The 57671-nt window shown below is 75.9% G+C and carries 17 protein-coding genes and 2 pseudogenes (2 of these 19 only partly in view); 6 read left to right on the forward strand and 13 right to left on the reverse strand.

All coding sequences use genetic code 11. The features are described from left to right. The 4 genes in view from CD790_RS16475 to CD790_RS16490 are tightly spaced (at most 49 nt apart) and all read left to right on the forward strand, a layout consistent with a single transcriptional unit that may run on beyond the window. A protein-coding gene (locus CD790_RS16475) for a hypothetical protein (RefSeq protein ID WP_144383980.1) crosses the window boundary here: on the forward strand, positions 1–230 show its 3' portion. The gene continues 271 nt to the left of window position 1, outside the view; the window shows 230 of its 501 coding nt (coding positions 272–501); its start codon lies beyond the left edge, outside the window; its stop codon occupies positions 228–230. Next, the gene (locus tag CD790_RS16480) at positions 227–994 is read left to right on the forward strand and encodes a transcriptional regulator (RefSeq protein ID WP_144383981.1); all 768 of its coding nucleotides are present in this window, start codon (positions 227–229) and stop codon (positions 992–994) included. The genes CD790_RS16475 and CD790_RS16480 overlap by 4 nt, the downstream gene beginning before the upstream one ends. A gap of 37 nt (positions 995–1031) precedes the next feature. Then, the gene (locus CD790_RS16485) at positions 1032–1466 is read left to right on the forward strand and encodes a roadblock/LC7 domain-containing protein (RefSeq protein ID WP_144383982.1); all 435 of its coding nucleotides are present in this window, start codon (positions 1032–1034) and stop codon (positions 1464–1466) included. Between the two features lie 49 nt (positions 1467–1515). Further along, positions 1516–1887, forward strand: coding sequence for a hypothetical protein (locus CD790_RS16490; protein WP_144383983.1), 372 nt, complete (start codon positions 1516–1518; stop codon positions 1885–1887). Between the two features lie 109 nt (positions 1888–1996). On the opposite strand, the gene CD790_RS16495 is transcribed toward CD790_RS16490, so the two are convergent. The 13 genes and pseudogenes from CD790_RS16495 to CD790_RS36845 form a co-directional block, all read right to left on the reverse strand. Then, a complete protein-coding gene (locus CD790_RS16495; protein ID WP_144383984.1) occupies positions 1997–3379 on the reverse strand; it encodes an FAD-binding oxidoreductase in 1383 nt (460 codons plus the stop codon). Positions 3380–3567: 188 nt separating this feature from the next. Further along, positions 3568–5391: an FAD-dependent monooxygenase gene (locus CD790_RS16500; RefSeq protein WP_144383985.1), complete on the reverse strand. Its 1824-nt coding sequence runs from the start codon at positions 5389–5391 to the stop codon at positions 3568–3570. Next, positions 5378–6172, reverse strand: a complete 795-nt coding sequence (ubiG, locus tag CD790_RS16505) for a bifunctional 2-polyprenyl-6-hydroxyphenol methylase/3-demethylubiquinol 3-O-methyltransferase UbiG (protein WP_144383986.1) — start codon at positions 6170–6172, stop codon at positions 5378–5380. Before ubiG ends, CD790_RS16500 begins: the two co-directional genes overlap by 14 nt. 44 nt (positions 6173–6216) lie before the next feature. Next, positions 6217–8061, reverse strand: coding sequence for an asparagine synthase (glutamine-hydrolyzing) (asnB, locus tag CD790_RS16510; RefSeq protein ID WP_144383987.1), 1845 nt, complete (start codon positions 8059–8061; stop codon positions 6217–6219). A gap of 1 nt (position 8062) precedes the next feature. After that, positions 8063–8596: an SRPBCC family protein gene (locus tag CD790_RS16515; RefSeq protein ID WP_186319055.1), complete on the reverse strand. Its 534-nt coding sequence runs from the start codon at positions 8594–8596 to the stop codon at positions 8063–8065. Positions 8597–8702: 106 nt separating this feature from the next. Further along, positions 8703–9392 (reverse strand): class I SAM-dependent methyltransferase, encoded by a 690-nt coding sequence (locus CD790_RS16520; RefSeq protein WP_144383989.1) that lies wholly within the window; start codon positions 9390–9392, stop codon positions 8703–8705. Positions 9393–9525: 133 nt separating this feature from the next. Continuing rightward, positions 9526–17010, reverse strand: a pseudogene (locus tag CD790_RS35800) (type I polyketide synthase); the annotation flags it as partial. 192 nt (positions 17011–17202) lie between these two features. After that, positions 17203–23130, reverse strand: coding sequence for a type I polyketide synthase (locus tag CD790_RS16530; protein ID WP_144383991.1), 5928 nt, complete (start codon positions 23128–23130; stop codon positions 17203–17205). A 25-nt stretch (positions 23131–23155) separates the two neighbouring features. Then, positions 23156–29782 carry an SDR family NAD(P)-dependent oxidoreductase gene (locus tag CD790_RS16535; protein WP_399217689.1) on the reverse strand — a complete coding sequence of 2209 codons (6627 nt, stop codon included), beginning with the start codon at positions 29780–29782 and terminating at the stop codon, positions 23156–23158. 3 nt (positions 29783–29785) lie between these two features. Next, complete coding sequence (locus tag CD790_RS35240; RefSeq protein ID WP_222108255.1) at positions 29786–35803, reverse strand: type I polyketide synthase; 6018 nt, start codon at positions 35801–35803, stop codon at positions 29786–29788. Positions 35804–35849: 46 nt separating this feature from the next. After that, on the reverse strand, positions 35850–46361 hold the full coding sequence (locus CD790_RS16555) for a type I polyketide synthase (protein WP_144383993.1): 10512 nt from the start codon (positions 46359–46361) through the stop codon (positions 35850–35852). Between the two features lie 72 nt (positions 46362–46433). Next, positions 46434–54119: a type I polyketide synthase gene (locus CD790_RS16560; RefSeq protein WP_260867624.1), complete on the reverse strand. Its 7686-nt coding sequence runs from the start codon at positions 54117–54119 to the stop codon at positions 46434–46436. A gap of 225 nt (positions 54120–54344) precedes the next feature. Then, positions 54345–54614: pseudogene (locus CD790_RS36845) on the reverse strand (beta-ketoacyl synthase N-terminal-like domain-containing protein); the annotation flags it as partial. 739 nt (positions 54615–55353) lie between these two features. Here CD790_RS36845 and CD790_RS16565 point away from each other — a divergent pair. Continuing rightward, complete coding sequence (locus tag CD790_RS16565) at positions 55354–56094, forward strand: AfsR/SARP family transcriptional regulator (protein ID WP_186319056.1); 741 nt, start codon at positions 55354–55356, stop codon at positions 56092–56094. A 175-nt stretch (positions 56095–56269) separates the two neighbouring features. Continuing rightward, positions 56270–57671, forward strand: the 5' portion of a protein-coding gene (locus tag CD790_RS16570; RefSeq protein WP_144383995.1) for a phosphocholine-specific phospholipase C. Its footprint extends 656 nt past the window's final position; 1402 of the gene's 2058 nt are visible here — the first part of the coding sequence; its start codon is at positions 56270–56272; its stop codon lies beyond the right edge, outside the window.

The following is a 57671-nucleotide window of genomic DNA, read 5'->3' on the forward strand; positions in this document are numbered from 1 at the left end:
GCGCCGCGAGCGGTGCCGGGGCCGGCGCCGGGGCCGGCGGCGCGGCCCGGGGGCTTCCCGTCGAGGACATCATCGTCACCACCCGCGACGGCTACCACTTATCGTGCTTCGTGCGGACCACGTTCGACAGCAGTGTCTTCCTGTCCCTGTGGCTGGACCGCGCCGAGGGCAACCTCGCCCTCGCCCGCATCCGGCTGCGTCAGCTGGCCGAACGGCTGGTGCTGTCATGACCGCCTCGGCCCTGACCACGCTCACGGATCTGGCGGCCGAACGGGCCACCGGCGCCCTGCTCGCCGACTCGGGCGTCGTCTACCTCGTCGACGGCGAGGTGGTGCACGCCGAGAGCCCCGCCGCCCCCGGCATCGACGTGCTGCTCACCCACGGCGGCCGACTCCCCGCCGAGAGCTGGCAGGAGGCCGTCGACCGCGCGGGGCCGCAGCGGCGGGTCGGCAGCTTCCTGGTGTCCAGCGGCCGGGTGGCCGGCGGCGAGTTGGAGATCTGCCACCTCAGCGCGCTGTTCGACGCCGCCTACTTCGCCCTCTCCCCCGACGGCGGTCCGGTCCGCTTCCGTTCCGGGGCCGTCCACTGGCTCGGCCCGGTGCGCCCCGTGGGCGTGGCCGCCGTGGAGCGGGAGATACGGCGTCGCAGAGCACTGCTGGACCGGCTGTGGCCGCGCCCGGAGGCCGACACCGCGCCCGTGGTGCCCTGCGACACCGACGTCCGGGCGGCCGCCGTCACCCGCCGCCAGCGCGCCGTGCTCTCGCTCGCCGACGGCGTCCGCACCGCCACGGCCATCGCCTGGCTGCTCGGCCGGCCGGCCTTCCACACCCTGGTCGACGTACGCCGGTTGGCCGCCGCCGGCCTGGTCCGCACGCCCCCCGTGGCGCCCGTCCGCGCCGCGTCCCCCGCACCCCCTTGGGCGGCGTTCCCCTCCGCCGACCCGGACATCGCCCTGCTTCGCCGGCTCCGTGACGCTTTGGAGGCACAGCTGTGAGTTCCCGGTCCGCCCACGAGGCCCGTCGCGCGCCGTCATGAAGCGGGCACTGAGACAACGCGCCGAAAGGAGGCAGCTGTTGACCGCCGAGCCGGACATCCTGGAGGAGCTGCGCGGCCTACGGGCCCGCGTGCCCCACCTCACCGGGGCCCTAGCGGCCAGCGTCGACGGACTCGTCCTGGCCCAGGACACCGCCGGCGTGGAGCCCGAGGGGGTGGCCGCGCTCACGGCCGCCGCCCTCGGGGTCGCGCTGCGGCTCACCGAGGCCACCGCTCGCGGCGACTTCCGCGAGCTGCTGATCCGCGGCGACAGCGGCTACGTCGCCAGCTACGCCGCCGGATCCTCCGCCGTCCTCACCACCCTCGCGGGCCCGCGCACCAACGTCGGGCGACTGCACCTGGAGGCACGTCGCTCCAGCGCCCGCATCGGAGCCCTCGTGGAGGGCGCCCTGACCCGCGTGGAAAACGCCTGACCCGTCGTCACACCCGTCATGACCCTCATCGAAAGGACACACGAACATCATGGCCAACACCGAAGCCGCCCTCAAAGAAGCGATGGCCTCCATCGAGGGGTCCCTGGGCGTCGCCCTCGTCGACTACGCCAGCGGCATGGCGCTCGGCACCCTGGGCGGCAGCAAGGACCTCGACCTGACGGTGGCCGCCGCCGGCAACACGGACGTCGTCCGCGCCAAGGTGCGCACCATGGAGCTCCTCGGGATGAAGGACGAGATCGAGGACATCCTCATCACCCTGGGGCACCAGTACCACCTCATCCGGCTGCTCAAGGGCCCCAGCGGCGGGCTGTTCCTCTACCTCGCGCTGGACAGGGCGCGGGCCAACCTGGCCATGGCGCGGCACCAGTTGAAGCGCATCGAGGCGGATCTGGAGGTCTGACCCGCCGGGTGCTTCCCCGAACTCCGCGCGGGCGGGCCTGGCAGAGCCCCGCCCGCGCGGACCCGCGCCACGCGCCGGCACCACACCGGCACCACGGCGTACGGCCGCCCTACGGCGACAGGTAGGGGTGGAACACGCCGTGCGGGTCGTACGCCGTCCGCACCGCGCCCAGCCGGTCCCAGTCCTCCGGGGTGAAGGACCGCCGGGCGCGGGAGGGGTCGGCGGTGAGGTCGGCCTCGGCGATGTAGTGGCCGGTGCCCAGGGGTTCCACGGCGGCCATGGTGTCGCGCAGCCAGTCGACGTTGGCCTCGTCCCGCGCGGGGTCGTCCCAGATCGCGTAGGGCACCGCATAGCTGGTGCCCAGCACTGAGAAGGCCATGTTGCGCAGCAGCTCCGGGTCGGTGGAGGCGGGCTTGAGGGGGGCCAGGACGAGCGATCTGCCGGAGGGCGCCCGACCGAGGGCCGCGGCGAGCCGGGAGAGGAGCGTGACGTAGTCGGCGTCGGACCACAGCGTGTCGGCGACGCAGCGATGGTTCTCGGGCCACAGCCGCGCCGAGGCGGCGTAGAGGGCGTCGAGCGTGGTGGGTTCGGCGATCCGCCGGGACACGGGCGTCACGGTGTCGGGGTGGTCGCTCAGCGGGGCGAGGGCCCGGCCGGCGCCGTCCCGGGACTCCGCGAAGGCGGTGGCCACGACGCCGAGGACCACCTCGCCGCCGGCCGTCGGCGGGCGGGTGGGATCCATGGCGGCGAGGGTGAAGGACAGCTCCACGTGCGCCGGCAGCTCGCGGGCGGCCTCGGTGGCCCAGCGCACCGCCGTCTCGAGGTCCTCCGACGGACAGACGTACGAGGTCGTCGCGAGGGCCGCCGGCCGCGGACGCAGGGCGAGGTGGAAGGCGGTGACGACGGCGAAGAAGCCGGGGCCGGCGCCACGAGCCGCCCAGAACAGCTCGGAGTGCTCGTTCTCGTCGCAGTGCACCACCGCGCCGTCCGCGGTCACCGCGTCGATGCCCCGCACCCCGGCGCAGGCCGGGCCCCACTGGCCGGAGTTCCAGCCGAGACCGCCGCTGAGGAGGTATCCGCCGACGGCGACGTTGCCGCAGTGGCCGGCGGGGAAGGCCAGGCCCCGGGTGGCGAGTTCACCCGCGAGTTCCGCGCCGACGACCCCGGGCTGGACCACCGCCGTGGCGGCGGCGGTGTCGATGTGGTGGCGGCGCAGCGCGGACAGGTCGAGCAGCAGCCCGGAGTCCCGCAGCGGCGAGCCGCACCAGCTGTGCCCGCCCGCGCGGACGGCCACCCGCCACCCCTGGGAGCGGGCCAGCTCCAGGGCGGGCGGCACGTCCCGCTCGGAGGCCGCGCGGACGATGGCGTCGGGGTGGCGGTCCGGGGTGAACCGGTTCCACAACTCGCCCGCCCGGACGTCGCGGTAGTCGGCTTCTCCCCTGCGGACGACCGTGCCCTCGATGTCCGAGGCGTGGGGTGTCGGCCCGCCCATGAGGTCCTCCTCGCCGTGGTGGCAGCGTCGGAGCGCGGGACCGTTTCAGCGTAGCGCGACCGGCTCGCTTCCCCCACCGGAGCGAGCCGGGGCCCGGTCTGTCGAGCGCCGGGGTGGCCGCGGGTGGCCCGGGGGCGGGCCACCCGCGGGTGGGGTGCGGGGGAGCCGTACGGCGGTGTACCGGGCCGCTAGCGGGGGTGGGCCGCCGTACCGGGTGTCGTGCCGCCGGCCGGCACGTCCGCCGCGGGGTGGCACAGGACGCGGGCCATGACGGCGGGCAGTGCGGCGGCGCCCTCGCCGGTCGCGGCGCGCCAGGCGACGTGGCCGTCGGGGCGGACCAGCACCGCACCGTCGGCGGCCACCTCCCGGACCCGCTCCCAGGTGCCGTACGGGTCGCGGAGCCCGGGGCCGGGGCCGATGCGGGTCACCGTGATCTCCACCCCGGTGCGCCGGGCGGCCTCCCGGGCCGCCTCGTGCCAGGGCCCGTCCTCGGTGCCGGTCAGCAGCACGAACCGGCCGCGGCCGGTGACGTCCAGGGTGGAGCAGCGGCGGCGGCCGTTCTCCAGCCAGGCGTGCGGGAGTCGGGCCCCCGGTCGGGTGGTGGGGTGGTAGAAGAGCTCGGGGTCGGTGTCCCGGTCCGGTTCGGGGGTCTCGTCGGGCACCATCGCGCCGCTGCCGTAACGGTAACCGAGCTCCACACCATGGGCGTTGACCTGGTATTCGATCCGCTCGGTGGCGGCGGCGAGGGCCGCGCGCCGGGCCTCGCCCTCCTTCGACTCCTCCGTCAACTCGCCCAGCAGCCGCCACTGTTCGGCCGCGCTCTGCCCCTCGGCGAAGCCCAGCGCCTCCGGGATGCCGTGCAGGTCGAGCATGGACCGGAAGGCCCGGTCGACGGCCTGTCGGCCGATCGGCTGACGCTCGCCGTGGTAGGTCTCCAGCAGTTCGGGACCGGCCTGGCCGGCCAGGACCAGGCGGAGCTTCCAGCAGAGGTTGAAGGAGTCGGCGACCGCGGTGTTCAGCCCCAGGCCGTTGGTCGGCGGGTTCTGGTGCACGGCGTCGCCCACGCAGAAGACCCGGCCGCTGGAGTAGCGCGGGGCGACGGCGCTGCTGAGCTCCCAGGGTGAGATGTTCTTGATGGTGATCGGCACGCTGGAGTCGCCGAGGCTCTCGTGGATGCGGTCCCGCATCGCCTCGGGGTCGTTCGGGTCGAAGCCGGCCGCCGGGTCGTCGGTGGAGAGGAAGACCCACTCGTTCCAGGGCCGGATGGAGATGAAGACCCGGAGGTCCCCGACGCGGTCCCCGGGCAGGGTGCCCATGTAGAGGATGCCGGGGCGGTGCGCGGCGTAGCGGGACAGGTCGGCCTCGAACCAGGTGGAGACGGCCTTGGCGAACCCGGTGGGGCCCTCGACGTCGATCCCCAGCTGGCGCAGCACCCGGCTGCGCGCCCCGTCGGCGCCGATGACGTAGTCGCTGCGCACGGTGTACTCGCGGCCGGAGGCCCGGTCCACGATCACCGAGGTGACGCCCTGCTCGTCCTGCTCCAGGGAGCGGAACTCCTGGCCGAACCGCAGCTCGCCCACGCCGGCCTCCTCGACCGCCTGGGCGAGCAGTGGCTCCAGCAGGTGCTGCGGGAGGTTGCACATGGTCTCGGGGCTGGCCGCGCGGTAGTCGCCGACGCGGGCCGGGCCGTTGCCGTAGGCGTCGAGCCTGGCGATCTCGAAGCCGGCGAAGGTGGTCATGAAGACGTGGTTGGCCAGGAGCTCGCTGGGGGCGGCGTGCTCCCGCAGCCGGTCCGCCACCCCCAGGTCGCGGAGGATCTCCCCGGTGCGCTGGTTGATGAGATGGGCGCGCGGGGTGTGCGCGGTCCCCGGGTACTTGTGCACCAGGAGGTGGCGGACGCCGTAGCGGGACAGGGCGAGGGAGGCGGTCAGGCCGGCCGGCCCGGCGCCCACGATCAGCACCGGCACCCGGATCTCCGGTGCCACCTCGGCGGTGCGGTCAGCGTCCGGCATGCGTGTTCCCCTCGGCCTTGCGGGCGTACCCGGCGTAGATGATGGAGGTGTCGGTGTTGTGGGCGAGCGCGAACTGGCGGCCCAGCTCGCCGTAGCTGATCTCGCCGCGGGCCCGGCGGCGCAGCAGCCGCAGCACCTCGCGCTGGCTGCGGCTGGAGCCGAAGCCGACCAGGTCCTGGTTGCCGAGGCCGTGCTTGGCGAACAGGGCGTGCAGTTCGGCGGGTTTGATGAACTGCTTCCAGTCGTGCAGGTTGCGCGGCGCGAAGCTGACGGACCGCCAGTCCTGGGCCATCTTGATCATGACCAGCCAGGAGCGGAAGGTCCGGTTGATGGTGTCGTAGAGGTAGTAGCCGCCCGGCCGGAGCACCCGGACCGCCTCGCCCACCGCCTGGTCCGGGTCGGTGACGTGCTCCAGGGTGTCGCAGCAGTAGACGAGGTCGAACGACCCGTCGGGGAAGGGCAGCCGTTCGGCCACTCCGTGCCGGTACTCGATCTCCAGCCCCGACTCGGCGGCGTGCGCGGTGGCGGCGGCCAGCGACTCCTTGGAGGGGTCGAGGCCGGTGACGCGGCAGCCCGCGGCGGCGAACCGCTCGGCGAGGAGGCCGCCGCCGCAGCCCACGTCGAGGACCCGGAGACCGTCGAGGTCCAGGTGGAGGCGCCGGGTGAGGACGGCGTGGAAGTAGTCGAACCGGGCGGGGGTGAACTCCTTGAGGGTGGCGAACGGCTGGTCGTCGCGCCACCAGGCGTCCGGGGCGTTGTACAGGTCGTTGTCGACCGCCATGAGCGGTGCTCCTTAGGGGAGTCGGAGATGTCGACGGACGGTCGTCAGGAGATCTTGAGCGCCGGTCGTCGGAGGTCCAGCCAGGTGGCCAGGTCCAGCACCCGCTCGAACGCCTCGCGCTCGTCGCGCCGTACGGCCTCCGGCGGGGCGGCGGCGGCCGTGCGGAGGGCGTTCCCGTCGAAGAAGTCCACCGCCTGGTGGCCGGCGGACAGCCGCTCGGACACCTGGCGCTGCAGCTCGCCGACGTAGGCCAGCTCCTGGGTGTGCGGGTAGAGCGCCTTGGTGCGGTCGGCCACCGAGGCCGGCAGCAGGTCGCGTACGGCCGCGCGCAGCAGGCTCTTCTCCCTGCCGTCGAAGGTCTTCATCGCCCAGGGGGTGTTGAAGACGTAACTGACCAGCCGGTGGTCGCAGAACGGGACCCGGACCTCCAGGCCGACGGCCATGCTCATCCGGTCCTTGCGGTCCAGCAGCATGCCCAGCAGGCTCGTCAGGTGGACGTAGCAGTGGTGCCGCATGCGGCGCTCGTGCGGGTCCTCGCCCTCGAACCCCGGCACCTCGGCCACCGTCTCGGCGTACCGCTGCGCCCAGTATCCGGGCACGTCCAGGGTGTTCAGCAGCAGCTCCGGGTCGATGAGCTTGGTCGGGTGGCCGGACGGGTCCAGCCCGGACGCGGTGACCCAGGGGAACATGTCGACCTGCTGCACCGCCGGGATGTGGAACCAGGGATAGCCGCCGAAGATCTCGTCGGCCGACTCTCCGGAGAGCGCCACGGTGGAGTGCTCACGGATCGCCTTGAACAGCAGGTACAGCGAGTTGTCGGCCTCGCCGAAGCCGAAGGGCAGGTCGCGGGCGGCGACGGTGGCCTGCCGCACCTCGGGGTTGGCCAGCTCCTGGTGGTCGATGCGGATGTCCTGGTGGAGCGCGCCGACGTGGTCCACGACCTGGCGCGCGAAGGGGGCGTCCTGGGTGGCCCGCAGTTCGTCGTCGGTGCGGAAGGCGCCGCTCTGGACGAAGTCGACGGTGAAGGAGCGCACCTGGCGGCCCTGTTCGCGCAGCTTCCGGGCGGACAGCGCGGTCAGCGCGCTGGAGTCCAGGCCGCCGGAGAGCAGCACGCACAGCGGCACGTCGGCCACCAGCTGCCGGGCGACGATGTCGTCGAGCAGCTCGCCGACGCGCCGGACGGTGGTCTCGGTGTCGTCGCGGTGTTCGGCCACCTCCAGCTTCCAGTAGACCCGCTCGCGCAGCCCGGAGCGGTCGACGGTGACCAGCGCGCCCGGTTTGACCTCGCGCATGCCCGCCCAGACGGCCCGGCCGGGCGCCTTGACGAAGCCGAAGAGCTCGCGGAGGCCGTCGGTGTCGACCACCGACTCGGCCAGCGGGTGGGCCAGGATGGCCTTGGCCTCCGAGCCGAACAGCACCCCGTCCTTGGTCGGGTAGTAGTAGAGCGGCTTGATGCCGAGCCGGTCCCGCAGCAGCACCAGCCGCTCGGTGCGGCCGTCCCAGATGCCCAGCGCGTACATGCCGTTGAGCCGGTCGGCGACCGCCTCGCCCCACTCCAGATAGCCGCGCAGCACCACCTCGGTGTCGCTGGCGGTGCGGAAGGCGTGGCCGCGGCGGCGGAGTTCGTCGCGCAGCTCGGTGAAGTTGTACGCCTCGCCGCTGTACGTCAGGGCGACCGGCCCGTCGGGGGTCTCCGCCACCATGGGCTGGACGCCGCCCTCGATGTCGATGACGGCCAGCCTGCGGTGGCCGAGCGCGGCGTGCCGGGACACCCAGCCGCCCTCGGCGTCCGGCCCGCGGCAGACCATCGTCTCGTTCATCGCCTGGAGCGAGGGCCGTTCGCGCTCCAGGTCCCGCTGGAAGGAGATCCATCCGGAGATGCCACACATGTCAGTGCCCCTTCACCGTGTAGGCGACGCCGCTCCCGGCGGCCCTGCTGAGCATGTGGTCGCGCAGCCCGTCGATGTGCGACCGTCCCGTGGGCGCGAAGAAGAACCGGTCCAGCGGCCCCGCGAAGAAGCTCCACGGGCGGCGCAGCTCGGCCGCGAAGCGCCAGCTGAAGCGCGATCCTTCGGGCGTCGGCTCGACGACGTAGTCCTCGATCAGGTGCCGGAAGATCGAGCGGGTCGCCGCCACCCCGGTGAAGGTCTTCCGCCGCCCCTCCTCCCAGCGGTAGAAGCGCTCCCGGAGCACGAAGTTGCCGTTCATGTTGATCTCTCGGGTGGTGCCGACCCCGAACGGCCGCGGGGAGGTCCAGCGGAGTTCGTGCATGCCCTTCGTCCAGCTCGACACCTCGTCCCCGGTGAGCGCGGCCCAGGTCTGCTCGGCCGGGAAGGGGATGTCCACGGATCGGGCGTGGCGCAGCGGCGCCGTGTCGAAGAACGCGTCGTCGACCTCGTCGATCGCGTACCAGCGTGTGCCCACGGGCGAAGTCCTCTCTTGCGGGGCGGTCATGCGGTGGTGCCGGGCTCTCACCGGCGGTGCTCGGCGGCGCGGCACGGCGCCGGGCACCGGTGCGCGGCGGTGGCGCTCAGCGGGCGGTGCGGGCCCGGAACAGACCGACGCAGCCGCGGACCACCAGGTCGTGGCTGACGAAGTGCTGGGTGAGCTGGTCACGCAGGTCGTCGAGGCTGTCCTGCTGGTTGTGGAAGACACCCTTGGCGTTGAGCTTGGCCATCAGGGACCGGCCGGCGCGGGTCACCGGCACACCGGAGGACAGGATGGTGCTGCCGAAGACCACCCCGCCCGGTCGCACCACCTCGGCGGCGTGGGCGAGCGCGACGCCCTTCTCCTTGATGCTGCCGGGTACGCAGTGCAGCAGGAAGCTCAGGGCGACCGAGTCGTGGGACGCCTTGGGCAGCGGCAGCGGCTCCAGCGCGTTGGCCCTGACCTGGTTGGTGCGGAACTTCGCCAGCCGCTTGGCGGTGAACTCCAGGGTGGCGGGGTTGAGGTCGACCAGGGTGATGCGCGGGTCGGAGACCGGGAACCGGCAGTGGTCGAGCAGATAACCGGTGCCGACGCCTATCTCCACATGCTCGGCGCCGACGCAGGTGTCGTACATCCGCAGGAAGTTCCGCGGCGAGCAGCGCCAGAACAGCGGTGAGCTGCCGCGGTAGACCAGCAGGTCGTAGAAGGTCAGCGCGCGCTTGTTGTAGGCGGACTGGCCGTCGAGGACGTCCTGGTCGACCGTTCCCAGGTGGTGGCCGTGGTCGATGCTCATGTGTCGCCTTTCTGCGTCGGGGCGAGGACGGGCGGATTCGGGACTTCGGGGGTGGGCGGGACTTCGGGGGTGGGCGGGGGCCGAAGGTTCGGGGTTCGGACGGTCACGGCAGGGTGGTGAGCCATTCGGCCACGGCCCGCAGGGTGTCGGGCGCGTGTTCCCCGATGACGGTGAAGTGGTCCCCCGGCACGTCCACGGCGGTGTGGGCGGGCTGCCAGGAGGCGCGCCAGTCCTCGGCGGGGTAGCCGGGGAGCGGCTCGACGGCCCGGAGCAACAGGGTCGGCGCGGCGAGGGCCTTCGGCCGCCAGTTCGCGAAGAGCCGGTCGTAACCGCCCATCGCGGTGAGGCAGTCGTCGTCCCACTGCTCCCCCACCGAGGGGGACGCCGCCCCCTGCCCGCCCATGAGCCGGCCGGCGACGGCGGTGTGCACCTGGGGCAGGTGCGCGCCGTCGGGCCGGTAGCTGTCCAGCAGGACCACCGCCGTGGGCGGGGTGCCCTGCTCCTCCAGCCGTGCGGCCACCTCGTGGGCGACCCAGCCGCCGGAGGAGTGCCCGAGGATCACGAACGGCTCGCCCCCGGCGCACCGCCGGGCCTCCTCGGCGTGGAGCAGCGTGAGCGCGTCGAGGTCGGCCGGGATCGGCTCGCCGGCGGTGAACCCCGGCGCGGGCAGGGCCCACAGGTCCTGGTGGCCGCGCAGCACGGTGCCGAGCCGGGCGTACTGCCGGGCCGCGGAGCGACCCGCGAAGGACGGGAAGCAGAGGATGCGGGGGCCGTGCGGACCGTGGGACAGCCGTACGGGGGCGGGGGCCGCCGGGGGCGGCGCGGAGGCGTCGAAGGCGGGGCGGAACCGGGAGGCCGTCATGAGGAGTTCGCGGATCTCCCCGAAGCGGCCGAGTCGTGCGGCCCGGAGCGCGAGCGAGGTGAGGGTGGACTCCCCGCCGGGTGCCCCGCCGCGCGCTCCCGTGGTCGACGGCCAGCCGGTCGACGGCCGGACGGCCGGCGCCGCCCCGCTCGGCGCGGCGGTGTCCTCCCCCGCCGTCGGGACCCAGGCGGCCTCCAGCCCCTCCACCAGATGGGCGGTGAGCGCCTTGAGGGTGGGGTGGTCGAAGACGACGGACGCGGCGAGCGGCAGCCCGGTGGCCGCCCACAGGCCGTTGCGCAGCTCGGTCGCCGCCAGCGAGTCGAAGCCGAGCTCCGGCAGGCCGACGCTGTGCTCCACCTCCTCGGTCGTGGGGTGCCCGAGCACGGCGGCCACCTGGGCGGCCACGAGTTCCCGTACGGTGGCGTCGCGTTCGGCGGCCGAGAGCCCGGCCAGCCGCGCCCGCAGCGCGGCCGGACCCTCGACCTCGTCCAGCCCGGCGCCCGCGCCCCGCGCCGCGGTCGCGGACGGCGTGGCGGCGGGGGACGGCGCACCGGACGTCGGCGCGCCCGTCGCCGTCCCGGTGCCGAGCGCGGGGGCCCAGTCGGGCCAGTACCGCCGTCGTTGGAAGGCGTAGGTGGGCAGCGCGACACGGCGCGCTCCGAAGCCGCCGAGCACGGACCGCCAGTCCACCCGGACGCCCCGGGCGTGGGCCTGGGCCAGGCCCGTGAGCAGGCTCTCCGACTCGGGGCGGTCGCGCCGCAGCAGCGGCACCGCGGCGACCGACGCCTCCGGATCGGTGGCGCGGTCCTGGACCAGCGCCGAGAGCACCCCGCCGGGGCCCAGCTCCAGACAGCGGGTCACGCCGTCCGCCGCCATCCGCCGCACACCGTCGCCGAACCGCACCGCCTCCCGAAGATGGCGCACCCAGTGCTCCGGGGAGCGGACCTCCTGCCCCACCCGGTCGCCGGTCAGGTTGGACACCAGGGGGATCCGCGGGGCGGCGTACGACAGCCCCGCGACCGCCCGGCCGAACTCGGCCAGCACGCCGTCCATCAGCGGCGAGTGCGCGGCGCGCGCGATCCGTACCCGCCGGGTTCTCCGTCCGCGGGCGGCGAAGGCGGCCGCGAGCTCGGCCACCGCCGCCTCGACTCCGGAGACCACGGTGGCCCGGGGCGCGTTGACGGCGGAGACGGCGACCTGGTCCTCCCGCCCGGCCAGCAGCGGCACCACCTCGTCCTCGCTCGCCTCCAACGCCACCATGGCGCCGCCGTCCGGGGCGCTCTGCATCAACCGGGCCCGGACCGCGACCAGTTCGCAGGCGTCCGGCAGCGACAGCACACCGGCGACATGGGCCGCGGTCAGCTCGCCCAGGGAGTGTCCGCTGACGTAGTCGGGCACCACGCCCCAGGACTCCAGCAGCCGGGCCAGCGCCACACCGAGCGCGAACAGCGCGGGCTGGGTGTACACCGTCTCGTCCAGCAGCGCGGCGTCGGCGGAGCCCTCGGGCGCGAACATCACCTCGCACAGCGGTCGGTCCGGCTGGGCGTCGAGGCGCCGGTCCAGCTCGGCGCAGACCTCGTCCAGCGCGGCCGCGAACTCCGGGTGGGCGGCGTGGAGTTCGCGGCCCATGCCGGGCCGCTGGCTGCCCTGGCCGGGGAAGAGGAACGCGGTCCGGCCGCCCGCCGCGACGCCGTGCACCAGACCGGGCGCGGCCCGTCCGGCGGCGAGCGCGTCCAGTCCGGCCAGCAGGGCGTCCCGGTCGCCGGCCACCACGGCGGCGCGGTGCTCCAGGGCGGACCGGGTGGTCGCCAGGGACCAGCCGACGTCCACCGGCCGCGAGCCGGGCCGTTCGGCGAGGTGCTCCCGCAGCCGCGCGGCCTGGGCGCGCAGCGCCGCCCGACTCCTCGCCGACAGCAGCCAGGGCACCACCGGCGCGGGCCGCGCCGTCCCGGCGGCGTCGGCCCCGTCGCCCGGGGCCTCGGGAGCGGCGCGCTCGGAAACGGCGGACTCAGCGGGATCGGCGGGCTCGGCGGGCTCGGCGGGCTCGGCGGGCTCGGCGGGCTCGGCGGGCTCGGCGGGCTCGGCGGGCGGGGCCTGTTCGATGATGGCGTGGGCGTTGGTGCCGCTGACGCCGAAGGAGGAGACGCCCGCCCGGCGCGGGCGCCCGGTCTCGGGCCAGGGGACGGCGCGGTCGAGCAGCGAGACCGCGCCGGTGGACCAGTCGACGTGCGGCGTGGGCTCCTCGGCGTGCAGGGTGCGCGGCAGCACGCCGTGGTCCATCGCCAGCACCATTTTGATCACCCCGGCGAGTCCGGCGGCGGCCGCGGTGTGGCCGATGTTGGACTTCACCGTGCCCAGCCAGAGCGGTCGGTCGGCGGGCCGGTCCTCACCGTAGGTGGCGAGGAGCGCCTGGGCCTCGATGGGGTCGCCGAGCGCGGTGCCGGTGCCGTGCGCCTCCACCGCGTCCACCTCGGCGGCCGTCAGTCGCGCGTTGGCCAACGCCTGGCGGATCACCCGCTGTTGGGAGGGACCGTTGGGGGCGGCCAGGCCGTTGCTCGCGCCGTCCTGGTTGGTCGCGGTGGAGCGCACGACGGCCAGCACCGGATGGCCGTTGCGGCGGGCGTCGGAGAGCCGCTCGACCAGCACCACGCCGGCGCCCTCGCCCCACGCGGTGCCGTCGGCGGCGGCGGAGAACGCCTTGCACCGGCCGTCGGGGGCCAGCCCGCGCTGCCGGCTGAAGCCGATGAAGGCCAGGGGGGTGCTCAGCACCGTCACGCCGGCCGCCAGTGCCAGCGAGCTCTCCCCGCTCCGCACCGACTGACAGGCCAGGTGCAGCGCCACCAGCGAGGAGGAACAGGCCGTGTCCACGGTGACGGCGGGTCCCTCCAGGCCGAAGGTGTACGCCAGTCGGCCGGATATCACACTGGCCGCGTTGCCGGTCAGCGCGTAGCCCTCGACGCCGGCGGCCGCCGCGCCGATCATGAGCTGGGTGTAGTCCTGGCCGCTGGAGCCGGCGAAGACGCCGGTACGGCTGCCGCGCAGCGACTCGGGCGCGATGCCGGCCCGTTCGAACGCCTCCCAGGCCGTCTCCAGCAGCAGCCGCTGCTGCGGATCCATGGCCAGCGCCTCACGTGGGCTGATCCCGAACAGCGTGGCGTCGAACTCGTCGGCGTCGGCGATGAACCCGCCCTCGCGGGTGTAGGTACGGCCCGCCCGGTCCGGGTCGGGGTCGTAGAGCGTCTCGATGTCCCAGCCGCGGTTGGCGGGGAAGGCGGAGATCGCGTCTCCGCCGGCGTCCACCAGCCGCCACAGGTCCTCGGGCGAGGCGACGCCGCCCGGGAAGCGGCAGGCCATGCCGACGATCGCGACGGGGTCGTCGTCGGCGGCGACCGTGACGGCCGCCGGAGCGGGCGCCGCGGTCTCGGGGCGCGTGCCGAGCAGGTCGGTGAGCAGCCGCCCGCCCAACTCCTCGGGCGTCGGGTGGTCGAACACGACCGTGGCCGGAAGCCGCAGCCCGGTGGCGGCGTTGAGGCGGTTCCGCAGTTCCACGGCGGTCAGCGAGACGAAGCCGAGCTCGGTGAACGGGCGCCCGCGCTCGATCGGCTCGCCGGTGCCGAGCACCGCGGCGATGTGCGTCTCCAGCAGCTCGGCGACGGCGCGGTCCCGCTCCGCCGGCGACAGCGGGGCCAGCCGGCGGCGCAGCGCGTCCGCCGCGGAGTCGTGGTCCTCGACGGAGTCCCGCGCCGGCGCGCGGCCGGCCGTGGCGGGCAGGGTGTCGACCCAGTAGCGACGGCGCTGGAAGGCGTAGGTGGGCAGCTCCACCCGTCGCCGCGGCCGGCCCGCGAAGGCCGGGGCCCAGTCCACGGTCACGCCCCGGGTGTGCGCCTCGGCCAGCGAGGTCAGGAAGCGCCGCCAGCCGCCCTCGTCGCGGCGGAGCGAACCCACCACCACCGCGCGGGCGTCGGCGGCGTCCACGGTCTCCTCCAGGGCGGCCGTGAGCACGGGGTGCGGGCTGATCTCGACGAACGCGGTGTGGCCCAGTCCGGCGAGGGCCCGCACGGCGGGCTCCAGGCGCACCGTCTCGCGCAGGTTGGTGTACCAGTAGCCGGCGTCGAGCGCGGCGGTGTCCAGCCAGTCGCCCGTCACCGTGGAACGGAAGGGGATCTCGCCCGTGCGGGGCGCGACCGGCGCCAACGCCTCGGCGAGCTCCGCCTCGATGGCTTCGACGTGGGGCGAGTGGGAGGCGTAGTCCACCTCCACGCGGCGGGCCCGTATCTCGCGGCGCTCGCAGGCGGCGGTCAGCTCGTCCAGGGCGTCCGCGTCGCCGGAGACGACGACGGAGGCGGGGCCGTTGAGCGCGGCGACGGTGATCCGGCCGTCCCAGGCGGTCAGCAGCTCCTCGGCGGCCTCGCGCGGCAGGGCGAGGGAGACCATGCCGCCCCGGCCCGCCAGCGCGGAGAGGGCGCGGCTGCGCAGCGCGACGACGCGGGCGCCGTCCTCGAGGGAGAGGCCCCCGGCCACCACGGCGGCGGCGATCTCGCCCTGGGAGTGGCCCACGACCGCGGCGGGCTCGACGCCGAAGGACCGCCAGAGCGCGGCCAGCGACACCATCACGGCCCAGAGCACGGGCTGCACCACGTCGACCCGGTCGAGGCCCGGCGCTCCCTCGACGCCGCGCAGCACCGCCGTCAGGGACCAGTCCACGAACCCGGACAGCGCGGCCTCGCACTCGGCGACGCGGGCGGCGAACACCGGTGAGGTGTCGAGCAGTTCCAGCGCCATGCCGGCCCACTGGGCACCCTGGCCGGGGAAGACGAACACCGGGCGGCCGCCGTCGGCCGCCCGGCCGGTCACCGCGCCGGGCGGGGCGGCGTCGCCCTCGGCCAGGCCGCGCAGGCCCGCGGCGAGGTCGTCCCGGTCCGCCGCGACCAGCACCGCCCGGTGCTCCAGCGCGCCGCGCGTCGTGGCGAGCGACCAGCCCACGTCGGCGGGGTCCAGCTCGGGGTGGGCGGTGACGAACTCGGCCAGCCGCCCCGCCTGGGCGCGCAGCGCCCGCTCGTCCCTGGCCGAGACCAGCCAGGGCAGCCAGGGCGCCGGGGCGCCGGCGACCGCGCCCCCCACGGCCGGGGTGTCCCCCTCGCCCGGAGCCCGGTGCGCGCGTCCCGCCTCCGCGCGTCCCGCCTTCGCGCCTCCCGCCTTCGCGCGTCCTGCCTTCGCGCCTCCCGGCGAAGTCCCGGCTTCCGCTTCCGTCGGGTCCTCGCCTGCGGACCTCGGGGCCTCGCCCGCGGACTTCGGGGCCTCGGTCGCCGGCTCCGAACCCGGCTCCGAACCCGACTCCGGACCCGACTCGGGCTTCGGCTCCGGGTCCGGCTCCGGCGCCTGCTCCAGGATCACGTGCGCGTTGGTGCCGCTGACGCCGAAGGAGGACACCCCGGCCCGCCGCGGGCGCTCCGCCGCGGGCCAGCCGGTGTGCTCGGTCAACAGCTCCACCGCGCCTGCGGACCAGTCCACATGGGGCGACGGCGCGTCGACGTGGAGGGTGCGCGGGAGCTCGGCGTGGCGCAGCGCCATCACCATCTTGATCACGCCCGCCACGCCGGCGGCGGCCTGGGTGTGGCCGATGTTGGACTTCACCGAGCCCAGCCACAGCGGTCGGTCGGCGGGCCGGTCCTGGCCGTAGGTGGCGAGCAGGGCCTGGGCCTCGATGGGGTCGCCGAGCGCGGTGCCGGTGCCGTGCGCCTCCACCGCGTCGATGTCCCCGGCCGACAGCCGGGCGTCGGCCAGCGCCTGCCAGATCACCCGCTGCTGGGAGGGGCCGTTGGGCGCGGTCAGCCCGTTCGAGGCGCCGTCCTGGTTGACCGCGGAGCCGCGGACGACGGCGAGCACCGGATGCCCGTTCCTGCGGGCGTCCGAGAGCCGCTCCACCAGGAGCAGGCCCACCCCCTCGCCCCAGCCGGTGCCGTCGGCGGCGGCCGCGAACGCCTTGCACCGGCCGTCCGGCGCCAAACCCCGTTGCCGGGCGAACTCCACGAACATCCCCGGCGAGGCCATCACGGCCGCCCCGCCCGTCAGCGCGAGCTCGCACTCCCCGCGCCGCAGCGCCTGGCACGCCAGATGCAGCGCCACCAGCGACGAGGAACAGGCCGTGTCGACGGTGACCGCCGGCCCCTCCAGCCCGAAGACGTAACTCAGCCGGCCGGAGATGACGCTGGCCGCGCCACCGGAGAGCAGATAGCCCTCGAAGTTCTCGGTGGCCCGCTGCACCAGGGCCGCGTACTCCTGGTGGCCGGTGCCGACGAACACCCCGGTCCTGCTGCCCCGTACCGCGGCCGGGTCGATCCCGGCGCGCTCCCACGCCTCCCAGGCCGTCTCCAACAGCAGCCGCTGCTGGGGGTCCATCGCCAGCGCCTCGCGCGGTCCGATGCCGAAGAAGGCGGCGTCGAAGCGGTCGGCGTCGTGGAGGAATCCGCCCTCTCGCGCGTAGGTCTTGCCGAGCGCGTCGGGGTCGGGGTCGTACAGGTCCTCGATGTCCCAGCCGCGGTCGGCGGGGAAGGCCGAGACCGCGTCGCGCCCCTCGGACACCAGCCGCCACAGCCCCTCGGGGCTGTCGACGCCGCCGGGGAACCGGCAGGACATGCCGACGACGGCGATGGGCTCGCCGTCGACGGCCTCGCGCTCCTGGAGCCGTCGGCGGGTCTCGGTGAGATCGGCGGTGACCCGCCGGAGGAAGTAACGGAGCTTGTCGTCATTCTCCACGCTGACGCCGTCCCTCGCTGGATGCGGCACGTGCGGTGAGTGCCCTGATTCCGCTGAGTGCCTGGGGTGCGCTGGGTGCCTGAGGTGCGCTGAGTGCCTGAGGTGCGCTGAGTGCCTGAGGTGCGCTGGGTACCTGGGGTGGACTGACTGCCTGGGGTGCTGTGCCGGACGCGCTGCCGGTCCCGCTCGCGGTCACGAGATGCCGAGCTCCTTCTCGATGAAGTCGAAGACCTCGTCGTCCGCCGCCGCGTCCAGATCACCGCCGGTGAGCGACGGGGCGTCGTCGCCCGCGGTGCCCTGCCGCTCCGCCCACTGCGCGGCGACGGCCCGCAGCCGGGTGCTGATCCGGGCGTGGTCGGGGTGGTCGGCGGCGACGCCGGAGAGCACGGTCTCCAGGAGGTCCAGCTGTTCCAGGACGGGGCTCGCGGCCGGCTGCCCGTCCCGTGGCAGGCTCGCCCCCAACCGGGCGGCGAGAGCGGTGGAGTTCGGGTAGTCGAAGATCAGCGTGGCGGGGAGCCGCAGACCGGTGGCCGCGGTCAGCCGGTTGCGCAGCTCGACGGCGGTCAGGGAGTCGAAGCCGAGCTCCTCGAAGGCCCGGTCGGCGGGGATCTCCGCCGCCGTGCCGTGGCCCAGCACCTGGGCGACGTGGGTGCGCACGAGCTCCAGCAGCGCCTGGTCGCGCTCGGCCGGGGACAGCCCGGCCAGCCGCGCCGCCAGCGCGGCCGCGGAGTCCGCCGGGGCGGCCCCGCGCGGGGCGACGGACGCTCCGACGAGCCCCCGCAGCACCGGCGGCACGTCGTCGGGCGCGGTGCGCAGCGCCGCCAGACTGAGCCGGACGGGCAGCAGCAGCGGGCGGTCCTGGGCGAGCGCGGTGTCGAACAGGGCCAGGGCGTCCTCGCTGGACAGCGGCAACACACCGGAGCGGCGCATCCGCCGCAGCGCGGCCTCGTCCAGGGCGCCGGCGAGGCCGCCGTCCGCCTCCCACAGGCCCCAGGCCAGGGACAGCGCGGGCAGCCCGAGCGCCGCGCGGTGCTGCGCCAGGGCGTCCAGGAAGACGTTGGCCGCCGCGTAGTTGCCCTGTCCGGCGCCGCCCAGGGTCGCGGCCGCCGAGGAGAACAGCACGAAGACGGCGGTGTCGCCGGCGAGTTCGTGCAGGTGCCAGGCCGCGTCCGCCTTCGCCCGCAGCACGGCCTCGACGCGCTCCGGGGTGAGGCCCTCGATCACCGCGTCGTCCACCACCGCGGCGGCGTGCACGACCGCGGTCAGCGGGTGCTTCGCCGGCACCGACGCCAGCAGCCGGGCCAGCGCCGTCCGATCGCCCACATCGCAGGCGGCCACCGTGACATGGGCGCCCAGCGCGGTCAGTCCGGCCGCCAGCGCCTCGGCTCCGGCGGTGTCCGGTCCGCGCCGGCCGACCAGCAGCAGCCGTCGCACGCCGTGCTCCACGACCAGGTGGCGGGCGAGGGCGGAGCCGAGCGCGCCGGTGCCGCCGGTGATCAGGACGGTGCCCTCGGGGTCGAGCGCGGTGGGCGTGGACCGCGTGGCCGGGCGGGTCTGCTTGAGCCGGGGCACCAGCAGCCGGTGGCCGCGCAGGGCGAGTTGCGGCTCGTCCCCGGCCGCCGCCGCCAGCAGGGCGGGGAGTACGGGGTCGCCGGCGCCGCGGTCCGCGGCGAGGCCGCGGGCGAGGTCCGTGTCGAGGTCCAGCAGCGCGAACCGGCCCGGGTGCTCCGCCTGTGCGGCCCGCAGCAGCCCCCACAGCGGCGCCTGGGCGAGCTCCGGCAGTCCCTCGTCCGGACCGGTGGCCACCGCGCCCCGGGTCACCACCACCAGCCGGGAGGCGGCGAAGCGCGCGTCGGCCAGCCACGACCGCAGGACGGTCAGCGTGTCGTCCACCGCGCGGCGCACGGACTCCGGCATCGACCGCGCCGCGTCGGCGACATCGGCGCCGTCTGCGCCGTGGGTGCCGTGGGTGCCGTCGGCGCCTTCAGCGGGGCCGTGCGGAGTGCCCGGCCGGGTCAGGAAGACCACCTCGGGTACGGGGGCGCCGGCGGAGACCGCCTCGACGAGTGCCGTCAGGTCCGGGTAGCCGACCGGCCGGGGGCCGCCGGCATCGGCGACCGCCGCGCCGGGCGCCGGCATCGTGGCCGACCCGCCGAGGACGGCCCAGGCGGCGCCCGCGGCGGCCGAGGCCGGCGGGGCCGGCGTCGGCGCGGGCGTCCATTCCGGGTGGAAGAGCGCGTCCTGCCGGGCGCGGCCGGCGGCGCGCAGCTGCTCCAGGGAGACGGGCCGGGCCCGCAGCCGCTCCACGGCCGCGACCGGTGTCCCGGTGGCGTCGGCGACCAGCAGCGACGTGCCCTCGGGCCCGGCCGGTGAGACGCGCACCCGCAGGGCGGCGGCCCCGCCCCCGTGGAGCGAGACGCCGCTCCAGGAGAACGGCAGCCGGACCGTGTCGCCGGTGTTGCCGACGAGGCCGGCGTGCAGCGCAGCGTCCAGGAGCGCGGGGTGCACCCCGTACGCCCCGGCCTGCCGCCGCTCCGGTTCGGGCAGGGCGACCTCGGCGTAGACGTCGTCGCCGGAGCGCCACAGGGCCCGCAGGCCGCGGAAGGAGGGACCGTAGTCGAAGCCGTGGTCGGCGACGGTGGCGTAGAAGTCGTCGATGTCCACCGGCTGCGCCTCCGGTGGCGGCCAGGGGCCGCCCAGGTCGGCCGAGGCCGGCTGGCCACCGGGGGCCAGCACCCCGCTGGCGTGCCGGGTCCAGGCCCGCTCGGCGGCCGCGGTGTCGGCCGAGTCGGCGCGGGAGTGGAGGCTGACGGGCCGTCGACCGGAGGGGTCGGGCGCGCCGACGGTCAACTGCACCTGGACGCCGCCGCGCTCCGGGAGGATGAGCGGCGCCTCCTGGGTGAGCTCCTCCACGGTGCCGCAGCCCAGCCGCTGGCCGGCGCGCAGGGCGAGCTCCAGGTAGGCGGTGCCGGGGACCACCACGGCGCCCAGCACCACATGGTCGGCGAGCCAGGGGTGGGCGGCCGCCGACAGCCGGCCGGTGAGGACCAGGCCGTCCCCGTCCGCCAGGGAGACGGCGGCACCCAGCAGCGGATGGTCGGCGGTGTCCAGGCCCAGCCCGGCGGCGTCGGCCGGGCCGCCGCCCGTCGAGGCCAGCCAGTGTCGCCGGCGCTGGAAGGCGTACGTGGGCAGGTCCAGCCGCTCCCCGGCCGCGCCCCAGTCGGTCAGCAGCGCCCGCCAGTCCACCGCGACGCCCCGGACGTGGGCCCGGGCCACCGCCGCGAGCATGGACTCCGACTCGGGTCGGTCGCGGTGGAGCAGCGGCACGGCCACGGCGGGCGCGGGGCCGTTCGCGGCGAACGCGGCCTCGGTGGAGGGGTCGGGCGCGGTCGCCAGGCGGTCCAGCCCGTCCTGCGCCATGGTCGACAGCACGCCGTCGGGGCCCAGTTCCAGGAAGGTGGTCACGCCCTGGCGGGCCAGGTGCGCGACGCCGTCGTGGAAGCGCACCGTCTCCCGCACGTGCCGGACCCAGTACTCCGGCGAGCACACCTGGTCGACGGTGACCGGCAGGCCGGTGAGGTCCGAGATGAGCGGAAGGGTGGGCTCGTGGAGCGACACACCGTCCAGGACGGCGCGGAACTCCTCCAGCATGTCGTCCATGCGCGGGGAGTGGAAGGCGTGGCTGACCTGGAGCCGCTTGGTGCGCCGGCCCTCGGCGTGCAGGCGCGCGGTGATGCCGAGCACGGCGTCCTCGGCCCCGGAGACCACCACGGACTCCGGGCCGTTGACGGCGGCGATGCTGGCGAGGTGCTCCTGGCCCCTGAGCAGCGAGAGGATCTCCTCCTCGTCGGCCTGCACGGACACCATCAGCCCGCCGGGCGGCAGCGCCTGCATCAGCCGGCCCCGCGCCGCGACCACCGTCACGGCGTCCTCCAGGGAGAACACCCCGGCGATGTGCGCGGCGGCCAACTCGCCGACCGAGTGGCCCAGGACGAAGTCCGGGCGCAGCCCCCACGAGGCGACGAGCCGGAACAGCGCCACTTCCAGGGCGAACAGCCCGGCCTGGGTGAAGGCGGTGTCGTGGAGCAGCCGGGCCGGCGGCTCGCCCGCGTCCGCGAACAGGATCTCCCGCACCGAGCGGCCCAGCCGCGCGGAGAGCCGCTCCGACACCTCGTCCAACGCCCGCGCGAAGACCGGGAAGCGGGTGTGGAGCTCCCGGCCGGCACCGGCGCGCTGCGCTCCCTGGCCGGTGAAGAGGAACGCCGTGCCGCCGCGCGCGGGCGCGTCGTCGACCAGGACGTGGGGCGCGGCCGCGCCGCTCCGTAACGCCTCCAACCCGGCGAGGAGTTCGTCGCGCCCGGCGCCGAGGACGACGGCGCGGTGCTCCAGCGCCGCCCGCGAGGTGGCCAGGGACCAGCCGACGTCCGCCGGGCGCCACTCGGGGTGCGCACCGACGGCGTCGCCCAGCCGTGCGGCCTGGGCGCGCAGCGCCTCGGCGCCGCGCGCGGAGACCAGCCACGGGAGGACCGCCGGGGGCCGCGACGGCCTGACGCCACCGGGGGTGTCGGCGTCCCCGGCGGTGTCGACACCGGGAGTGTCGGGGTCACCGGAGGTGTCGGGGTCGTGCGGCGGGCCGGTGTCGGGGCGCGCGCCGGCCTCCCGGCCCGCGCCGGATCCGGTGCCCGCGGCCGGCACCGGCCGCGGCTCCGGCTCGGACTCCGACTCCGCTTCCTCGACGGCCTGTTCCAGGATCACATGGGCGTTGGTGCCGCTGATGCCGAAGGAGGAGACCGCGGCGCGGCGCACGCGTCCCGTCTCCGGCCACGGCCTGCGCGCGGTGAGCAGCGCCACCCCGCCGCCGGCCCAGTCGGCGTGCGGCGTGGGCTCCTCGACGTGCAGGGTGGCGGGCAGCTCCCCGTGGCGCAGCGCCAGCACCATCTTGATCACACCGGCGGCGCCGGCGGCGAGCTGGGTGTGGCCGATGTTGGACTTCACCGAGCCCAGCCACAGCGGCCGGTCCGCGGGCCGGTCCCGGCCGTAGGTGGCCAACAGGGCCCGCGCCTCGATGGGGTCGCCGAGGGTGGTGCCGGTGCCGTGCGCCTCCACGGCGTCGACCTGGTCCGCCGCCAGCCGCGCGTCGGCCAGCGCCTCGCGGATCACCCGCCGCTGGGCGGAGCCGCTGGGCGCGGTCAGCCCGTTCGAGGCGCCGTCCTGGTTGACCGCGGAGCCGCGGACGACGGCGAGCACCGGATGGCCGTTCCGCCGGGCGTCCGAGAGCCGCTCCACCAGCAGCATGCCGGCCCCCTCACCCCAGCCGGTGCCGTCGGCGCCGGCGGAGAACGCCTTGACGCGGCCGTCGGCGGCCAGCCCGCGCTGTCGGCTGAACTCCACGAACATGGTGGGGGCGCCCATCACCGCGGCCCCGCCGGCCAGCGCCAGCGAGCACTCGCCGCGGCGCAGCGACTGACAGGCGAGGTGCAGCGCCACCAGGGACGAGGAGCACGCCGTGTCGATGGTGATGGCGGGGCCCTCGAGCCCGAAGGTGTAGGCCAGCCGGCCGGAGGCGACGCTGACGGTGGTCCCGGTCAGCAGATAGCCCTCGGCGCCCTCGGCCGCCTGGTGGTGGCCGCTCCCGTAGCCGAGCGGCGAGGCGGCGACGAAGACGCCGGTCCGGCTGCCGCGCAGCGTCTCCGGGTCGATCCCGGCGCGCTCGAACGTCTCCCAACCGGTCTCCAGCAGCAGCCGCTGCTGCGGGTCCATGGCGAGGGCCTCGCGCGGACTGATGCCGAAGAACCCGGCGTCGAACCGGTCGGCGTCGTGGACGAAGTAGCCGTGTCGGGCGTAGCTCTTGCCCGGCCGGTCCGGGTCGGGGTCGAAGAGGCCGTCCAGGTCCCAGCCGCGGTCCTCGGGGAACTCCGAGACCGTGTCGGTGCCGGCCGACAGCAGCCGCCAGAACTCCTCCGGCGAGCGCGCTTCTCCGGGGAAGCGGCAGGCCATGGCCACGATCGCGATCGGTTCCCGCTGCGCCTCGGTGAGCTTGCGGTTCTGCTGCTTCAGCCGCTGGTTCTCCTTCAGTGACGTCCGCAGCGCTTCAAGGACCTTCTCCTGTGATGCCGTCATCGTCGTCTCCGCACTCCGAACGCGATCAGAGGTCTGTGCCGTCGAGCGCCATGCTGACCAGGTCGTCGGCGTCCATGGCGTCGATGGAGTCCGCCGGGTCCGCCGCCGCGGCGCCGTCGTCCGCCGGCCCCGACGCGCCGTCGTATCCGGCGAGTTCGAGCAGCGCGTCGGCGAGTCCCGCCTCGCGCAGCCGGGACAGCGGGATGGTGGCGAGCGCGGCGCGGATCTCCGCCTCCACGGACGCCTCCCGCGCGGCCAGCGCGGCCTCCTGCCCGGTGTCGGGGATCAGTTGGGCCCGTAGCTCCTCGGCCAGGGCGGCGGGGGTGGGATGGTCGAAGACCAGGGTGGCCGGGAGCCGCAGCCCGGTGGCGGCGCCCAGCCGGTTGCGCAGCTCCACCGAGGTCAGCGAGTCGAAGCCGAGCTGCTTGAACGGCTGGCCCGGCTGGACCGCCTCCGGGGAGGCGTGCCCCAGCACCGTCGCGGTGTGCTCCCGGACGAGGGCCAGCAGCGCCCGGCCGCGCTCGACGGCCGGCAGCGCGGCCAGTCGACGGGCGAGGGCCTCGGCGCCCCGGGGGTCGGCCGAGTGCTCCACGGTGCGTCGCGCGGGCGCGCCGGCGAGTCCGCGGAGCAGCGGGGGGATGCCGGTGTGCGCGGCGGAGGCGCGGAGCGCCGCGACGTCCAGGCCCATCGCCACCAGCAGCGGCTGGTCCGCGGTGCGCAGGGCGGCGCCGAACAGCTCCAGTCCGTCCGCGTCGGACAGCGGGGTCACCCCGGACCTGCGCATCCGGTCCCTGGCGGTCTCGTCCAGGTGCCCGGTCATGCCGCTGGCCCGCGCCCACAGCCCCCAGGCCAGGGACAGCCCGGGCAGCCCCGCGGCCCGCCGGGCGTGCGCGAGCGCGTCCAGGAAGGCGTTGGCGGCCGCGTAGTTGCCCTGTCCGGCGCCGCCGAGGGTGGCGGCGGAGGAGGAGAAGAGGACGAAGGCGGCCAGGTCGGCGTCGCGGGTCAGCTCATGGAGGTTCCAGGCCGCCTGGATCTTGGGGCGCGCCACCGCGTCCACCTGTTCGGCGGTGAGCGAGCCGATCACGCTGTCGCGCAGCACGCCCGCGGCGTGCACGACGCCGGTGAGCGGGTGCTCCGGCTCGATGGCGGCGAGCACCCCGGCCAGGGCGTCCCGGTCGGCGGCGTCACAGGCGGCCACGGTCACCCGGGCGCCGAGCGCGGTCAGTTCGGCGTCGAGTTCGGCGGCGCCCTCGGCCGCCGGGCCCTGCCGGGAGAGCAGCAGCAGCCGTCGTACGCCGTGCTCCGCGACCAGGTGGCGGGCGACCAGGCCGCCCAGCACCCCGGTGCCGCCGGTGATCAGCACGGTGCCCTCGGGGTCCAGGGCGCGCGGCATGGTGAGCACCACCTTGCCGATGTGCCGGGCCTGGCTCATGAACCGGAAGGCGTCCAGACCCCGGCGTACGTCCCAGGTGGTCGCCGGCAGCGGCCGCAGCACCCCGCGCTCGAAGAGCGCCATCAGCTCGGCCAGCATCTCGCCGATCCGCTCGGGTCCGGCCTCGATCAGGTCGAACCACCGGTAGCCGACCCCCGGATGGGCGGCGGCGACCGCGTCGGCGTCCCGGATGTCGGTCTTGCCCATCTCCACGAACCGGCCGCCGTCGCGCAGCAGCCGCAGGGACGCGTCGACGTACTCGTGGGCCAGGGAGTTCAGGACGACGTCCAGGCCCCGGCCGGCGGTGGCGGCGCGGAAGGCGTCCTCGAACTCCAGGGAGCGGGAGGAGGCGATGCGGGCGTCCTCGATCCCCTGGGCGCGCAGCGCGTCCCACTTGGCGGGGCTCGCCGTGGTGAACACCTCCGCCCCCAGGTGCCGGGCGAGCTGGACCGCGGCGATGCCGACGCCGCCGGTGGCCGCGTGGATCAGCACCGACTCTCCGGGGCGGACGTCCGCGAGGTCCACCAGGCCGTAGTAGGCGGTGAGGAAGGCGATCGGGACGGTGGCGGCCTCGGTGTAGGTCCAGCCCTCGGGCATCCTGGCGACGAGTCGCCGGTCGACGGCCGCGACCGGTCCGAAGCAGCCGGGCACCATGCCCATGACCCGGTCGCCGGGCGCCAGGTCGGTGACGTCCGGGGCGGTCTCCAGCACCACACCGGCCGCCTCGCCGCCCATGACGTCCTGGTCGACCATGCCGAGGCCGAGGAGCACATCGCGGAAGTTCATCCCGGCGGCGTGCACGGCGACCCGCACATGCCCCGGCTTCAGCGGCGCCGTCGCCTCGGGGCTCGGCAGCAGGGCCAGGTTCTCCAGGGTGCCCTTGGCGGTGACGTCCAGCCGCCAGCCGGGCTCGCGCGGCGGTCGCAGGGCGTGGCCGGCGTCGGCCCGCGCGAGCCGCGGCACCAGCACCTGCCCCGCGCGCAGCGCGAGTTGCGGCTCGCCGCTCGCCAGGGCGTACGACAGCGGCTCGGGCGCGGCGGCCGCGCCGTCGACGTCCAGCAGCACCAGCCGCCCGGGGTGCTCGGTCTGCGCGGAGCGGACCAGCCCCCACACCGGGGCGTGCGCCAGGTCCCGTACGGACTCGCCGGGGGCGGCGGCCACGGCGCCGCGGGTGAGGACCACCAGTCGGGTGGCCGCGAGCCGTTCGTCGGCCAGCCACTCCCGCAGCAGCGCCAGCGCGCGGTGGGTGACCGCGCGGGCGGCCTCGGCGGGGTCGGTCGACGGAAGGTCGATCCCGGGTTCGTCGGTCCCCGGATCCGGGGTCCGGGGTTCGCCGGCGAAGGTCACGAACACCGCGTCCGGCGCGGCCTCACCGGCGGTGAGCGCCGCGGTCAGCGCGGCCGGGTCGGCGTAGTGGTCCAGGATGGTCCCCGCGGTGGCCCGCGGGGCGGCCGTCCGGTCAGGGCCGAGCACGGCCCAACGGGCGGGGGCGGGCTCCGTGGCCGGGAGCGGCAGCGGGGTCCAGTCCACCCGGAGCAGCGGATCGCGGGGGCCGCCGTCGGCGTCCCGCAGTCGCTCCGCCGAGATCGGGCGGCTCACCAGCGACTCCACCGTGGCCACCGGTGCCCCGGTCGCGTCCGCCACCGCCAGGGACACCCCGTCGGGACCGGCGGGCGCCAACCGGACCCGGAGCGCGGTGGCGCCGGTGGCGTGCACCGCCACCCCGGCCCAGGAGAACGGCAGCCGCACCGTCCCGCTGGAGTCCGGGGACGGCTCGGGGGCCGGCGCCGTGCCGGGGCCCGAGCCCGTCGTCCGGGTCGCGGCGGCGAGGTGCAGGGCCGCGTCCAGCAGCGCCGGGTGAAGGGCGAACTCCGCGGCGGCCGCGTGCTGTGCGGGCGCCAGCCGCACCTCCGCGAAGAGCTCGTCCCCGCGCCGCCAGGCCGCCCGCAGCCCCTGGAAGGCCGGGCCGTACTCGAGCCCCTCGGCGGCGAGTCGCTCGTAGACGCCGTCGAGCGCCACCGGCTCCGCCCCGGGGGGCGGCCAGGCCGTCGACTCCCCGCCGGCCGCGAGGTCGCCGGTGGTCAGGAAACCGGTCGCGTGGCAGGTCCACGGGGTCGCGTCGGCGGCGTCCGCGGCCCGGGAGTGCAGGCTCAGCGCCCGCCGTCCGCCCTCGTCCGGGGCGCCGACCGCCAGTTGGAGGTGGACACCGCCCCGCTCCGGCAGGACCAGCGGCGCCTGGAGCGTCAGCTCGTCCAGCACCGTGCAGCCGACCTCGTCACCGGCCCGCACGGCGAGCTCCACCAGCGCGGCCCCGGGCACCACCACCGTGCCCCACACCGCGTGGTCGGCCAGCCACGGCTGCGACTCCACCGACAGCCGGCCGGTGAGCAGCAGCCCGTCGTCGCCGGCGAGCGGCACCGCGGCGCCGAGCAGCGGATGGCCGGTGGCGCGCTGCCCGACCGCGCCCACGTCGCCGGTGGTCGCCGGCGCGTCCAGCCAGAAGCGACGGCGCTGGAAGGCGTACGTGGGCAGTTCCACCCGTCGCGCTCCCGCGAAGGCCCGCTCCCAGGCGATCGGCACGCCCAGCGCGTACGCCTCGGCCAGGGAGGTGAGGAAGCGCTCCGGGCCGCCCTCGTCGCGGCGCAGCGAGCCGACGGCGGCGGCGTCCTCGATGGCCATGGTCAGCACCGGGTGCGGGCTGGCCTCGACGAAGACGCCGAGGCCGTCGGCGACCGCCGCCCGCACGGCGGCGTCGAAGCGGACGGTGTGGCGGAGGTTCCGGTACCAGTAGGCGGCGTCGAGCTCGGCGGTGTCCAGCAGGCCGCCGGTCACCGTCGAGTAGAACGGCACACCCGCGGCGCGCGGGGCGATGGTCGCCAGGTCGGCTCTCAGCACCTCCTGGAGGCGGTCCACATGGGCGGAGTGCGAGGCGTAGTCCACCGGGATGCGCCGGGCGCGCTCGTCCCGCTCCTCGCACTCGGCGAGCAGCTCGTCCAGCGCCGCCGGGTCCCCGGAGACCACCGTGGCGGACGGACCGTTGACGGCGGCGACGGAGAGCCGGTCGCCCCAGCGCGCGAGCCGCTCGCGCACGATCTCGGAGGGCAGGGCCACGGACACCATGCCGCCCGCGCCGGAGAGCGCCAGCAGCGCCCTGCTGCGGAGGGCGACGACCTTCGCGCCGTCCTCCAGCGACAGCGCGCCCGCCACACAGGCCGCGGCGATCTCGCCCTGTGAGTGGCCGATGACCGCGGCCGGCTCCACCCCGTACGCACGCCACAACTCCGCCAGGGACACCATCACGGCCCACAGCGCGGGCTGGACGACATCCACCCGGTCGTACGAGGGCGCGCCGTCCGCGCCGCGCAGCACCTCCTCCAAGGACCAGTCCACGTACGGCGCCAACGCCTCACCACACGCCGTGATCCGCTCCCGGAACACCGTCGAGGAGTCCAGCAACTCCACCGCCATACCCGCCCACTGCGAGCCCTGACCCGGGAAGACGAACACCGCGCCGCCGCGGCCGGCGGCGTGTCCCGTCACCACGCCGGGCGCCACGCCCGTCCCGGGGTCTCCGGCGAGGCTCTCCAGGCCCCGGAGGAGCGTTTCGCGGTCCGCGCCGACGACGACGGCGCGGTGCTCCAGCGGTGAGCGGCCGGTGGCGAGGGACCAGCCCACATCGGCCGGCCGCCACTCCGGATGCCCGACCACCGCCTCCCGCAACCGCTCGGCCTGCGCCCGCAACGCCTCCGCCGACCGCGCCGACACCACCCACGGCACCACACCCGACACCCCGACGGACCCGGGCGACTCGGTCGCCGCCTCCCGCTCCGGGGCCTCCTCCAATACCACATGCGCGTTGGTGCCACTCACCCCGAACGACGACACCGCCGACCGCCGCGGACGACCCGTCTCCGGCCACACCCGCTCCTCGGTCAGCAACTCCACCCCACCCACCGACCAGTCCACATGCGGCGTCGGCTCATCCACATGCAACGTCCGCGGCAACACCCCATGCCGCATCGCCAACACCATCTTGATCACACCCGCCACACCCGCCGCCGCCTGCGTGTGACCGAGATTCGACTTCAGCGAGCCCAGCCACAGCGGCCGGTCGGCCGGCCGTCCCCGACCGTACGTGGCCAGCAACGCCTGGGCCTCGATCGGATCGCCGAGCTTCGTCCCGGTCCCGTGCGCCTCCACGGCGTCGACGAGGTCGGCCGACAGGCCGGCGTCGGCGAGGGCCCGGCGGATGACGCGCTGCTGGGAGGGGCCGTTGGGGGCGGAGAGGGCGCTGCTCGCGCCGTCCTGGTTGACGGCGGAGCCGCGGATCACCGCGAGCACCCGGTGGCCGTTGCGGCGGGCGTCGGAGAGCCGCTCCAACAGCAGCATGCCGACGCCCTCGCCCCAGGCCGTGCCGTCGGCCGCCGCGGCGAAGGACTTGCAGCGACCGTCCGGGGCGAGGCCGCGCTGCCGGCTGAACTCGATGAGGCTCCCGGGGGTGACCATCACGGTGACGCCGCCGGCCAGGGCCAGGGTGCAGTCGCCGCGGCGCAGCGCCTGCGCCGCCAGGTGCACGGCGACCAGCGAGGAGGAGCAGGCCGTGTCCACCGTGACGGCGGGGCCCTCCAGTCCCAGGGTGTAGGCGATGCGCCCGGAGGCGACGCTGCCGGAGTTCCCGCTGCCCAGGAAGGCGGCGACGGCCTCGTCCACCTCCGTGAGCCGGGCGGCGTACTCGTGGTACATGAGGCCGGCGTAGACGCCGACCGGGGCGCCGCGGACGCTCGCCGGGGCGACCCCGGCCCGCTCCAGAGCCTCCCAGGCGGCCTCCATCAGCAGCCGCTGCTGGGGGTCCATGGCCAGCGCCTCGCGCGGGCTGATGTCGAAGAGCGCGGGGTCGAACCGGTCCGCCCCGTCGATGAAGCCGCCGGTGCGCACATAGGAGGTGCCCGGCCGGGTGGCGTCGGGGTCGTAGAAGTCCTCGACGCGCCAGCCGCGGTCCGCGGGCGGCTCGCCGATCGCGTCCTCGCCCGCGATCGCCAGCCGCCACAGCGCCTCCGGCGTGTCCACGCCGCCCGGCAGCCGGCAGCTCATGCCGATGATCGCGATGGGTTCGCGCTCGGCCTCCTCCAACTCCCGCACGCGGCGGCGCGCCTCGGTGAGTTCGGCGGTCGCCCACCGGAGGTGGTCGCGCAGCCTGTCTTCGTTTGCCACTTGAGCCAGCTCCTAAAGCCCGTGCGGATTCGCCGGTGTACCGGGGTCGGCGCCGCGGAGCCCTTCGAGTACCGCGAAGAGCTCGTCGTCGGTCGCCGACGCCAGGTCGTGTGGTGCGGTCTCGCTCCCGCCGCCGGGGCCCTCGTCACCCCATCGGGACAGCAGGTCGCGCAGGCGCAGGCCGATCGCCGTCCTGGCGTCGCCGTCGCCGGCGAAGGGCGCGAGGAACTCCTCCAGCCGGTCGAGCTCCTCGAGCGCGGGGCCCACCTCGACGGTGTCGTCGGCGGCGAACTCCCGGCGCAGATGGCCGGCGAGGGCGGCGGCGGTGGGGTGGTCGAAGATCAGCGTGGCGGACAGCGACAGCCCGGTCGCGGTCTCCAGCGCGTCGCGGAGCTCGAGGTCGGTGAGCGAGTCGAAGCCGAGGTCCACGAATCCCCGGTCCGGCTCGATGTCGGCGGGCCTGAGCTGCCGCAGCACGGCCGCCGCGTGGGTGCGTACGAGGTCGAGCAGGACGCGCTCGCTCTCGGTCTCGTTCAGGGTCGCCAGCCGGCGGCGCAGCACGGCCGCGGGGCCGGTGTCGGAGCCGGTCGCGGCGCCGTTCCGGGGCGCGGTCGCGGCCCGGCTCCCGGGCGTCCGGGACGGCGCCGGGCGGCCCTCCCGCGTGCCGAGCAGGTCCCGCAGCACGGCCGGGGTGGCGCCGGCGGCGCGGCCCGCCCCGGAACGCGGCCGCGCGGGGTCCAGATGGAGCGGGACGAGCGCCGGTTCGTCGAGCGAGCGACCGGCGTCGAACAGCGCCAGCGCCTCCTCCGTGGCCAGCGGCAGCACACCGCTCCGGGCCATCCTGGCCAGGTCGGCCTCGCCCAGTTTCGCGGTCAGGGCGCTGCGCTCCTCCCACAGCCCCCAGGCCAGCGACTGCGCCGGCAGGCCCTGGGCGCGGCGGCGCCGCGCCAGGGCGTCGAGGAAGGCGTTGGCGGCCGCGTAGTTGGCCTGGCCGGGCGCGCCGATGACGCCGGCGGCGGAGGAGAAGAGCACGAACGCCGACAGGTCGAGGTGGCGGGTGAGCTCGTGCAGCCGCCAGGCGGCGTCGGCCTTGGGCCGCAGTACGGGGTCGAACCGTTCCGGGGTGAGCGCCTCCAGCACGCCGTCGTCGACCGCTCCGGCCGCGTGGACCACGGCCGTCAGCGGATGCTCCGCGGGCACCTGGCCCAACAGCGCTTCGAGCGCGGGCGGGTCGGCGACGTCGCAGGCGGCCACCGTGGCTCGGGCACCGAGGGCCGCCAGCTCCGCCACCAGTTCCGCGGCCCCCGGCGCCCGCTCGCCCCGGCGGCTGGTGAGCAGCAGGTGCCGGGCGCCGCGCGCGGCCAGGTGCCGGGCGACGAGGGCGCCGAGCGTGCCGGTGCCACCGGTGATCAGGACGGTGCCCCGGGGGTCGCAGCCGAGCTCCGCGGGCGGGGTGGTCGCCGGGACGGGGGGTGAGGCGGGGGCCGGGTCGGGCCTCGTCACGGATGCCGGGGCGTCCGGGTGCCGCACCAGACGGGGCGCGAGCAGCCTCCCCTGACGCAGCGCCAACTGGGGCTCGTCCACCGCCAGCAGGCTCCGGAGCTGATCGTCCGAGGGGATCGCGGGGTCCGGGGTTGCCGGGTCCGGGGTTGCCGTATCCGAGGTTGCCGGGTCCGGGGATGCCGTATCCGGGGTTGCTGTGGCCGAGGTTGCTGTGGCCGAGGTTGCTGTGGCCGAGGTTGCTGAATCCGGGGACGCCGGGTCCAGGGATGCCGGGTCCAGGTCCAGGAGCGTGAACCGGTTCGGGTGCTCCGCCTGGGCGGTCCGGAGCAGGCCCCAGACCGCGGCGCCCGCCAGGTCAGGTCCGTCCGTGTCCGCGTCGCCGGCGGCGACCGCGCCGCGCGTCACGACCACGAGCCGCGAGCCGGCGAACCGGCGGTCCGCCAGCCAGTCCCGCAGCAGGCGCAGGGCACCCGCGGTGGCGGCGCGTACGGCCTCCGGGACGGCGAGCCGCTCCGGGCACGCGAGGGGGGCGACCACCACCTCCGGCACCGCCGCGCCCGCGTCGACGGCCGCCGCCAGCGCGGCCAGATCCGGGTGGGTGGGCACGGCGGAGCCCATCGCGTCGCCGACTCCGTCCCCGGCGCCCAGTCGCACCCACCGTTCGGCGGAAGGCGACTCGGTCGGCGTCGACACCGGCACCGGCACCGGCACCGGCACCCAGTCCAGGCGGAAGAGCGACGCGCCGCCTTCCTCGGGGACCGCCTCGACCGCGCGCACGGGCCGCAGCACGAGGCCGCGCACCGAGCCGAGCGGGGCGCCGATGGCGTCCGCGACGTCGATCGCCATGGCGTCGGGGCCGGTGGGGTTCAGCCGCACCCGTACCGCGGTGGTGGCGCCGGCAGCCCGCAGGGACACTCCGCGCCAGGAGAACGGCATGCGCGCGCCGGAGGCGGCCTCGGGCACGGCGACGGCGTACGCCTGCACGGCCGCGTCGAGCAGCGCCGGATGGACCGTGAACCGGCTGGCGTCGAGCTCCCGTTCCCGGTCCAGACGGACCTCCGCGAACACCTCGGCACCGCGGCGCCAGACCGACGTGAGGCCCCGGAAGGCCGGCCCGTAGCGGTATCCGCGCCGTGCGGCCCGCTCGTAGAGGTCGCCGATCGGGACCTCCTCCGCCCCCTTCGGCGGCCACACCATCAGATCGAAGGCGGGCGCCGGGGCGCCGGCGGTCAGCGTCCCGCTGGCGTGCCGGGTCCAGGATCGGTCGGGGCCGGCCGTCGGGTCGAGGACGGCGGCGAGTTCCGGTCCGGCGGTCGGGGCGTTGGCGTCGGCGGAGTCGGCGGAGTCGGCGGTCGCGGGGCGCGAGTAGAGGTGCACGCTGCGGCGGCCGGTGTCGTCGGCGGCGCCGACGGCCAGCCGGATCGAGACTCCGTCCGTCCGCCCGTCGTCCGCCGCGGGGATCTCCAGGGGGGCGTGCAGCGTGAGCTCCTCGACGCGGTCGCAGCCCACGCGAGCGGCCGCCCACAGGGCGAGTTCGACGCAGGCCGTGCCGGGCAGCAGCACCCGGTCCATGACCACGTGGTCGGCGAGCCACGGATGGGTGCGGGTCGACAGCCGGCCGGTGAACAGCAGCCCCCCGGAGTCGGGGAGTTCGACGGCGGCGCTCAGCAGCGGGTGGTCCGCGGCGCGGAGTCCGGAGGCGGCCAGGTCGCCGGAGGGGAGCGTGTCGTCGAGCCAGTAGCGCCGCCGCTGGAAGGGGTAGGTCGGCAGCTCGACGTCGGCCGCGCCCGCGACCGGGCCGAAGACCGCGGACCAGTCCACCGGCACCCCGGCGGCGTACAGCTCGGCCAGCGTGCGCAGGAACCGGTCCGGACCGCCGTCCGCGCGGTGCAGCGTGCCGACGGCCAGCGCCCTGCGATCGGCGTCGCCAACGACCCCCGCGATCGTCTCGACGACTGTCGGCTCGGGGCTGATCTCGATGAACACCGTGTGCCCGCGGCCGAGCAGCGCCCGTGCGGTGCTTTCCAGGCCCGCCTGAGGCCGGCGATCCCGGGACCGTCCGTCCCTGGATCGAGCCGTCTGGGACCGGGCGACCGGGGGCCCGTCGGGGGCGGCCTCGCGGCACCAGTACCGTGCGTCCAGTCCCGCGGTGTCGAGGGGGCGCACGACCATGTCGTCCGTCCCGGGCTCGGGGGTGTCCGCGGGCGCCGCGTCCGCCCCCGCCCCGGTCCGTTCGCCCGCGGCGGGGGACGACCCGGTGTGGGCAGTCGTGGCGTAGAACGGCACCTCGGCCGCGAGCGACTCGACCGTTTCCACGGGTTCGTCGGTCTCCGCGGCGGCGCCGCCGAAGGCGACCAGCCGCGCCCCGTCCTTCAGCGTCAGCGCTCCGGCGGCGCAGGCCGCGGCGATCTCGCCGGGGCCCGGCCCGTGGCTCACCACGGCGGCGGGTGCCAGCCCGTGGTGGCTCCACAGCTCGGCGAGCGAGACCAGCACCGCCCACCGTACGGCCCCGGCGACGTCCGGCCGGTCGGCGGCCGGAGCGCCCTCGGCGCCGCGCACCACGTCCCGCAGGGACCAGTCGACGAAGGAGGCCAGCGCGGCCTCGCACTCGGCCATGCGCCGGGCGAACTCGGGAGCGATGTCGAGCAGTTCGGCCGCGGCGCCGTCCCACCAGGGCGCCTGTCCGGGGAAGACGTGCACCACCCGGCCGTGGGCCGCCGCGGTGCCGCGCACCACCTCGGGACCGGGTTGCCCGGCGGCCAGCGCGGCGACGCCCGCCCGCAGCTCGGCACGGTCGGCGGCCACCAGCACCGCGCGGTGCTCGAAGGCGGTACGGGTGGTCGCGAGCGCCGCGCCGACCTCGGCCGCGGTGAGCTGCGGACGCGCCTCCAGATGGTTCCGCAGCCGCTCGGCCTGGGCGCGCAACGCCACCTCGGACTTGGCGGACAGCACCCACGGTACGAGGGTGCCGGCCCCTCCGGCGGCGCCGGGCGCGGCCTCCGCCGCCGGGGGCTCGGGGGCCTCTTCCAGGATGAGGTGGGCGTTGGTGCCGCTGACACCGAAGGAGGAGATCCCGGCCCGGCGTCGAGCCTCCCGCGCACCGACGTCGGCGCCCCCTCCGGTCCCGTTCCCCACCGCGGTCCCGTTGCCCGCTCCGGCCCCGTCGTCCCCCACGGTCCCGTGGCCCGCCGTGGTCCCGTTCGGGGCGGCGGGCTGGGGCCGCGGCCAGGGCCTGGCCTCGGTCAACAGGGCCGCCGCGCCAGCCGTCCAGTCCACGTGCGGGGTGGGTTCGTCGATGTGCAGGGTGCGCGGGAGCACCCCGTGGCGCAGCGCCATCACCATCTTGATCACGCCCGCCACCCCGGCCGCGGCCTGCGCGTGACCGATGTTGGACTTCACCGAGCCCAGCCACAGCGGCCGGTCGGCCGGCCGGCCCTGGCCGTAGGTGGCCAGCAGGGCCTGCGCCTCGATGGGGTCGCCGAGGGTGGTGCCGGTGCCGTGCGCCTCCACGGCGTCGACCTCTCCCGGGGTCAGACCGGCATGGGCCAGCGCCTGGCGGATGACCCGCTGCTGGGCCGGGCCGCTCGGGGCGGTGAGGCCACTGCTGGCGCCGTCCTGGTTGACCGCGCTGCCGCGGATCACCGCGAGCACCCGATGGCCGGCCCGGCGGGCGTCCGAAAGGCGCTCCAGCAGCAGCATGCCGACGCCCTCGCCCAGGCCGGTGCCGTCGGCGGCGGCGGAGAACGCCTTGCAGCGCGCGTTCCCGGCCAGGCCGCGCTGCCGGCTGAACTCGACCAGCGCCATGGGGGAGGCCATGACGGTCACCCCGCCCGCCAGCGCCATGGTGCAGTCCCCGTGGCGCAGCGACTGACAGGCCAGGTGCAGCGCCACCAGCGACGAGGAGCACGCGGTGTCCACGCTGACCGCCGGCCCTTCGAGGCCGAAGGTGTAGGCCACCCGGCCGGAGGCGACGCTGCCGGTGCTGCCGTTGCCGATGTAGCCCTCGAACTCCGGTGGCACCCGGCGCAGCCGGGAGGCGTAGTCCTGATAGATGACGCCCGCGAAGACGCCGGTCCGGGTGCCGGCCAGCGTCGCCGGGTCGATGCCCGCGCGCTCGACGGCCTCCCACGAGGTCTCCAGCAGCAGCCGCTGCTGCGGGTCCATGGCCAGCGCCTCGCGCGCGCTGATCCCGAAGAACGAGGCGTCGAACCGCGCGGCGTCGTGCAGGAATCCGCCCTCGCGCACGGTGCTGGTGCCGGGCCGTGCCGGGTCCGGGTGGTAGAGGTCCGGGTCCCAGCCGCGGTCGGCGGGGAACTCCGAGATGGCGTCCGTCCCGGATGCCACCAGCTGCCACAGCTCCTCGGGGGAGGTGACGCCGCCGGGGAACCGGCACGCCATGCCCACCACCGCGATCGGCTCCCGGGTCCCCGCCTCGACCTCGTGCAGCCGCTGCCGGGTCCGGCGCAGGTCGACGGTCAGCCGCTTGAGGTAGTCGAGGACCTTCTCGTCACTCGCCGTCGTCGTCATCACCCAAGTCCCTTCTGTGCTGCGGTCTTCCGGATGCGGCGGCGGCTCACGACTTCCTCAACTCGTTCTCGACGATGTCGAAGATCTCGTCGAGCGTGGCCGACTCGACCTCGGCCGCGGCGCCGGTCGTCCCCTCGGACTCCCCGTCGAGGCGGGTCAGCAGCCCCCGCAGCCGTTCGGCGAGCCGCTCGCGCGCCGGGTCGTCCGCGGAGAGGCCCCGTACGGCGGCCTCCAGGCCGTCGAGTTCGGCGAACCCGGCCGGTTCCGGCTCCCCGTCCCCCGGCACCGCCAGGAGCGTCCCGAGGAGGGTCGCCACGGCGGCGGGGCTGGGGTGGTCGAAGATCAGCGTGGCCGGCAGCCGCACCCCGGCGGCGGCTCCCAGGCGGTTGCGGAGCTCCACGGCCCGCAGCGAGTCGAACCCGGAGTCGAGGAAGCCGCGCGCGGTGTCGACCGCTCCGGGGTCGGCGTATCCGAGGACCGTGGCGACATGGCCGCGCACCAGGTCGAGCAGCGCGTCCTCCCGCTCCGGCCCGGTCAGCCCCGCCAGCCGCCGGCGGAGGGCGGCCCCGCTGTCCGCGGGCGCCTCGGCGAGCCGTGCCGCCGCCTCGGGTGCGGTCCGCGCGCCGACGAGGTCGCGCAGCAGCGGGGGCGGCGGGGTGGGCGCGGCGCGCAGCGCGGCGAGGTCCAGCCGTACGGGCACCACCGCCGGCCGATCCTCGGCGAGCGCTGCGTCGAACAGCTCCAGTGCCTCGACGGTGGACAGCGGCAGCACGCCGGAGCGGCGCAGCCGGCCTCGGTCGGCCTCGTCGAGCCGGCCGGTCAGCTCGCTGGTGGCGGACCACAGGCCCCAGGCCAGGGAGGTCCCGGGCAGCCCCTGGGCGCGGCGCTGCCGGGCCAGTGCGTCCAGGAAGGCGTTGGCCGCCGCGTAGTTGGCCTGGCCGGCGTTGCCCAGCACCTGGCCGGCGGCGGAGAAGAGCACGAACATCGCCGGCTCGGCGGCGCGGGTGAGCTCGTGCAGATGCCAGGCGGCGTCGACCTTGGGGCGCAGCACCGCGTGCACGCGCTCGGGGGTGAGCGCGGCGATGACGCCGTCGTCCAGGGCGCCGGCGGCGTGCACCACGCCGGTGAGCGGCCGCTCGGCCGGCACCGTGTCGAGCAGCGCCGCCAGCGCCTCCCGGTCGGCGACGTCGCAGGCCGCGATGGTCACGTCCGCGCCGCGGCCGGTCAGTTCGGCGGCCAGCTCCGCGGCGCCCTCGGCTTCCTGGCCACGACGGCTGACGAGCAGCAGGTGGCGCACGCCGTGGGCGGCGACGAGGTGCCGCGCCAGCAGGCCGCCCAGGGTGCCGGTGCCGCCGGTGATCAGCACGGTGCCGTCGGCGGGCGCGCGACCGGTGTCGGCGGGCGCGTGGTCGGCGTCGGCAGACGTGTGGTCGGTGTCGGCGGCCTGGTCGGTGTCGGCGAGCGCGCGACCGGTGTCGTCGGCGGTCGGGCCGGCGTCGCCACCGGCCGAGGCCGTCCCTCCCGGCCGCGGGTCGCCCTCGGCGGCCGGCGAGGTCAGCCGGGCCAGCCGCGGCACGAGGACCGCGCCCTCCCGCAGGGCGAGTTGGGGGGCGTCGCCGGCCAGCGCCGCGGGCAGCGCGTGCGTCGAGGCGTCGGCGTCGTCGAGGTCGACGAGCGCGAACCGGCCCGGCTGTTCCGCCTCGGCGGAGCGCACCGCGCCCCACAGTGCCGCGCCGGCCAGGTCGGACACCTCGTCGTCGGGGCCGGCGGCGACGGCGCCCCGGGTCAGCCACACCAGCCGGGAGCCGGCGAACCGCTCGTCCGCCAGCCACGCCTGGAGCAGGCCCAGCGCCCGGACGACGGAGGCGTGGACGGAGTCCGCGGCCGGGCCCGGCTCCGGGGTCCACGGCACCAGGACGACCTCGGGAGTCGGCGCCCCGGCTGCGAGGGCCGCGCCGAGGGCGGTCAGGTCCGCGTGGGTCGCGATCCCGGGCAGCGCCGCGGCCGGCTCCGGGCGACCCTCGCCCAGCAGCGCCCACCGGGCCGCGGTCGTCGCGGCCGGCAGGGACCGCGCGGTGGCGGCCGGGGCGGTGTCCTCGACCCACTCGACCTGGTACAGCGACTCCTGGTGTCCGCCGCCGGCGGCGCGCAGCCGCTCCCGGGTGACCGGGCGTACCGCCAGCGCCTCGACCGTGGCGACCGGGGTGCCGGCGGCGTCGGCCACCTCCAGCGAGATTCCGCCGGCGTCGGCCGGGGCCAGCCGGACCCGCAGCGCGGTGGCGGCGCGGGCGCGCAGCGTCACCCCGGTCCAGGCGAAGGGCAGTCGGACCTCGTCGAGCCCGTCGAGGAGGCTGGTGTGGAGCGCCGCGTCCAGCAGTGCGGGGTGCAGGCCGCAGCGTTCGGCGTCGGCGTGGCGGTCCCGCGGCAGCCGGATCTCGGCGAAGAGCTCGTCCCCGCGCCGCCAGGCCGCCCGCAGCCCCTGGAAGACGGGCCCGTACTCCAGCCCGTCCGCGGCGAGCCGCCCGTACAGCCCGTCCAGCGCCACGGGCTCCGCGCCCGCGGGGGGCCAGGCGCCGTCGAGTCCGCCCCGCGGGGCGGGTTCGGCCGGTGCGACGACCCCGGTGCCGTGGCAGGTCCAGGGCGCGTCCTCGGCGGCGTCGCGGTCGGGTCGCGAGTGGACGGTGACGGGTCGTCGGCCGGCCTGATCCGCGCCGCCCGCCCGCACCTGCACCTGCACCGCGCCGCGCTCCGGAAGCACCAGCGGCGCCTGGAGCGTCAGCTCCTCCAGCCGGTCGCAGCCCACCCGGCCGCCGGCCGACAGCGCCAGCTCCACGAAGGCCGTCCCCGGCACCAGCACCAGACCCCACACCGCGTGATCCGCCAGCCACGGGTGCGAGTCCCGGGAGAGCCGGCCGGTCAGGACGACCCCGTCGCCGTCGGCCAGCCCCAACTCGCCGGCCAGCAGGGGGTGGTCGGCCGTGCGCAGCCCCGGGGCGTGCCCGCCGGCCGTCACCGCGGGGGCGTCCACCCAGAACCGTTCGCGCTGGAAGGCGTAGGTGGGCAACTCCACCTCCCGCCGCGTCGATCCGCCGGCGGTGGCGAAGGCGGGCCGCCAGTCCACCGCCAGGCCGTGGCTGTGGGCCTCCGCCACCGAGGTCAGGAAGCGTCGTCCGCCGCCTTCGTGGCGGCGCAGCGAGCCGAGGGCCACCGCCGGCCGGTCCGCGGCGTCGGCGGTCTCCCCGATGCCGACCGTGAGCACCGGGTGCGGGCTGCACTCGACGAACGCCCGGTGGCCGCGCTCGACCAGGTCCCGGACGACGGTCTCGAACCGCACCGGCTGGCGCAGGTTCCGGTACCAGTACGCGCCGTCCAGCTCGGTGGTGTCCAGCAGCCCGCCGGTCACGGTGGAGTAGAAGGGCACGGTGCCGGTGCGCGGGGCGATGTCGGAGAGGGCCGCCTCGATGCCGTCCCTGATCCGCTCCACGTGGCGGGAGTGGGAGGCGTAGTCCACGGGGACCGCCCGGGCCCGGATGTCGCGTCGGACCAGTTCGTCGACGAGGCCCGCGATCGCCTCCCGGTCGCCGGCGACCACCGTGGACCGGGGTCCGTTGAGCGCGGCCACCGACAGCCGGCCGTCCCAGCGCGCCAGGTGCGGCTCGACCTCGGCCACGGGCAGCGGCACCGACGCCATCCCACCCAGACCCGCGATCTCCCGCAACGCCCGGCTGCGCAGGGCGACCACCTTCGCGCCGTCCTCCAACGACAGCGCCCCGGCGACACACGCCGCCGCGATCTCACCCTGGGAATGCCCGATGACTCCGGCGGGCTCCACGCCGTACGCACGCCACCACTCGGCGAGGGACACCATCACCGCCCACAGCGCCGGCTGGACCACGTCCACCCGTGCCAGGCTCGGGGCGCCCCGCTCGCCGCGGAGCACCGCGTCCAGCGACCAGTCGACGTGCGGCGCCAGCGCCTCCGCGCAGGCGGTGAGCCGCTCCCGGAACACCGGGGAGGAGTCCAGCGACTCCACGGCCATGCCGGCCCACTGCGAGCCCTGTCCGGGGAAGACCAGCACGGGGGCGCCGCGGCTCTCGCCGCCCTCCCCCACCACCACGCCGGGGGCGGCGGCGCCGGCCGCCAGGGCGCCCAGGCCGCGCAGGAACTCCTCACGGTCGGCGGCCACGACCACGCCGCGGTGTTCGAAGGCGGTGCGGGTGGTGGCCAGCGACCGGCCGACGTCGGCGATGTTCCACTCGGGGTGGGCCACCACCGCGTCGCGCAGCCGCTCGGCCTGCGCCTGGAGGGCCTCCGCGGTGCGCCCGGAGACGATCCAGGGCAGCGCCTGGAGGGTGGTCGGCGCGGCCGGGCCCCCCGGCTCGGCCGCCGGAGCCTCCCCGGCCTCCGCCGCGGGCGCCTCCATCGGCGGCGCCTGTTCGAGGATCATGTGGGCGTTGGTCCCGCTGATGCCGAAGGCGGAGACGGCCGCGCGGCGCGGTCGGCCGGTCTCCGGCCACGGCCGCTCGTCGGCCAGCAGCTCGACGGCCCCGGCGGACCAGTCGACGTGGGTCGACGGCCGGTCGACGTGGAGGGTCCGCGGGAGGACGCCGTGGCGCAGCGCCAGCACCATCTTGATCACGCCGGCCACTCCGGCCGCGGCCTGGGTGTGGCCGATGTTGGACTTCACCGAGCCCAGCCACAGCGGCCGGTCCGCTTCCCGGCCCTGGCCGTATGTGGTCAGCAGGGCCTGGGCCTCGATCGGGTCGCCCAGCGAGGTGCCGGTGCCGTGCGCCTCCACCGCGTCGATGTCCCCGGCCGACAGCCGGGCGTCGGCCAGCGCCTCGCGGATCACCCGCTGTTGGGAGGGGCCGTTGGGCGCGGTGAGTCCGTTGGAGGTGCCGTCCTGGTTGAGGGCGGAGCCGCGGATGACGGCGAGCACCCGGTGGCCGTTGCGCCGGGCGTCGGAGAGCCGCTCCAGCAGCACCATGCCGGCGCCCTCGGCGAGACCGAAGCCGTCGGCGCCGTCGGCGAACGCCTTGCACCGGCCGTCCCGGGACAGCGACCGCACGCTGCTGAAGCCGATGAACGGCCCGGGTGTGGGCATCACCGCGGCCCCGCCCGCCAGGGCGAGCGAGCACTCGCCGCGGCGCAGCGCCTGGCAGGCCAGGTGCAGCGCCACCAGCGAGGAGGAGCAGGCGGTGTCCACCGTGACGGCCGGCCCCTCGAGGCCGAAGGCGTAGGCGAGCCGTCCGGAGATGACGCTGGTGACGCTGCCGGTCACCACGTAGTCCTCGATGCTGGCGGGGGCCTCGTGGGGCTGCACTCCGTACGCGTTGGCCATGGCGCCCACGAACGCCCCGGTGTCGCTGCCGCGCAGCGCGGTCTGGTCCAGGCCGGCCCGTTCGAACGCCTCCCAGGCTGTCTCCAGGACGAGTCGCTGCTGCGGGTCCATGGCGAGTGCCTCGCGCGGGCTGATGCCGAAGAAGGCGGCGTCGAACCGGTCCACCTCGGTGAGGAAGCCGCCCTCCCGCACATAGCTCCTGCCCCGCCGGCCGGGTTCGGGGTCGAAGAGCTCCGCCACGTGCCAGCCGCGGTCCTCGGGGAAGCCCGAGATGGCGTCGCCCCCGGCGGCCAGCAGCCGCCACAGGTCCTCGGGGCCGGCGATGCCGCCGGGGTAGCGGCAGGCCATGGAGACGATCGCGATCGGCTCGTCGTCGTGGCGGGTGGCCGGCTCCGCGGCGGGGGCCGCCGGCTCGGGGGCGGCGGGGGCCGCGGCGTCGCCGGAGAGCTCCGTCCGCAGCCGGACGGCCAGCACGGCCGGGGTCGGGTAGTCGAAGACCAGGGTGGCCGGGAGCCGCAGCCCGGTCGCGGCCACCAGTCGGTTGCGCAGCTCGACCGCGGTCAGGGACTCGAAGCCGAGGTCCTTGAAGGCCCGTTCGCTGCCGATGGCGTCGGCGGTGGTGTGCCCCAGGACGGCCGCGGCCCGGGTCTGTATCAGCTCCAGCAGGATCAGGTCCTGGTCCGGGGCGGGCAGCCCGGACAGCCGCTGCCGCAGCTCCGCGCCGGTGGCCGTGTCGTCGGCGGCGGCGGGCCGCGGGGCGTCCGCCAGCAGCCGGCGGGCCTCGGGCACCTCGGCGAGCAGCGGGCTGGGCCGCATCGAGGTGAACAGCGGGACGAACCGCTCCCAGTCGATCTCGGCGACGGCCACGAAGGTGTCGTCGTGGTCGAGGGACTGCTGGAGGGCGGCGACGGCCAGCTCGGCCGACATCAGCGGCAGCCCCTGACGTCGCACCAGCTCCCGGCGTTCGGTGGCCTCGACGCTGCCGACGCCCTTCCAGGTGTTGAGGGCGTCCTCCCAGACGCCCCAGGCGATCGAGGTCATGGGCAGCCCCCGGGCCCGGCCCTGCTCGGCCAGGGCGTCCAGCGCCGCGTTCGCGGCAGCGTAGGCGGCGTGCTCCCCGCTGCCCCAGACACCGGCGATGGAGGAGAAGAGGACGAAGGCGTCGAGCTCGGCGGGGTCGAGGAGGTCGGCCAGGTGCCCGGCGCCGGCGACCTTGGCGGAGAGCACGTCGGCGAACTCCGCCGGCGCCAGTTCGGCGACCGGGGCCAGCTCGATGAAGGCGGCGGTGTGCAGCACGGCGCGCACGGTGTGCCCCGCCTCCCGCAGCCCGGCGAGCAGGTCCGCCACCGCGGCCCGGTCGCCCACGTCGCAGGCGGCCAGGGTGACGGCGGTGCCCAGGGCGGTGAGCTCGGCCTCCAGCTCCGCGGCGCCCTCGGCCGCCGGGCCGCTGCGGCTGACCAGCACCAGATGCTCGGCGCCGCGCTCCGCCAGCCAGCGGGCCACCCGCGGTCCCAGGCTCCCGGTGGCCCCGGTGAGGAGCACCGTCCCGCGCGGGCGCCAGTGGCGCGGCGGGGCGGCGCCGCCGAGCGCGGCGCTCACCATACGCCGCCCGAACAGCCCGGCCGGGCGCAGCGCCACCTGGTCCTCGCCGCCCGCGCCGGGCGGCGCGGCGTCGTTCCCGACCCGTGGGCCGGCCACCCCGGCCAGCACTCCGCTCAGCCGTTCCAGCGCCCGCTCGTCGAGCCGCTCGGGCAGATCGAGCAGTCCGCCCCACAGCCGGGGGTGCTCCAGCGCCACGACCCGGCCGAGCCCCCACAGCTGGGCGTGCGCCGGGTCGCGCGGCGGATCGGAGGGGCTCACGGAGACCGCGCCCCAGGTCGCGCACCACAGCGGCGCCGGGAGGTCCGCGGCGGCCAGCGCCTGCACCAGGGTCAGGGTCAGGGCGGTCGCGGCGGGCAGCGTGGGGTGGTCCGGATGGGCCCCCTCCGCCAGGGCGAGCAGCGACAGCACGCCACCGGCGTCCGCGCCGAGCGCCGTGCGCAGCCGGCCGGCGAGCGCCTCCCGGTCCGCGTCGTGCGGGGACAGCTCCAGGGTGACGGCCCGCGCGCCGCGTTCGGTGAGCGCCCCGGCGACGGCGGCCACCCGTGGGTCGTCCGCGGCGCCCGCGGGCACGGCCAGCAGCCAGGTCCCGTGGGGCGCGGCGGTCGCGGGCTCGGGCAGCGGCTTCCAGGTGATCCGGTACCGCCAGCCGTCCACCGTGGACCGCTCGCCGGCGGCCCGACGCCAGGAGGAGAGCACCGGGAGCAGCGCGTCCAGCGACGACCGCTGCGCCGCGTCCTCGATCTGGAGGGTGGCCGCCAGCGCGGCCGCGTCGGCGCCCTCGACCGCCCGCCAGAACCCGGCCTCCCCGTCGCCGGGCCCCGTCGCCTCGGCGGCGGTGTCCGGCTCCTCCAACAGCCAGAAGCTCTGGCGTTGGAAGGGGTAGGTCGGCAGTGCCGCCGGTTCCACCCGGCCGGGGTGGCCCGCCCCGTACGCCGGGGTCCAGTCGACGGCCAGTCCCCGGGTGTACGCCTCGGCGAGGGAGGTGAGGAAGCGCCGCGCGCCGCCCTCGTCGCGGCGCAGCGAGCCGAGGGCGACGACCGGGTGCTCCGCGGTGTCCGCGGTCTCCTCGACGCCGACCGTGAGCACCGGGTGCGGGCTGCACTCGACGAACGCCCGGTGGCCCTGGGCCGTCAGCTCCCGGACGACGGTCTCGAACCGTACCGGCTGGCGCAGATTGCGGTACCAGTACGCGGCGTCCAACTCGGCGGTGTCCAGCAGCCCGCCGGTCACGGTGGAGTAGAACGGCACGGTGCCGGTGCGCGGGGCGATCCCGGACAGGGCGGAGACGATCCGCTCCCGGATCCCCTCGACCTGCACCGAGTGGGAGCCGTAGTCGACCGGGATCACACGGGCCCGGACGCCCTGCCCGACAAGGTCGGCGGCGAGCCCTTCGACCGCCTCCCGCTCGCCGGCGACCACCGTGGACCGGGGCCCGTTGAGCGCGGCCACCGACAGCCGGCCGTCCCAGCGCGCCAGGTGCGGCTCGACCTCGGCCACGGGCAGCGGCACCGACGCCATCCCACCCAGACCCGCGATCTCCCGCAACGCCCGGCTGCGCAGGGCGACGACCTTCGCCCCGTCCTCCAACGACAGCGCCCCGGCGACACAGGCCGCGGCGATCTCGCCCTGTGAGTGACCGATGACCGCGGCCGGCTCCACCCCGTACGCACGCCACAGCTCGGCGAGGGAGACCATCACGGCCCACAGCGCGGGCTGCACCACATCCACCCGGTCGTACGAGGGCGCGCCGTCCGCGCCGCGCAGCACCTCTTCCAACGACCAGTCCACGTACGGCGCCAACGCCTCACCACACGCCGTGATCCGCTCCCGGAACACCGTCGAGGAGTCCAGCAACTCCACCGCCATACCCGCCCACTGCGAGCCCTGACCCGGGAAGACGAACACCGCCCCACCACGACCGGCGGCGTGTCCCGTCACCACACCGGACGAGGCTCCGGCGTCCGCCGCGTCACCGGTCAGCTCCTCCAGCCCGCGAAGGAGCTCCTCCCGCCCGTCGCCGATGACGACCGCGCGGTGGTCGAAGGAGGCCCGGCCGGTGGCGAGGGACCAGCCCACATCGGCCGGCCGCCACTCCGGATGCCCGACCACCGCCTCCCGCAACCGCTCGGCCTGCGCCCGCAACGCCTCCGCCGACCGCGCCGACACCACCCACGGCACCACACCCGACACCCCGACGGACCCAGGCGACTCGGTCGCCGCCTCCTGCTCCGGGGCCTCCTCCAACACCACATGCGCGTTGGTGCCACTCACCCCGAACGACGACACCGCCGACCGCCGCGGACGACCCGTCTCCGGCCACACCCGCTCCTCGGTCAGCAACTCCACCCCACCCACCGACCAGTCCACATGCGGCGTCGGCTCATCCACATGCAACGTCCGCGGCAACACCCCATGCCGCATCGCCAACACCATCTTGATCACACCCGCCACACCCGCCGCCGCCTGCGTGTGACCGAGATTCGACTTCACCGACCCCAACCAGAGCGGACGGTCCCCCGGGCGGTCCCGGCCATAGGTCGCCAGCAACGCCTGGGCCTCGATCGGATCGCCGAGCCTCGTCCCCGTCCCGTGCGCCTCCACCACGTCGACGTCCGCGGGGGTGAGGCGGGCGCCGTCGAGCGCCTGACGGATGACGCGCTGCTGGGACGGGCCGTTCGGGGCGGAGAACCCGCTGCTGCCGCCGTCCTGGTTGACGGCGGAGCCGCGGATCACCGCGAGCACCCGGTGGCCGTTGCGGCGGGCCGCCGAGAGCGTCTCCAGGACGAGTGTGCCGACGCCCTCGGACCAGCCGGTGCCCTCGGCCGCGGCCGCGAAGGACTTGCAGCGGCCGTCCGCGGACAGCCCGCGCAGCCGGCTGAACTCGACGAAGCCCGCCGGGCTGGTCATCACGGTGACCCCGCCGGCCAGCGCCAGCGTGCACTCGTCCCGCCGCAGCGCCTGGCAGGCCAGGTGCAGCGCCACCAGCGAGGAGGAGCAGGCCGTGTCCACCGTGACGGCGGGGCCCTCCAGTCCCAGGGTGTAGGCGATGCGCCCGGAGACCACGCTGCCGGAGCTGCCGGTCACCGAGAAGCCCTCGATCTCCTCGGGGAGCCTGCGCAGCCGGCTGCTGTAGTCCTGGTGCATCACCCCGGCGAACACCCCGGTACGGGTGCCGCGCACCGAGGACGGGTCGATGCCGGCCCGCTCCAGCGCCTCCCAACTGGTCTCCAGCAGCAGCCGCTGCTGCGGGTGCATCGCCAGCGCCTCGCGCGGGTTGACCCCGAAGAACTCCGCGTCGAAGAGGTCGGCGTCGTAGAGGAATCCGCCCTCCCGGGCGTAGATCTTGCCCGGGGCGTCCGGGTCGGGGTCGTAGAGCTCCTCGACGTCCCAGCCGCGGTCGTCCGGGAAGCGCGACACCGCGTCGCCGCCCGACCGGACCAGCCGCCACAGCTCCTCGGGCGTGGTCACGCCGCCGGGGAACCGACAGGCCATGCCCACGATGGCCACCGGCTCGGTGTGGGCGGCCGTCAGCTTCCGGTTCTGCTGCCGCAGTTGCTCCGCTTCCTTGAGGGAGGCGCGCAGCGCCCTGACAACTTCTTCCTGGGATGTCGTCATCGATAACTCCGCAGCATCGGATCGGCAGGCTGATTACGGGATGGCGGACCGCTCGTCGTCGAGCGTGGGGGATCACTCGTCACCGAGCGCCACCCGGACCAGACTCGCCACGTCCATCGTGTCCAGGGAGCCGGCGCCGGCGTCCTCGTCCGCCTCGGGGGGCGCGGCCTCGTCCGGGCCGGCGAGCCGCAGCAGCGTCCCCACCAGCCCCGCCTCCTGGAACCGGGCCAGCGGAATGGCGGCGAGGGCCCTGCGGAACTCCGCCTCGGTGGTCCCGTCCGCCGCGTCGGGGTGGGCCCCGGAGCGGGCCGCGGCGCCCGCCGCGCCACCGTCCCCTCCTGAGGAGAGGTGCTCCCGCAGGTGCCGCCCCACCGCGGCCGGGGTCGGGTGGTCGAAGATCAGGGTGGGGGGCAGTCGATGTCCGGTGGCGGCGCTGAGCCGGTTGCGGAACTCCAGCGCGGTGAGCGAGTCCAGCCCCAGATCGAGGAATCCGCGCTCCGCGTCGATGGTCTCCGGGGTGGCGTGGCCCAGCACGGCGCCGACGTGTTGCCGTACGAGGGCGAGGAGCACCCGGTCCTGTTCGGCCCCGGGCAGGCCCACGAGTCGGCGCTTCAGTTCGTCGGCCGACTCCGAGCCGGTGCCGCGCCGCGCCGGGGCGCGCACCAGGCCGCGCAGCAGCGGCGCCACGCCGGCCTGCCCGCGCGGCCCCACGGTGTCCAGCCGGGCCGGGACCAGCAGCGCCCGGCCGGCGGCCACCGCGGCGTCGAACAGCTCCAGACCCTGGGCGCTGGAGTGCGGCAGCAGGCCGCTGCGCCCCAGCCGGCGCACATCGCTCTCGGCCAGGTGCCGGGTCATGCCGCTGGACTGCTCCCACAGGCCCCAAGCGAGGGAGACCGCGGGTGCTCCGGCCGCGCGGCGGTGGTGCGCCAGCGCGTCCAGGTAGGTGTTGGCGGCCGCGTAGCCGCCCTGGCCGGCGTTGCCCAGCACCCCGGCGGCCGAGGAGAAGAGCACGAAGGCGGACAAGTCCGCGTCGCGTGTCAGCTCGTGCAGGTTCCAGGCGGCGTCCACCTTCGGGCGCAGCACCCTGGCCAGCCGCTCGGGCGTCAGCGAGCCGATGACGCCGTCGTCCAGCACGCCGGCCGTGTGCACCACCGCGGTCAGCGGATGCTCCGCGGGCACCGTGTCGAGCAGCTCCGCGAGCGCCGTGCGGTCGGCCGCGTCGCACGCCACCACCGTGGCTTCGGCGCCCAGGTGGCCCAGCTCCGCCCGGAGCCGGTCGGCGCCCTCGGCCGCGGGCCCCTGACGGCTGATCAGCAGCAGCCGGCGTACGCCGTGCGCCGCGACCAGGTGGCGGGCGAGGAGACCGCCCAGCAGTCCGGTGCCGCCGGTGATGAGGACGGTGCCGTCGCCGCCGAAGGCCGGGGCGCCGGCGGGGCCGGGGGCGCGCTCGGCCCTGGCGAGCCGGGCGGCGCCCACCCGGCCGGCGCGCACCGCGAGCTGTGGTTCCCCGGAGGCCAGCGCCACCGGCAGGGCCGCGTAGGACTCGTCGCGGTCGTCGGTGTCCACCAGCACCAGCCGGTCCGGGGTCTCGGACTGCGCGGAGCGCACCAGGCCCCACAGCGGGGCGTGGGCGAGGTCCGGCACGTCCTCCTCCGGCCCGGCGGCCACCGCGCCGCGGGTGAGCAGCACCAGCCGGGCGGCGGCGAAGCGCTCGTCGGCGAGCCACGACCGCACCAGGTCGAGGGCGCGGCGGGTCGCGGCGTGGACGACGCCGGGCCCCGTCTCGTCCGCGGGCGGCTGGGGGGCGAGGACGAGGTCGGGGGCCGGGGCCCCGGCGGCGACGGCCTCGGCCAGCGCCGCCAGGTCGGGGTACGCGGGCAGGTCGACACCGGTGGCGCGCAGCCGTTCGCCGAGCTGTTCGCCGTGCCGGCCGAGCGCCGCGAGCCGGGTGGCCGACGCGGGTGAGCCACCGCCCGCGCCGGTCGCGGGCGCGGTCCACTCGACGGTGTACAGCGTGTCGTGGGGCAGGCTCACGGCGGCGCTGACCTGCTCGGGGGTGGCCGACCGCAGCGTCAGGGAGGCCACCGACAGCACCGGCCGGCCGGTGTCGTCGGTCGCCGTGACGGCCATCGTGTCCGGTCCGCTCGGCGCCAGCCGGACCCGCAGCGCGGTGGCGGCGGTGGCGTGCGGGGTCACCCCGGTCCAGGAGAACGGGAGCCGCACCGCCTCCACCCCGTCCAGCAGCGCGGCGTGCAGCGCCGCGTCCAACAGGGCCGGATGCAGGCCGAAGTGGGCGGCGTCCTTGTGCTGCTCGGGGTCGAGCCGGACCTCGGCGAAGACCTCGCCGCCGCGGCGCCACACGGCCCGCAGCCCCCGGAACACCGGCCCGTACTCAAAGCCCAGCCCGGCGAGTCGCTCGTAGGCGCCGTCGAGGGCGACGGGTTCGGCGTCCGGCGGCGGCCAGGGCGCGTCGGCCGGGGGTGCCGAGGCATCGGCCGGGTGCGCCAGGGTGTCGCCGTTCGCGGTCAGCACGCCGACGGCGTGCCGCACCCACGGCCGCTCCGCGCCCTCCGCCGACGCCTCGGCCTCCTGACCGCCCGTCCCCGGGCCGCCCTCCGGGCGGGAGGAGACGGTGACGGGCCGTCGGCCGGCCTCGTCCGCGCCGCCCGCCCGCACCTGCACCTGCACCGCGCCGCGCTCCGGAAGCACCAGCGGCGCCTGGAGCGTCAGCTCCTCCAGCCGGTCACAACCCACCCGACCGCCGGCCGACAGCGCCAGCTCCACGAAGGCCGTCCCCGGCACCAGCACCAGACCCCACACCGCGTGATCCGCCAACCACGGATACGCCTCCAGCGACAGCCGGCCGGTGAACACCACCCCGTCGCCGTCGGCCAGCCCCAACTCGCCGGCCAGCAGCGGGTGGTGGGCCGCGCGTAGCCCCGCCGCGCGCACATCGCCCGCGGCCGCGGTGGTGTCCACCCAGAACCGCTCCCGTTGGAAGGCGTAGGTGGGCAGCGCCACCCGCCGCCGCGCCGGCCCGCGGCTGACGGCGGTGCCGGCACCGCCGTCCGCGCCGCGGTCCGCGCCGGCGTCCGCGCCCCGCTCCGTGCCGTCGGCGCCGCCGCCGAAGGCGGGCGCCCAGTCGACGTCCAGCCCCCGGGCGTGCGCCTCCGCCACCGAGGTCAGGAACCGCGGCCCGCCGCCCTCGTCACGGCGCAGCGAACCCACGGCCACCGCGGTCCGGCCCGCCTCCTCCGCGGTCTCCTCGACGCCCACCGTCAGCACCGGGTGCGGGCTGCACTCGATGAAGGCGTGTCGCCCCTCGGCCAGCAGGTCGCGCACCACCGGGGCGAAGCGGACCGTGTGGCGCAGATTGCGGACCCAGTACTCCGGGTCCAGCTCGGTGCCGTCGGCGGGCTTTCCGGTGAGGGTCGAGTAGAAGGGCACCGGCGCGCTGCGCGGGGCGATGCCCGCCAACGCCTGGAGGATCTCCGTACGGACCGTCTCCACCTGCGCGGAGTGGGAGGCGTAGTCCACGGGCAGCCGTCGGGCCCGCACGCCCTGGGCCTCGCAGTGGGCGATCAGTTCGTCCAGCGCCTCGGGGGCGCCGGAGAGCACGGTCGACAGGGGGCCGTTGACGGCCGCGACCGAGACCCGGTCGCCGTACCGGCCCGCGAGCTCCGCCGCCGCCTCGGCGCCCAGGGACACCGCCAGCATCCCGCCGAGGCCGGAGAGCCGGTCCCGGATCACCCGCGAGCGCAGGGCGACCACCTTCGCGCCGTCCTCCAACGACAGCGCCCCGGCGACACACGCCGCCGCGATCTCCCCCTGCGAGTGCCCGATGACCGCGGCCGGCTCCACCCCGTACGCACGCCACAACTCCGCCAGGGACACCATCACCGCCCACAGCGCGGGCTGCACCACATCCACCCGGTCGTACGAGGGCGCACCGTCCGCGCCGCGCAACACCTCCTCCAACGACCAGTCCACATACGGCGCCAACGCCTCACCACACGCCGCGATCCGCTCCCGGAACACCGTCGAGGAGTCCAGCAACTCCACCGCCATACCCGCCCACTGCGAACCCTGCCCCGGGAAGACGAACACCGCGCCGCCGCGGCCCGCCACCTGCCCCGTCACCACGTGGGGGACGACCGCGCCGCCGGCCAGGGCGCCGAGGCCGCTCAGGAACTCCGACCGGTGCCGGCCGATGACCACGCCGCGCTGTTCGAACGCCGCCCGCGTGGTGGCCAGCGACCAGCCGACCTCGGCCGGCTCCCAGTCGGGGTGGGCGAGCACCGCGTCCCGCAGCCGCTCGGCCTGCGCCCGCAGCGCCTCCGGAGTCCGGGCGGAGACGGGCCAGGGGACCACCTCGGAGGGTGCCTGTCCGGGCGCGGGCGGTTCCTCGGGCGGTGCCTGCTCCAGGATCACATGGGCGTTGGTGCCGCTGATCCCGAATCCGGAGACGCCCGCCCGACGCGGCCGCCCGGTCTCGGGCCAGGGCCGCTCCTCCGTCAGCAGCTCGACGGCGCCGCTGGACCAGTCCACGTGCGGCGAGGGCTTGGTCACATGCAGGGTGCGCGGCAGGACGCCGTGCCGCATCGCCATCACCGTCTTGATCACGCCCGCCACCCCGGCCGCGGCCTGGGCGTGCCCGATGTTCGACTTCAGCGAACCGAGCCACAGCGGGCGGTCGGCCGGGCGGTCCTGCCCGTAGGCGGCCAGCACGGCCTGGGCCTCGATCGGGTCGCCCAGCTTCGTTCCGGTGCCGTGGGCCTCCATCGCGTCGACGTCGGCCGGGGTCAGCCCGGCGTCCGCCAGGGCGCGTCGGATCAGCCGCTGCTGGGAGGGGCCGTTGGGTGCGGTGAGTCCGCTGCTGGCGCCGTCCTGGTTGATGGCCGAACCGCGGACGACGGCGAGCACCGGATGTCCGTTCCGTCGGGCGTCCGAGAGCCGCTCCACCAGGAGGACCCCCACGCCCTCGCTCCAGCCGGTGCCGTCGGCGGTCGCGGAGAACGCCTTGCACCGGCCGTCCGGCGCCAGCCCGCGCTGCCGGCTGAACTCCACGAACATCCCCGGCGAGGCCATCACGGCCGCCCCGCCGGTCAACGCCAGCTCGCACTCCCCGCGCCGCAACGCCTGGCACGCCAGATGCAACGCCACCAAGGAGGAGGAACACGCCGTGTCGACCGTGACCGCAGGCCCCTCAAGGCCGAAGACATAGCTCAGCCGGCCCGACAGCACACTGGCGGTGCCTCCGGTCAGCAGATGCCCCTCGACGCCCGTGGCGGGCTCGTGCAGCCGCGGGCCGTAGTCCTGGCTCATCGCCCCGACGAACACACCGGTCTGGCTGCCGCGCAGGGTGCCCGGGTCGACGCCCGCCCGCTCGAACGCCTCCCACGCGGTCTCCAGCAGCAGCCGCTGCTGCGGCTCCATGGCGAGCGCCTCGCGCGGGCTGATCCCGAAGAAGGCGGCGTCGAACAGGCTCGCGTCGTGCAGGAACCCGCCCTCCCGGGCGTAGGACTTGCCGGACCGCTCGGGGTCGGGGTCGTACAGCTCCTCGTCCCAGCCGCGGTCGGCGGGGAACGCCGAGACCGCGTCACGGCCGTCGGCCACCAGCCGCCACAGGTCCTCGGGGGTGCGGACGTCGCCGGGCAGTCGGCAGCCGATGCCGACGATGGCGATCGGCTCGTCCCCGGCCGCCCGGCCGCGCACCGTCGGCGTCCGGTCGGCCGCCGCGGGGTCGAGCCCCAGCAGCTCCGCGCGGACGCGGTCGACCAGGGAGTCGAGGGTGGGGTGGTCGTAGATCGCGGTGGCAGGCAGGGTCGTGCCGGTGGCCTCGTTGAGCCGGTTGCGCAGCTCGACCCCCGTCACGGAGTCGAAGCCCAGCTCCCGGAAGGACCGGTCGGCGTCCGCCACGTCCCCCGCGGCCCGCCCCAGGAAGAACAGGGCGTGCGTGCGGACCAGTTCCCGCAGCACCCGGCGCTGCTCCCCCTCGGCCAGACCGACCAGCCGGCGCGTCAGCCGCGACCGCGCGGCGCCGGGCTCCCCCGCCGCCGTCGGGACGACGGCCGCGCCGCTGTCGGCGATCGCCTCGGCGTCCGCGTGGAACGGGTACGTCGGCAGTTCCACCCTTCGGGCGCCGGTGCCCTCGAGGGCCGGGGCCCAGTCGACGTCGACGCCGTGGACGTGGACCTCCGCGAGGGAGGCGTGGAAGCGGTCCAGGCCGCCCTGCTCGCGGCGGAGGGAGCCCACGACGAGGGTGCTCCGCGCGGGGTCGGCGGCCTCGACGGTCTCCTGTACGCCGACGGTCAGCACCGGGTGCGGGCTCACCTCGACGAAGGCGGTGTGGCCGGCCGCCAGCAGGGCGCGCGTGGCGGGCTCGAACCGGATCTCCTGGGCGATGTTGCGGTACCAGTAGCCGGCGTCCAGCTCCGCGGTGTCCAGCCGCTCCCCGGTCACCGAGGAGTAGAAGGGCACGTCCGAGGAGCGGGGGGCGAGGTCGGCGAGGCCGTCGAGGAGCTCGTCGCGGACCAGCTCCAGCTGGGGGGAGTGCGCGGCCAGCCCGTTGCTCATCCTCCTGGCGCGCACGCCGCGCGCGGCCAGCTCGTCGAGGAGTTCGCCCACGGCCTCGCGCTCGCCGGAGGCCAGCGTCCAGCGCGGGCCGTTGACCCCGGCGAGGTGCAGCCGGCCCGGCCAGCGCGCCAGCAGCGGGGCCAGCTCGTCCCGCGGGAGGAGCACGGACGCGAGGTCACCGCGGCCGGTCAGCCGCGACTGGGCCAGGCTCCAGAGCGCGGCCGTCCTGGCGGCCTCGTCCAGCGAGAGCGCGCCGGCCACCTGGGCGGCGGCGATCTCGCCCAGGCTGGTGCCCACCACGGCGGCCGGCTCCACCCCGTAGGACCGCCACAGGGCCGCCAGCGACACCATCACCGCGAAGAGCGCGGGCTGGACGACCTCGACCGCTTCCAGCGGCGGCGCTCCCCCGGTGCCGCGCAGCACGTCGAGCAGCGCGTGGTCGGTGTGGGGGGCGAGGGCGTCGGCGCAGGCCAGCAGGTGGTCCCGGAAGACCGGGGAGGCGTCGAGGAGTTCCAGGGCCATGCCCTGCCACTGCGACCCCTGGCCCGGGAAGACGAACGCCACCCGGTGGCCCTCGGCGGCCGCGCCGCGCACGAGGTTCCGGGCGGCCTCGCCGCGGGCCAGGGCGCCGAGCCCGTCGAGCGCGTCCGCGCGGCCCTCGGCGAGCAGCACCGCGCGATGGTCGAAGAGGGTGCGGGTGGTGGCCAGGGAGAGGGCGATGTCCGCCGGCCGCGGGGCGGGGCGGGCGCCGATGTGCTCCCGCAGCCGCTCGGCCTGGGCGCGCAGCGCCGCCTCGCTCCGGGCGGAGAGGACCCACGGGAACGCGGCGGTCGCCGGCCGGCCGGACGCCGCCTCCTCCGCGCGAGCCGCCTCGGCGGTCCGGTCCGCCTCGGCGGTCCGGTCCGTCCCGGCCGGAAGGAGCGCTCCCGCCGGGGGGCCCGCCTCGTACCCGATGAGGGTGAGGCCGGCCACGGCCCGCTCCGGGGTGCCGCCCCGCGCCAGCAGCGCCACGGCGTCGAGCAGCGCGGCGACGGCGTGGTCGGCACCTCCCTCGGTGGCGCCGCCGGTGGCGCTCTCACCGAGCCCCGTGCCGGTAACGGCGTCGGCGGCGGCGGGCTCCGTGTCGGTATCGACGGGCGGTGCGGCACCGATCAGACAGTGGATACGGTCCGCGTCCGCCACGGCCCGTGACAATCGCTTCAGAATGACGAATCCGCCACCCGGAATGAGACCGGGACGGAGTGCCCCGGCGAGTGCGATTTCCGAATCCCCGTGGCGCAGGCTCGTCACCGCACGGGTCACCGCGGAAGCGATCGGGGAGTGCGTGGAGTGTGGGGTGGGGGCAACGGACGAACACGCGCCCCGGGCGCCCCACACGGCGGAGAGCAGACTCGCCGCCGAATCCCCGCCCGGTCCGCCGATAAAGACGCCCACAGCCGCGCCCCCGAGCGTTTCGGGAACGATTCCCGCGTTTTCCAGGGCGGTCCAGCCAAGCCGCGTCATGAGCCGCGCCTCCGGCCCGGCGGCCGCGCCTTCCTCGGCCGACAGCCCGAAGAAGGCGGCGTCGAAGGGCTCGGGCCGCGCCGTTCCGGGCAGTTCGCCATACGCCCCGACGACCACTATCGGGTCCCCCGCTAATTCGCTCATCTCAGACGCCACGCCTTTCGATGTACGCATCGAATCGGTTCCTCGCCGCCACTCGACCGCCCCTGCGAGGGAAGTGCTCAGCGTCGGATTCTGGGCACGCCCTTCCGCATGTTTCCCGATGTCACGGAAGTGATTTCAGACGAGATCCCCCACCCGGCATCCGGAACCTTACCTCCGGGTTCTTGGCGCCGACTTGGAGCCGTCTTGGAGCCGTCTTGAACGACCCCCGCGACGACGTCGGCCACCAACGAAAAACAAAAACCGGGGAAAACCGTGGTCATGAGAAGCGGAAGGGAATTGAGGTGCCTCCGCCGGGAAGCGCCTCCGACCCTCGGCGGCGGCCGGACGATCGACGCCGAGGTCGGCTGGACGAGCGACCGCGACGTCGTCCGGGCACCACCCGGCGGTGATCGCCTCCACGATGTGGCGTCGAACTGGCGTGTCGTTACTCACGTTTAGCCCGCCCACGCCGTTACGGCCCGAAGGAACGACCGCCGCCCGCGATCGATTCCCGGTGAAAGCCGACTCATCCGGCATATCCAAGGCACACTGGCGGTCTTGGATATGCCACAAACGTGCGCTTTGATCGTCGTGCGAGGCAGCCGTGCACCGGCGATGGTCCAGCGCCAGCTCGGGGCGGTACGTCATGTCGTCGCGCACTACGACCGTTGTTCAGTCGCGACTGGAGCGGGGGTACTCGGTGGCTTCAGCCTTAACGTTGGATGTCCGCGTTCTCGGCCCACTACAGGTGTGGTCACGAGAACGTCCGGTGGAGCTCGGACCGGCCCGACAGCGCGCGGTGCTGTCGGCCCTGCTGCTGACTCCGGGGCAGGTGGTCGCGCCGGAGCGGCTCAAGGAGGCCGTCTGGCCGCAGAATCCGCCCCGGGCGGCGATGGCGAACCTGCACAGTTACGTCTCCAACCTCCGGCGCAAGCTGGAGCCGAACAGCCCGCCCAGGAGCCGGAACCAGATCCTGCGGCGCGAGCTCTCCGGCTATGTGCTGGACGTGGACACCGATCTCATCGACGCCTGCCGCTTCGAACAGCTGCTGCGGGACGGGCGACGGCTGCTGCTGACGGGGCAGCTCCAGCGGGCCGGCGCCACGCTCGAAGCGTGCCTGGCGCTGTGGCGCGGCTCCCCGTACGCGGAGATGCGCGACTACGAACCGGCCGCGCACGCCGCCGCCCGGCTGGAGGAGCTGCGGCTGCTGGCCCTGGAGAGCCGCTGGGAGGCGGAGCTGCTGCACGGCCGGGACCCCTCGGTGATCGCCGCCGACCTGGCCACGGTCAGCCAGAAGTTCCCCACCCGGGAGCGGCTGAGCTGGCTGCACATGCAGGCCCTCTACCGCGCCGGCCGGCAGGCCGAGGCGCTCAAGGTGTACCACCAGACCAGGACCCTGCTCGCGGACGAGTACGGCGTCGACCCGGGACCCGAGCTCCAGGAGCTGTTCGGCACCATCCTCCGCGGCGCCTCGGCGGCCAGCCCGGTCTCCCCGGGGCCGGTCGGCTGATCCCCGCACCGCGCCCCGCGCGGGCCGCGCGGGGAGAACCACCGTGCACGGCAACGCTGTTCGCCTGGCGTACGGCACCTCGCCATGTCCGTGACACCACCGCTTCCCCGGAGCTCGCTGCGCTGGGAACATCCCATCTGGCCCCCCGTCCCCGCACACCACGAGGTCCCGTCTCATGTCCGATTACCACCGGCGGCGCTTCCTCCAGATCGCCGGCGCGGCCGCGGGCTTCTCGGCCCTGTCGAGCAGCATCGACCGCGCCGCCGCCATCCCGGCCACGCGCCGCTCCGGCACCATCGAGGACGTCGAGCACATCGTCGTCCTGATGCAGGAGAACCGTTCCTTCGACCACTACTTCGGCGCGCTCAAGGGCGTGCGGGGCTTCGGTGACCCGCGCCCGGTGACGCTGCCGAACGGCAAGTCCGTCTGGCACCAGTCGGACGGCGCCAAGGACCTGCTGCCGTTCCACCCGGACGCCGACGACCTGGGCATGCGGTTCCTGGAGGGTCTGCCGCACGGCTGGACCGACGGCCAGGCCGCGTACAACGGGGGCGGGTACGACAGGTGGGTGCCCGCCAAGGGCACCACGACCATGGCGTATCTGACCCGTGAGGACATCCCCTTCCACTACGCGCTCGCCGACGCCTTCACCGTCTGCGACGCCTACCACTGCTCGTTCATCGGCTCCACCGACCCGAACCGCTACTACATGCTGACGGGCCACACCGGCAACGACGGCAAGGGCGGCGGCCCGGTCCTCGGCAACGACGAGCTGGGGTACGGCTGGACGACCTACGCCGAGCGTCTGGAGAAGGCCGGCATCTCCTGGAAGGTCTACCAGGACATCGGCGACGGTCTGGACGCCAAGGGCTCCTGGGGGTGGATCGAGGACGCCTACCGCGGCAACTACGGCGACAACTCGCTGCTCTACTTCACCGCCTTCCGCGACGCCAGGCCGGGCGACCCGCTGTACGAGAAGGCCCGCACCGGCACCGACGTCAAGAACGGCGACGGCTACTTCGACCGGCTGAAGGCGGACGTCAAGGCCGACAAGCTGCCGCGGGTCTCCTGGATCGCGGCCCCCGAGGCGTTCAGCGAGCACTCCAACTGGCCCTCGAACTACGGCGCCTGGTACATCGCCCAGGTCCTGGACGCGCTCACCTCCAATCCGGCGGTGTGGGCGAAGACGGCCCTGTTCATCACGTACGACGAGAACGACGGCTTCTTCGACCACGTGGTGCCGCCGCTCCCCCCGAAGGACGCGTCCCGGGGCAAGTCCACGGTCGACGTCTCCCTCGACCTCTACCCGGGCGACAGCAAGCGGCCGGCCGGTCCGTACGGCCTCGGCCCGCGGGTGCCGATGCTGGTCGTCTCGCCGTGGAGCAAGGGCGGCTACGTCTGCTCGGAGACCTTCGACCACACCTCCCTCATCCGGTTCATGGAGCGCCGCTTCGGCGTGGTCGAGCCCCACATCTCGCCCTGGCGCCGGGCCATCTGCGGGGACCTGACCTCGGCCTTCGACTTCGAGCACCGGCGCACCCGGCCGGCCGAGCTCCCCGACACCGACGCGTACCGGC

Source organism: Streptomyces sp. SAJ15 (assembly GCF_007595705.1).
Lineage (GTDB): Bacteria > Actinomycetota > Actinomycetes > Streptomycetales > Streptomycetaceae > Streptomyces.

Bases quoted from the DNA above. Each gene is read 5' to 3' on its own strand.
- CD790_RS35240 (WP_222108255.1), bottom strand. From the start codon at position 35,803: ATGACGACGACGGCGAGTGACGAGAAGGTCCTCGACTACCTCAAGCGG.
- CD790_RS16490 (WP_144383983.1), top strand. From the start codon at position 1,516: ATGGCCAACACCGAAGCCGCCCTCAAAGAAGCGATGGCCTCCATCGAG.
- CD790_RS16495 (WP_144383984.1), bottom strand. From the start codon at position 3,379: ATGGGCGGGCCGACACCCCACGCCTCGGACATCGAGGGCACGGTCGTC.
- CD790_RS16555 (WP_144383993.1), bottom strand. From the start codon at position 46,361: ATGACGACATCCCAGGAAGAAGTTGTCAGGGCGCTGCGCGCCTCCCTC.
- CD790_RS16520 (WP_144383989.1), bottom strand. From the start codon at position 9,392: ATGAGCATCGACCACGGCCACCACCTGGGAACGGTCGACCAGGACGTC.
- CD790_RS16485 (WP_144383982.1), top strand. From the start codon at position 1,032: ATGAAGCGGGCACTGAGACAACGCGCCGAAAGGAGGCAGCTGTTGACC.
- CD790_RS16500 (WP_144383985.1), bottom strand. From the start codon at position 5,391: ATGCCGGACGCTGACCGCACCGCCGAGGTGGCACCGGAGATCCGGGTG.
- ubiG (WP_144383986.1), bottom strand. From the start codon at position 6,172: ATGGCGGTCGACAACGACCTGTACAACGCCCCGGACGCCTGGTGGCGC.
- CD790_RS16530 (WP_144383991.1), bottom strand. From the start codon at position 23,130: ATGACGGCATCACAGGAGAAGGTCCTTGAAGCGCTGCGGACGTCACTG.
- CD790_RS16480 (WP_144383981.1), top strand. From the start codon at position 227: ATGACCGCCTCGGCCCTGACCACGCTCACGGATCTGGCGGCCGAACGG.
- asnB (WP_144383987.1), bottom strand. From the start codon at position 8,061: ATGTGTGGCATCTCCGGATGGATCTCCTTCCAGCGGGACCTGGAGCGC.